This window comes from Faecalibacillus sp. MSK20_93, from assembly GCF_020589945.1.
Classification (GTDB): Bacteria; Bacillota_I; Bacilli_A; order Erysipelotrichales; family Coprobacillaceae; genus Faecalibacillus; species Faecalibacillus intestinalis.
The window spans coordinates 1-50,260 of the sequence record NZ_JAJDKA010000016.1; the positions used below are offsets into that span (position 1 = coordinate 1).

At 29.0% G+C, this 50,260-nt stretch carries 50 protein-coding genes and 2 pseudogenes; 44 read left to right on the top strand and 8 right to left on the bottom strand.

All coding sequences use genetic code 11. The features are described from left to right. Positions 1-80: 80 nt before the first annotated feature. Positions 81-1,694 carry a chaperonin GroEL gene (gene groL, locus LJD34_RS06495; protein ID WP_227359480.1) on the bottom strand — a complete coding sequence of 538 codons (1,614 nt, stop codon included), beginning with the start codon at positions 1,692-1,694 and terminating at the stop codon, positions 81-83. Positions 1,695-1,708: 14 nt separating this feature from the next. Then, the gene (locus tag LJD34_RS06500) at positions 1,709-1,969 is read right to left on the bottom strand and encodes a GroES family chaperonin (RefSeq protein ID WP_227359481.1); all 261 of its coding nucleotides are present in this window, start codon (positions 1,967-1,969) and stop codon (positions 1,709-1,711) included. A 183-nt stretch (positions 1,970-2,152) separates the two neighbouring features. Between LJD34_RS06500 and LJD34_RS06505 the strand changes: the two genes are divergently transcribed. The 10 genes and pseudogenes from LJD34_RS06505 to tnpA form a co-directional block, all read left to right on the top strand. Continuing rightward, entirely contained in the window at positions 2,153-2,761 is a 609-nt protein-coding gene (locus LJD34_RS06505; protein ID WP_227359482.1) for a hypothetical protein, read from the top strand. 217 nt (positions 2,762-2,978) lie between these two features. Next, positions 2,979-4,886, top strand: a complete 1,908-nt coding sequence (locus tag LJD34_RS06510) for a BglG family transcription antiterminator (RefSeq protein ID WP_147580705.1) — start codon at positions 2,979-2,981, stop codon at positions 4,884-4,886. Further along, positions 4,879-5,925, top strand: a complete 1,047-nt coding sequence (gene ypdE, locus LJD34_RS06515; protein WP_227359483.1) for an aminopeptidase — start codon at positions 4,879-4,881, stop codon at positions 5,923-5,925. The genes LJD34_RS06510 and ypdE overlap by 8 nt, the downstream gene beginning before the upstream one ends. Positions 5,926-5,929: 4 nt before the next feature. Next, positions 5,930-6,250, top strand: coding sequence for a PTS lactose/cellobiose transporter subunit IIA (locus LJD34_RS06520; RefSeq protein ID WP_022002599.1), 321 nt, complete (start codon positions 5,930-5,932; stop codon positions 6,248-6,250). Continuing rightward, a complete protein-coding gene (locus LJD34_RS06525) occupies positions 6,250-6,582 on the top strand; it encodes a PTS sugar transporter subunit IIB (RefSeq protein ID WP_022002600.1) in 333 nt (110 codons plus the stop codon). The genes LJD34_RS06520 and LJD34_RS06525 overlap by 1 nt, the downstream gene beginning before the upstream one ends. A 22-nt stretch (positions 6,583-6,604) precedes the next feature. After that, positions 6,605-7,918 carry a PTS sugar transporter subunit IIC gene (locus LJD34_RS06530; RefSeq protein WP_117851486.1) on the top strand — a complete coding sequence of 438 codons (1,314 nt, stop codon included), beginning with the start codon at positions 6,605-6,607 and terminating at the stop codon, positions 7,916-7,918. Between the two features lie 46 nt (positions 7,919-7,964). Beyond that, positions 7,965-9,053 (top strand): M24 family metallopeptidase, encoded by a 1,089-nt coding sequence (locus tag LJD34_RS06535; RefSeq protein WP_227359484.1) that lies wholly within the window; start codon positions 7,965-7,967, stop codon positions 9,051-9,053. Beyond that, the gene (locus tag LJD34_RS06540) at positions 9,054-10,229 is read left to right on the top strand and encodes a MalY/PatB family protein (RefSeq protein ID WP_227359485.1); all 1,176 of its coding nucleotides are present in this window, start codon (positions 9,054-9,056) and stop codon (positions 10,227-10,229) included. It begins immediately after the preceding gene. 12 nt (positions 10,230-10,241) lie between these two features. Continuing rightward, on the top strand, positions 10,242-10,916 hold the full coding sequence (locus tag LJD34_RS06545; RefSeq protein ID WP_227359486.1) for an RDD family protein: 675 nt from the start codon (positions 10,242-10,244) through the stop codon (positions 10,914-10,916). Positions 10,917-11,102: 186 nt separating this feature from the next. Beyond that, positions 11,103-11,442 (top strand): annotated as a pseudogene (tnpA, locus tag LJD34_RS06550) (IS200/IS605 family transposase); the annotation flags it as partial. 214 nt (positions 11,443-11,656) lie between these two features. Here tnpA and LJD34_RS06555 read toward each other — a convergent pair. Together LJD34_RS06555 and LJD34_RS06560 are read right to left on the bottom strand one after the other, a co-directional pair. Beyond that, positions 11,657-12,547, bottom strand: coding sequence for an RluA family pseudouridine synthase (locus LJD34_RS06555; RefSeq protein ID WP_227359487.1), 891 nt, complete (start codon positions 12,545-12,547; stop codon positions 11,657-11,659). Then, entirely contained in the window at positions 12,534-13,343 is an 810-nt protein-coding gene (locus LJD34_RS06560) for a methyltransferase domain-containing protein (RefSeq protein WP_032090933.1), read from the bottom strand. Before LJD34_RS06560 ends, LJD34_RS06555 begins: the two co-directional genes overlap by 14 nt. Positions 13,344-13,441: 98 nt before the next feature. On the opposite strand from LJD34_RS06560, the gene LJD34_RS06565 reads away from it, so the two are divergent. From LJD34_RS06565 to LJD34_RS06605, 9 genes are all read left to right on the top strand, one after another. Next, positions 13,442-13,708, top strand: coding sequence for a hypothetical protein (locus LJD34_RS06565; RefSeq protein ID WP_022000831.1), 267 nt, complete (start codon positions 13,442-13,444; stop codon positions 13,706-13,708). Beyond that, positions 13,698-14,435: a TrmH family RNA methyltransferase gene (locus LJD34_RS06570; RefSeq protein WP_022000830.1), complete on the top strand. Its 738-nt coding sequence runs from the start codon at positions 13,698-13,700 to the stop codon at positions 14,433-14,435. The genes LJD34_RS06565 and LJD34_RS06570 overlap by 11 nt, the downstream gene beginning before the upstream one ends. Positions 14,436-14,445: 10 nt before the next feature. After that, entirely contained in the window at positions 14,446-15,615 is a 1,170-nt protein-coding gene (locus tag LJD34_RS06575) for a MalY/PatB family protein (RefSeq protein WP_227359488.1), read from the top strand. Between the two features lie 79 nt (positions 15,616-15,694). Next, positions 15,695-16,561: a class II fructose-1,6-bisphosphate aldolase gene (gene fba / locus LJD34_RS06580; protein WP_032090929.1), complete on the top strand. Its 867-nt coding sequence runs from the start codon at positions 15,695-15,697 to the stop codon at positions 16,559-16,561. A 120-nt stretch (positions 16,562-16,681) separates the two neighbouring features. Next, positions 16,682-17,947 (top strand): UDP-N-acetylglucosamine 1-carboxyvinyltransferase, encoded by a 1,266-nt coding sequence (locus tag LJD34_RS06585; RefSeq protein WP_022000827.1) that lies wholly within the window; start codon positions 16,682-16,684, stop codon positions 17,945-17,947. 101 nt (positions 17,948-18,048) lie between these two features. Continuing rightward, positions 18,049-18,252, top strand: coding sequence for a 50S ribosomal protein L31 (rpmE, locus tag LJD34_RS06590; RefSeq protein WP_022000826.1), 204 nt, complete (start codon positions 18,049-18,051; stop codon positions 18,250-18,252). 42 nt (positions 18,253-18,294) lie between these two features. Beyond that, positions 18,295-19,044: an MBL fold metallo-hydrolase gene (locus LJD34_RS06595; protein WP_227359489.1), complete on the top strand. Its 750-nt coding sequence runs from the start codon at positions 18,295-18,297 to the stop codon at positions 19,042-19,044. Continuing rightward, positions 19,034-19,513: a 23S rRNA (pseudouridine(1915)-N(3))-methyltransferase RlmH gene (gene rlmH, locus LJD34_RS06600; protein ID WP_227359490.1), complete on the top strand. Its 480-nt coding sequence runs from the start codon at positions 19,034-19,036 to the stop codon at positions 19,511-19,513. The genes LJD34_RS06595 and rlmH overlap by 11 nt, the downstream gene beginning before the upstream one ends. A gap of 1,084 nt (positions 19,514-20,597) precedes the next feature. Beyond that, positions 20,598-20,867 (top strand): hypothetical protein, encoded by a 270-nt coding sequence (locus LJD34_RS06605; protein WP_227359491.1) that lies wholly within the window; start codon positions 20,598-20,600, stop codon positions 20,865-20,867. Positions 20,868-20,958: 91 nt separating this feature from the next. Here the strand turns inward: LJD34_RS06605 and LJD34_RS06610 are convergent, their stop codons facing one another. Further along, positions 20,959-22,191: an RNA polymerase subunit sigma-54 gene (locus LJD34_RS06610; protein ID WP_175301268.1), complete on the bottom strand. Its 1,233-nt coding sequence runs from the start codon at positions 22,189-22,191 to the stop codon at positions 20,959-20,961. A 125-nt stretch (positions 22,192-22,316) separates the two neighbouring features. Here LJD34_RS06610 and LJD34_RS06615 point away from each other — a divergent pair, with 125 nt between their 5' ends. The 12 genes from LJD34_RS06615 to LJD34_RS06670 all read left to right on the top strand — a co-directional run bounded on the left by LJD34_RS06615 (position 22,317) and on the right by LJD34_RS06670 (position 32,962). Then, the gene (locus LJD34_RS06615) at positions 22,317-25,004 is read left to right on the top strand and encodes a sigma 54-interacting transcriptional regulator (RefSeq protein WP_227359502.1); all 2,688 of its coding nucleotides are present in this window, start codon (positions 22,317-22,319) and stop codon (positions 25,002-25,004) included. A 327-nt stretch (positions 25,005-25,331) separates the two neighbouring features. Continuing rightward, positions 25,332-25,745 (top strand): PTS sugar transporter subunit IIA, encoded by a 414-nt coding sequence (locus LJD34_RS06620; protein ID WP_175301267.1) that lies wholly within the window; start codon positions 25,332-25,334, stop codon positions 25,743-25,745. A 15-nt stretch (positions 25,746-25,760) separates the two neighbouring features. Beyond that, entirely contained in the window at positions 25,761-26,228 is a 468-nt protein-coding gene (locus LJD34_RS06625) for a PTS sugar transporter subunit IIB (protein ID WP_175301266.1), read from the top strand. A gap of 10 nt (positions 26,229-26,238) precedes the next feature. Beyond that, a complete protein-coding gene (locus LJD34_RS06630; protein WP_175301265.1) occupies positions 26,239-27,015 on the top strand; it encodes a PTS mannose/fructose/sorbose/N-acetylgalactosamine transporter subunit IIC in 777 nt (258 codons plus the stop codon). Beyond that, positions 26,996-27,820 (top strand): PTS system mannose/fructose/sorbose family transporter subunit IID, encoded by an 825-nt coding sequence (locus LJD34_RS06635; protein WP_227359492.1) that lies wholly within the window; start codon positions 26,996-26,998, stop codon positions 27,818-27,820. Before LJD34_RS06630 ends, LJD34_RS06635 begins: the two co-directional genes overlap by 20 nt. Positions 27,821-27,849: 29 nt before the next feature. Further along, the gene (locus LJD34_RS06640; RefSeq protein ID WP_022000662.1) at positions 27,850-28,854 is read left to right on the top strand and encodes an SIS domain-containing protein; all 1,005 of its coding nucleotides are present in this window, start codon (positions 27,850-27,852) and stop codon (positions 28,852-28,854) included. A 55-nt stretch (positions 28,855-28,909) separates the two neighbouring features. After that, positions 28,910-29,989, top strand: coding sequence for an SIS domain-containing protein (locus tag LJD34_RS06645; RefSeq protein ID WP_175301264.1), 1,080 nt, complete (start codon positions 28,910-28,912; stop codon positions 29,987-29,989). Further along, positions 29,973-30,626 (top strand): HAD family hydrolase, encoded by a 654-nt coding sequence (locus LJD34_RS06650; RefSeq protein ID WP_227359493.1) that lies wholly within the window; start codon positions 29,973-29,975, stop codon positions 30,624-30,626. Before LJD34_RS06645 ends, LJD34_RS06650 begins: the two co-directional genes overlap by 17 nt. Before the next feature lie 4 nt (positions 30,627-30,630). After that, a complete protein-coding gene (locus LJD34_RS06655; protein ID WP_227359494.1) occupies positions 30,631-31,266 on the top strand; it encodes a hypothetical protein in 636 nt (211 codons plus the stop codon). A 627-nt stretch (positions 31,267-31,893) separates the two neighbouring features. Beyond that, positions 31,894-32,091 (top strand): hypothetical protein, encoded by a 198-nt coding sequence (locus LJD34_RS06660; protein WP_175301261.1) that lies wholly within the window; start codon positions 31,894-31,896, stop codon positions 32,089-32,091. 254 nt (positions 32,092-32,345) lie between these two features. Beyond that, positions 32,346-32,708, top strand: coding sequence for a hypothetical protein (locus LJD34_RS06665; RefSeq protein WP_118473561.1), 363 nt, complete (start codon positions 32,346-32,348; stop codon positions 32,706-32,708). A gap of 86 nt (positions 32,709-32,794) precedes the next feature. Then, complete coding sequence (locus tag LJD34_RS06670; RefSeq protein WP_158569901.1) at positions 32,795-32,962, top strand: hypothetical protein; 168 nt, start codon at positions 32,795-32,797, stop codon at positions 32,960-32,962. A 10-nt stretch (positions 32,963-32,972) separates the two neighbouring features. Here LJD34_RS06670 and LJD34_RS06675 read toward each other — a convergent pair whose 3' ends face one another. After that, positions 32,973-34,139 (bottom strand): O-antigen ligase family protein, encoded by a 1,167-nt coding sequence (locus LJD34_RS06675; RefSeq protein ID WP_032090923.1) that lies wholly within the window; start codon positions 34,137-34,139, stop codon positions 32,973-32,975. A 96-nt stretch (positions 34,140-34,235) separates the two neighbouring features. Here LJD34_RS06675 and LJD34_RS06680 point away from each other — a divergent pair, with 96 nt between their 5' ends. After that, positions 34,236-35,168 (top strand): TRM11 family SAM-dependent methyltransferase, encoded by a 933-nt coding sequence (locus LJD34_RS06680; protein WP_227359495.1) that lies wholly within the window; start codon positions 34,236-34,238, stop codon positions 35,166-35,168. 12 nt (positions 35,169-35,180) lie between these two features. Here the strand turns inward: LJD34_RS06680 and LJD34_RS06685 are convergent, their stop codons facing one another. Together LJD34_RS06685 and LJD34_RS06690 are read right to left on the bottom strand one after the other, a co-directional pair. Then, positions 35,181-36,104, bottom strand: coding sequence for an Rpn family recombination-promoting nuclease/putative transposase (locus LJD34_RS06685; RefSeq protein ID WP_227359496.1), 924 nt, complete (start codon positions 36,102-36,104; stop codon positions 35,181-35,183). Between the two features lie 86 nt (positions 36,105-36,190). After that, entirely contained in the window at positions 36,191-36,667 is a 477-nt protein-coding gene (locus LJD34_RS06690; RefSeq protein WP_118473558.1) for a phosphatase PAP2 family protein, read from the bottom strand. 103 nt (positions 36,668-36,770) lie between these two features. Here LJD34_RS06690 and LJD34_RS06695 point away from each other — a divergent pair, with 103 nt between their 5' ends. The 12 genes and pseudogenes from LJD34_RS06695 to LJD34_RS06745 form a co-directional block, all read left to right on the top strand. Next, positions 36,771-38,135: an exopolysaccharide biosynthesis polyprenyl glycosylphosphotransferase gene (locus LJD34_RS06695; protein WP_227359497.1), complete on the top strand. Its 1,365-nt coding sequence runs from the start codon at positions 36,771-36,773 to the stop codon at positions 38,133-38,135. 906 nt (positions 38,136-39,041) lie between these two features. Continuing rightward, the gene (locus LJD34_RS16405) at positions 39,042-39,386 is read left to right on the top strand and encodes a beta-1,6-N-acetylglucosaminyltransferase (protein ID WP_264474799.1); all 345 of its coding nucleotides are present in this window, start codon (positions 39,042-39,044) and stop codon (positions 39,384-39,386) included. Beyond that, positions 39,382-39,909 carry a beta-1,6-N-acetylglucosaminyltransferase gene (locus LJD34_RS16410; RefSeq protein WP_318532715.1) on the top strand — a complete coding sequence of 176 codons (528 nt, stop codon included), beginning with the start codon at positions 39,382-39,384 and terminating at the stop codon, positions 39,907-39,909. The genes LJD34_RS16405 and LJD34_RS16410 overlap by 5 nt, the downstream gene beginning before the upstream one ends. 944 nt (positions 39,910-40,853) lie before the next feature. After that, on the top strand, positions 40,854-41,789 hold the full coding sequence (locus LJD34_RS06705) for a glycosyltransferase (RefSeq protein ID WP_022001102.1): 936 nt from the start codon (positions 40,854-40,856) through the stop codon (positions 41,787-41,789). 359 nt (positions 41,790-42,148) lie between these two features. Next, positions 42,149-42,553, top strand: coding sequence for a sugar 3,4-ketoisomerase (locus LJD34_RS06710; protein ID WP_147580688.1), 405 nt, complete (start codon positions 42,149-42,151; stop codon positions 42,551-42,553). 1 nt (position 42,554) lies between these two features. Further along, positions 42,555-43,655: a DegT/DnrJ/EryC1/StrS family aminotransferase gene (locus tag LJD34_RS06715; protein ID WP_227359498.1), complete on the top strand. Its 1,101-nt coding sequence runs from the start codon at positions 42,555-42,557 to the stop codon at positions 43,653-43,655. 13 nt (positions 43,656-43,668) lie between these two features. Beyond that, entirely contained in the window at positions 43,669-44,163 is a 495-nt protein-coding gene (locus LJD34_RS06720) for a GNAT family N-acetyltransferase (RefSeq protein WP_022001099.1), read from the top strand. A gap of 328 nt (positions 44,164-44,491) precedes the next feature. Beyond that, positions 44,492-45,940, top strand: a complete 1,449-nt coding sequence (locus tag LJD34_RS06725) for an oligosaccharide flippase family protein (RefSeq protein ID WP_227359499.1) — start codon at positions 44,492-44,494, stop codon at positions 45,938-45,940. Positions 45,941-45,947: 7 nt separating this feature from the next. Continuing rightward, a complete protein-coding gene (locus tag LJD34_RS06730) occupies positions 45,948-47,204 on the top strand; it encodes a hypothetical protein (protein ID WP_147580686.1) in 1,257 nt (418 codons plus the stop codon). Positions 47,205-47,218: 14 nt separating this feature from the next. Next, on the top strand, positions 47,219-48,097 hold the full coding sequence (locus LJD34_RS06735) for a glycosyltransferase (RefSeq protein WP_227359500.1): 879 nt from the start codon (positions 47,219-47,221) through the stop codon (positions 48,095-48,097). A gap of 12 nt (positions 48,098-48,109) precedes the next feature. After that, on the top strand, positions 48,110-49,420 hold the full coding sequence (locus LJD34_RS06740; RefSeq protein WP_227359501.1) for a DUF6056 family protein: 1,311 nt from the start codon (positions 48,110-48,112) through the stop codon (positions 49,418-49,420). A 109-nt stretch (positions 49,421-49,529) separates the two neighbouring features. Next, positions 49,530-50,260, top strand: a pseudogene (locus tag LJD34_RS06745) (hypothetical protein); the annotation flags it as partial.

Below are 50,260 nucleotides of genomic sequence, written 5' to 3' on the forward strand. Positions count from 1 at the left end.
ACTCCGCCTAATAATTTAGAGCGAACCTCTAAGCACCGGATAATTTAATATACCAAAATAAGAATCACTTTTCTTATCTATTAATACATTGCAGGAGTTGGAACTTCGTTTTTAGAAGTATCTTTTGCATCGGCAATACCTGCTTCGGTTGTAATGAATAATGAAGCAATACTGCAAGCATTTAATAATGCGCTACGAGTGACTTTAGTTGGATCAATGATTCCTTTTTCAAACATATCGACCCATTGTCCATTTTTAGCATCAAAACCATAATTCTTTTGCGCAGTTTTTTGGCTTTCAACAATATCTTCTGCATTATATCCGGCATTTTCAGCAATTTGTTGAATTGGAGTAAATAAGGCTTCCATGACAATATGAATACCTTTTTGAACATCTACATTATCAGATTTTAATTGAGGTTTAACTTCTTTATATGCTTCTACTAAAGCAGCACCACCACCAATAACAATACCTTCTTCAACAGCGGCTTTAGTGGCATTTAAAGCATCTTCAATACGTAATTTCTTTTCTTTTAATTCGCTTTCAGTTGTTGCGCCAACTTTAATTGTTGCCACACCATTTGATAATTTACCCAAACGTTCTTTTAATTGTTTTTGATCATAAGAAGAAGTTGTTTTCGCTAATTGATTTTCAATACTTTCAATACGTTGTTTTAAACTATCTGATGGATTATTACCAGCAATCATTGTTGTATGATCTTTTGTAACGATTACTTTTTTAATTGTTCCTAATTGATCAAGAGTAGCATCTTTTAATTCCATAGAAATATCTTTATTAATAAAGGTACTACCAGTTAAAGCAGCAATATCTTGTAATAATTCTTTTTGGTTATCTCCAAATCCAGGAGCTTTTGTTGCGACAACATTGAATGTTCCTCTTAGTTTATTTAAAACAAGGGTTGAAATAACTTCGTTTTCAAAGTCATCAGCAATTAATAATAATGGTTTATTACTTTGAACGATTTGTTCAAGAATTGGAAGAATTTCTTGTAAATTATTGATTTTATGATTTGTAATAAAGATATAAGGATTTTCCATTTCAACAGTCATTTTATCATGATCTGTGACCATATAAGGAGAAACATATCCTTTATCATATTGCATACCTTCATTGATTTCTAAGACGTTGTCAAAACTATTAGATTCATCAACGTTGATAATTCCATTTTTACCAACTTTATCCATTGCTGAAGCAATCAATTGCCCAATTTCTTCATTACCAGCTGAAATAGTCGCTACTGAAGCAATATCTTGACTTGTTTCTACTTTATGTGAATTTTTCAAAACAACATCAGCAACTTCTTTACCTGCTTTTTCAATACCTTCACGCATTAAAACAGGATTAGCTCCTTTATCTACAGCTTTCAATCCATTCACGATCATATTTCGAGCAAGAATAGTTGCTGTGGTTGTACCATCACCTGCTACATCATTAGTTTTATTGGCTACTTCATATACAAGTTTAGCACCCATATTTTCAAATTTATCTTCAAGTTCTATTTCCTTAGCGATACTTACACCATCATTTGTAATTAATGGAGAACCATAACCTTTATCTAAGACCACATTACGTCCTTTAGGACCTAATGTGACACTTACCGCATCCGCTAAAACATTAACACCTTTTAACATTGATTGACGTGCATCATTTGAAAATCTTACTTCTTTACTCATAAATATCTGCCCCCTTATTCAAACTTAGCAATAATATCTTTTTCATCAATAACAATATAATCTTGATCCTCAACAGTCACTTTCGTACCTGAATATTCTTTATAAATTACACGATCATTTTCTTTTAATGATGAAGTACATTCATCACCAACAGCAATAACACTTGCAATCGAAGGAACTTCTTTCTTTTCTGTTGATAAAACAATTCCACTTGCTGTCTTATTTTCTTTTTCTTCTTTTTTTATTAATACAAATTTATGCAATGGTTTAATCATACTATTCACTCCTTTAGCACTCACCATATCCTTGTGCTAATTTGTATTATAGACTCTTATGTTAACTGAATATGAATTGTTTAGCACTTTGGTAAATCAAGTGCTAAACATAGTTACAAAAAAGTGCCTCCTTTACCAAATAAAAAAGATATTTTATGATGTTAGTGAAAGGAAGGATAAGAAATGATTAATAAAGAAAATTGGAAAGAAAATTATACACATATTTCAAATGAAGTTATTGATAATGAAAAGGTTTTAAGAGTTGTTAAAAGTGGAAAAATTAATGAATATGATGAAAATACGTACGCTAAATTAGTTGATTCATCATTTCATAATGGAATTATTGAAGTAAAGATGCTTAGTCGTTTATTAAAAGAGGCACCAGATTTTGCGAGAGGATTTATTGGTATTGCATATCGTATTCATGAAGATGATACAAAATTTGAATCATTTTATGTAAGACCTACAAATGGTAGACAATGTGATGACCCGGTAAGGAAACAACATGGTTGTCAATATTTTTCTTATCCAACCTATACATTTGCCTATTTTAGAGAACACGGCATTACAAAATATGAAAATCAAGTAGACATTGACTTAAATGAATGGATTAGTTTAAAAGCGGTGATTGAAGATGAAAAAGCAATTTTCTATTTAAATGATGATCTTCAATCATTATTAGTGGTTGATCAAATGATTCATGATAAATCAATGAGAGGAAATATTGGTTTCTTTGTAGATGTTGGAACAGAAGCTTTCTTTAAAGATTTAAAAATTACTTATTTTGATTAAAAGATAATTTCTAGAGGTCTAACAGCGTTAGACTTCTTTTTTTATGGCTTTCATATTTTGTAATATTTAACCTTTTAAATGGTAGAGATGTTAAAATTATATTCAATATCTTTTTTTGATGAGATTAGGAAAATTATTGCATTTTTAAATGTAGAAGGTTTCCTTTTGACAAAATTTTAATTTGATATAATAAAGATAGAGGAAGGTGGAAATACCAATGAGAATGTATCTAATTATGAAAGATTTTATAAATTCAAATATATATCTCTCACTAGATTACTTTGTTCAAAAGTATGATGTTTCAAAAAGAACGATTCAAAATGACTTATCATACTTAATGCGTATTTCTCCTCGAAAAGGTTTTACATTTCATAACAAAAGAGGTTCTGGATATCTCTTAGAAATAACAAATGAAGAATTGTTTAAAGATTTTATGGAAAGCTTAAATGAAGGTATTTATTTTCAGGTTAAAGAAAGACCAGCACAAATTTTAGCTTATCTTGCTATTCAAACTGGATATATTTCTATGAATAACATTGCAGATACTTTTCAAGTATCTAAGACTGTTATAAAGCATGATATGAATGATGTTGAAAATCTAGCAAAGAGTTATCATTTTGAATTAGAAAGAAAAACACATTATGGTATTTTGTTACGTTATGAATTGACATCTTTTAAAAAGTACTTAGTTGAAGAATATTTAAATCAAAATGTTTTTATTCAAACGGCAGTAAATGATGTTATTGAAGAATTTAATGACATTGAACAAAAGTTAATTAGACAGTTGAATAAAGAAGGGTTGAAAATCAACTATAATGAACTTTTAAATGTGATTGAGTATTTAAAAATTGTTATTTATATTGCACACAGACAAGATGAACAAAAAGAGGAATTTATTTTTGATAAAAATAATGAAATTCATCGAATTGTTGAATTCTTAGTTGGAATATTAGAAAAGAAATATGCTATAGGATTAAGTAAAAAAAGCATAGAAGAGATTTTAAAAGTTTTACAAAAAAATATAAAAAGAGAAATAGGTTCAATATCTTCTTTTACAAATTATTTAAAAGAAGACATTGAAGAATTTATAAAACAAATAGATGAAAAATATGATACGAAATTTCTTGAAGATGAAGACTTTAAGAAAATGTTGTTAACACATGTTTCATTATTAATAGATAGATTACATAATAAAATTTCATATCAAAATCCATTAGCCAATGAGCTAAATATTACATACCCAATGATGTTTAATATCGCTCTTCAATTTTGTAGCATGTTACATGAAAAATACAACGTTGAAGTGACATTTGATGAAATTGGTTTTGTAGCGATGCATTTTGCATCACATATGGAAAAGGAAAAACAAGGTAAATTGTTATCTTATAATCGTATTGGAATTGTTTGTTCATCAGGTGGTGGAAGTGCTTATATGATCAAGATACAAATTGAATCATTATTTCCTCAAGCAGAGGTACAAACATTTTCATTTTTACAACAAGATGAATTGAAAACATTTCAACCTGATTTAATTTTTACAATCATGCCTTTATCTCAAGAAATCAAGGCACCAATTATTTATATTAAAGAACTACTTGATGATAGAGATTTAGTTAAGATTAAACAAATTTTACAATGTGAAGAATATGATCCTTATACTTTGATTCAAGATAATCCTATGTATTATTCATTCTTTTCTAAAGATTTTTTTAAATTTATAGAAGCAGATAGTTATGAAAATATTATTCGGATGATGGGACAGGAATTAGAGGAAAAAGGTTATGGTAAAAAAGGCTATACTGATTTGATTTTTGAACGTGAATCGTATGTAAGTACTATTTATACAAATGGAGTTTGTATACCCCATCCACTTGAAACAGATGCACTTAAAAATATGATTTCTGTAGCTATTTTAAAGAAACCATTTGTACAAAATGGCAAAGAAATAAAAATAGTTTTTATGATTTGTTTAAAGAAAGATCAAGTTGAAATGTATAAAGTAATAACTAAAAAGTTATATCGTTTAATGCAAAAGAGTAATTATGTTGAAATGTTAACGAAGGTTGATTCTTTTGAAGAAATGATGAATTTAATGAAAGAAATAGGAGGTGGAAATAATGAATAGTGAATTACTAAAAGAATTGAGTAATGCTGATAGTGTAGCATCAGTAGAAGATGAAGTAAGATCGATTCTCTATCGAGAATTAGCAAAATATAGTGATGAAGTTTTTAGTGATCGTTTAGGAAGTATTATTTTTCATAAAAAAGGGACTTCACCAAATCCTTTAAAAATCATGTTTTGTGCTCATATAGATGAAGTAGGTTTTATGGTAAGACATATTTCTGATATTGGTTTTGTATATTTAGTAGCTTTAGGTTCAGTTTTAAATAAAAGCAAAGAAATGCAAATGGTTAGAATTACGACGCAAGATGGTAAAAAAGTGGAAGGCTTATTAAATGTGACTAAAGATAGCAACGGTAACGTTAAAGAAATGTACGTTGATATTGGAGTTGATAGTGCAGATGAAGTAAAAGCTTTAGGAATTGATGTTGGTGACATGGTTTGTTTTGCTAGTGAAGCAAGACAGATTCAAGATAAAGTGATTGCTGGCAAGGCAATGGACGATCGAACAGGATGCTATGTCATGATAGAAGCGATGAAAAGAATTCATGGAAATGTTGAAAATGATATTTATTTTGTAGGAACAAGTAGTGAAGAAGTTGGTGTAAGAGGTGGTAAAACAGCGACTCATCTTATTGATCCTGATATTGTTTTTGCACTTGATGTTGCGAATAATCCAGAACTTGTTAAAAACTATACGAATCATCGTTTAATTGGTAAAGGGCCAATGATTGTTCATTATGACAAAACCCTTTCACCAAATAAAAAATTGATTAAATATGTTAAAGAATTAGCCAGTAAACATGGAATACCTTATCAAAGCGATATGTTCGGTGGAGGAGGAACAGATGCTGGAAATGCACACTTAGAAAAAGGTGGACGTTTGGCACTTGTTTTAGGAATACCACTTAGATATTGTCATGGATCTTATTCATTTGTTCATAGTGATGATTTAAAAAGTTTGACACAGTTAGTTAACTGCTTAATAGATCATTTGACATATCAAGATTATCAAAATTTTATTAATTTTATTGGAGGATAAACAAATGACAGAAACGGAACAAATTATTGTAGGATTAATTTCTTCAGCTGGACAAAGCAAATCTTTAGCTTTTGAAGCGTTGAAGAAAGTAAAAACAGGTGAATATGATGAAGCAAGAAAGATATTAGAACAAGCTAAAGAAGCTGATTTACAAGCTCACACTGTTCAAACAAAGCTTATTCAAGCCGAAATGTCAGGCTCTGGAAATAAGCCAGAAGTTGGGTTATTAATGGTTCATGCACAAGACCATTATATGACTTCTCAATTAGCAAGAGATCTAATTGAAGAACTAATAAATGTATTTGAAGCAAAGGAGGGTAAATAATGAGAATTGTATTATGCTGTGCAGGTGGACTTTCTACAACAATGCTTATGAATAGTATGAAAGATACAGTACATAACAGTGCAAAATTAAATGATGCTGATTTTGATTTTATTGCTATTCCAATTGATATTCTACAATCTGAAGCAGACAATTGTGATGTTTTAGTTTTAGGACCACAAGTTGCACATAAATTAGATGCAGTAAAACCTATCATCGAACCTCGTAAGATTCCTTATGTTATTGTTGATCAAGAAACATATGGGAAAATGGATGGGGCAACTGTCATGAAACAAGCATTAATTGCGCGTAGAAAAGCAGATTTAAAAAAATAATTTTATAGGGAGGGAAAAAACGATGTACTCAAAATTTGAGAACTTTATGAAAAAGTATTTAGCACCGCTTGCTGATAAAATGGATAAAGAAGTTCATTTGAGCGCTGTTAAAAAAGCAATGGTTGCAATGACACCGTTGTTAATTATCGGTAGTTTTTGTTTGATTCCAGAAGCAATTCCAAATATGATTGGAGAAAAACATGTAATTTCTCAATGGATCTTAGCAAATTTGGATATTATCTATATTCCTTATAATGTAGGTATGGCTTTAATGTCAGTTTATGTTACTGTAATTATTGCATATCAATTAGCTACCTCTTATAAGTTAGATATTCCAGGATGTGTAACAATGGGATTAGTCTCATTCTTAATGTTAGTTGTAGAATTCACAGAAGATGGTGGAATTTCTAAAACTTATTTAGGACCTAAAGGTTTATTCTGTGCAATGTTTGCAGGATTTATCGCTGTTGAATTATTCCGTTGGTGTAAAAAGAAAAACTTTACAATCAAGATGCCAGATACAGTACCTGATTTCGTATCTCGTTCTTTTGAAATGATTCCTATTTCAGTAATCATTATTGGGTTCTTCTTAATTGTACGTATTGTTTGTGTCAATGTATTAAATACAATGCCACCATTAATCTTTACAGCAATCTTTGCACCATTAGTAGGATCTATGGATAATCCAATTGCTTATACTTTCTTAAAAATGTTACAAGCTTTAATATTCTTCTTTGGTATTCATCCATCAGTATTAAGCCCAATTACAAGTCCAATTTCAACTCAATTCTTAGCAGAAAATATTGCTGCTGTTCAAGCTGGTCATGTAGCAACTCACTTCTATGCTCCTGGACCTGAATCAGCATTTGGTAACTTTACAGGTAGTGGTGTTACTATTGGTTGTGTATTCTGGTGCTTAATGAGTAAGAATAAAGCTTTAAAACAAGTTGGTAGATTATCATTTATTCCAGCATTATTTGGAATTAATGAACCAATTCTATTTGGTGCGCCAATCGTATTAAATCCAATGTTCTTTATTCCATTTGTTATTTGTGGTGGTATTATTGGTTCATTAGGTGGATGGGCGATGTATTTAGGTATTATGAAATGTTCAACCTTTACACCGCCATATGTAGGTGTATTCCTAGAAGGATTCTTAACGAATATGGATCCTATGTCTATAGTTGTTAATGCAGTACAATTAATACTATCTATTTTAATATGGTATCCATTTGTTAAATCATACGAAAAGACTTATGGTAATAAAGAAGAAGAAACTAATGCTATCAGTGCAGAAGATGCAGCTATCTTAGACGATTTAGACTTAGACTTCTAATTAATAGGCAAGTTTCGACTTGCCTTTATTTGTAGGAGGATTAAAAATGGCAAAAAGAATAAATAAAATACAAGAATTTTTAGATGAAAAAGATATAGATGCTTTATTAATTAAAAGTAAAACAGTAAAAAAATGGATGAATACTATGACTGGTAGTGGTTGTCAAGTATTGATTACAAAAGAACATGGCTATTTAATTGTAGATGGGCGTTATATTACAGAAGCCAAAGAAAAAGAACATGATTTAGAAATTATATTACATAATCCACATTTAACGGGACGTAATTATTTAGGGACAGTAGAAGAAATATTAAAAAAAGAAAATTGTAAAACGCTAGGGGTAGAAGCGTATCAAGTATTAGTTAAGGAATATCATGAAATAGAAAAATTAGGGATAGAAGTTCTTTTATTTGATCAAGAAATTGCTCATCTTCGTATTGTTAAAGAAGATGAAGAAATTGAAGCTATGAAAAAATCAATTGCAATTACTGATGAAATCTATCAAAAAGTAATTGAACACATTCATGTAGGAATGAGTGAATATGAAATTAGCGCTTTAGTACAATATTATTCAATTGCATCTGGTGCACAACAAATGTCTTTTGATACAATAGTAGCAACAGGTGAAAGAACAGCCTTACCACATGGTCGTCCAACTTCAAGAAAAGTAAAAGCTCATGAACCTATTATGATTGATTTTGGTATTCAATATCAAAATTATCAATCAGATATGACACGTATGTGTTTTATTGGAGAACCTGATCCAAAAATCAAAGAAATCTATGATGTTGTTTTAAAGGCACAACTCGCTGGTCTTGGTGCTATTAAAGCAGGAGCTAAGGGAAAAGATGTAGATAAAGCAGCTAGAGATGTGATTGAGACTGCAGGTTATGGTGAATATTTTAATCATGGTTTAGGACATGGATTAGGAATTGGTGAAGATGGTGAAGGACCAACTTTAAATTCAAAGAGTGAAACAGTTTTACAAGAACATATGATGATGTCTTGTGAACCAGGTGTTTATGTTCCTGGTGTTGGTGGTGTTCGTATTGAAGATGATGTTGTTATTATTGATGGTGTAGGTGTACCATTAAATAAAACAACAAAAGATTATATTATTTTGGAGGATAAATAAATGAAGTATGATTTTAATGAGGTTCATAATCGTTTAGGTACTTATTGTACACAATGGGATTATATACAAGATCGTTTTAATAAAAAGGATTTAATACCATTTTCAATATCTGATACAGATTTTATTATTCCTAAACCTATTACTGAAAAAATATTTGAAGTGGCACATCATCAAATTTATGGATATACAAGATGGAATCATCATGATTTTAAATCATCTATTACAGGATATTTTGAAAGAAGACATCATACACATATTGAAGAAGATTGGATCTTATATAGTCCTACTGTGATGTATTCAGTTTCTTTATTGATTCGTTTATTAAGTCAACCTCATGATAAAGTATTAACATTTGAACCTATGTATGATTCATTTTATACAGTTATCCAAGATAATGATAGACAATTAGTTGCTCATCGTTTAATATCAAAAGATGGGACATTTGAAATAGATTTCGATCTTTTTGAAAAACAAGTACAAGGATGTCAATTATTATTACTTTGTTCTCCACATAATCCAACAGGAAGAATTTGGACAAAAGAAGAAATGGATCAAATAATAAAGATATGTAAAAAATATCAAGTAAAAATTATTTCTGATGAAATTCATATGGATATTCAATTAAGAGATAGAAAACATATCCCTTTATTATCTTATATTCATGAATATGATGAACTTTATACAGCAGCTTCATCTAGTAAAACATTTAATACACCAGGATTAATTGGTTCATATTTAATGATACCAAATGAAGAAGTTAGAGAAAAATTCTTGATGCATACAAGAAGAAAAGATTTCTTAAATTCTGTAAGTATTTTTGGTATGTATGCGACAATGATAGGTTATACACAATGCGATGATTATATTGATCAACTTAATGATTATATTAAAGAAAATATGAAAATTGTAGAAGAATTTATAAAAGAAGAGTTGCCTGATTTTAAATTTAAAACACCAGATGGAACTTATTTAGCTTGGATTGATGCAAGAGATGTTCCATATACTGCAGAAGAAATACAAGATGCTTTAGTGAATGTTGGTGGAATTGGGATTATGAAAGGTGAAATTTATGGTGGCCCAAAATATTTAAGAATGAATATAGGGTGTCCACAATCTAAATTAAAAGAAGGATTGCGAAGATTTAAAATAGCAATGGATGCATTATATTCAAAATAGGAGGTATTTATTATGCATTATTTATTAATTAAAATTCAATTACTGTGGGCTAAACATACAAAATGGCTAGATAGAAATCCTGTAAAAGTTCCAGTAAGTAAACGTGTTATAGCTTATGCTATTGATTGGGCAGTTGGCGGTATTATTAGTGGTTTTCCTGCTGTTTTATTCTATGGGGGAGTCACTGGTAGATCAGACATGTTTAGTGATCTTTATGTTTTTCCTAGTTTAGGTTTTCCAACGTATTGGTCCTATCTTGCAGGTATATTATGTATTGTTGTGGCTTTTGTTTATTATATTTATATTCCTTATAAGAAATATCCAGGACAAACACTCGCAAAACATTGGTTAAAAATAAAGATTGTAAATAATGATGATTATAGTGATGTGAGTTTAAAAACTTTGATTATTAGACAAGGGGTTGGATTATTCTTATTAGAAGGTTCGGCTATTGTTGTTACTAATTATTTAAGACAAATGCTTACACTAGCAACAGGTTTCTATTTTGACTATTATTTAAAAATGATTGGTATGGTTATTACAATGATTTCAGGAGTTTTTGTTCTAGGATCAGCTTCTCAAAGAAGTATCCATGATTATCTTGCTAAGACAAGAGTTGTGGGTGAAGATGAAAAACCAGCAAAAAGAAAAGAAAAAAAGAATAAAAAAAATAAAAAGAAAAAATAATGCATAATAGTAAAATATAAAGAACAATGTCTTATCATTACATTGTTCTTTTTTTATACAATTTGAATGAAAAGAGAATTGATGACTTCAGTCAGTTGAGCACATGAAATGTGCGAAATAGAAAACCACCTGCTATGCGGGTGGTGCAATAATAAATAGTGGCTAAAAAAGCAAATTCTTTAGCACATCGTCTTCACACCAAAGTATAGACGAAAAGTGATATATAATCAACGAAGGAAAGATATAGGAGAAATATTGAGAACACTCTGCCGATATAAAGGGGTGGAGATAATAGAAGGGCATTTGATGAGTGATCATGTACATATGTTAGTAATGATACCACCAAAGTTAAGTGTGTCATCATTCATGGGATACTTGAAAGGGAAATTCGCATTGATGATTTTTGATAGACATGCAAACTTGAAATATAAGTATGGAAATAGACCCTTTTTGGGCAGAAGGGTATTATGTGAGTACAGTAGGATTAAATGATCAAACCGTCGCAAAATATATAAGAGAACAAGAGTAACATGATATTGCAATGGATAAATTAAGTGTGAAAGAATATAAGGATCCGTTTGAAGAAAAAGGAATTCGAGAAGGAAATAGAAACCGCAGAAAAAAAGCAAAATAAAAATTCCCTTTGAGGGAAAGCGAGAGTCAAAAGCAACGCCTTTAGACGCGAGCAAGTAACAAAGGCTTATAGCCACAGTGAAAACCACGCCGTTTAGACGTGGTTTTTATTTAAAGATTTTTTCCATATCAAAAGGAAGTAAACATTCAATTTTTATTGTTTGATAAGTTAATGGATGAATAAACTCTAAACAATAAGCATGTAAAGCCATTCTTTTAATCATAGAAGAAGTTTTTCCATAAAGAGTATCTCCTATAATAGGATGATGTAAATGATTCAAATGAACTCTTATTTGATGTTTTCGACCAGTTTCAATTTGACATTTTACAAGTGTATAATTTCCTTTTGTTTTAATTTCTTTAAAATGTGTTAAAGCATCTTTACCTGTTTTAGAAATACACATTTTATTTTTACTATGACGGTCTTGACCGATAGGTAAATCAATAGTTATTTCTCTTTTAGGTAAATGTCCTTGAATGATAGCAAGATAAGTTTTCTTAATTTTTTTAGATGCAATCATATAATCAAAATAGGGTTGTAAAAGAGCACATTTACAAAACATCACCAAACCGGTCGTATCTCTATCTAAACGATGAAGATAACGAATCGGTAAATCTTGATAGCTTTGTTGGTAATAATAACTCACATAATTACAAAGAGTATTTTTTTTACTTTTATCATCAGGATGAATAATGAGGTTACTTGGTTTATTGACGACACAAAGCAAGTCATCTTCATAGATGATTTCTAAGGAGCTTTCTTCTTCGATAAAATCTCTGCCTTGTTCATAGGCTTTAATTGAAAGAATATCTTTATCTTTTAAAATGGTTTGATAATCAACATAAGTATTATTTAAAGTATAGTCTTTATTTTGACGAAGTAAGTGAATTGTTTTTTTAGAAAGATGCAGATAATGAAAGAATTCAAGAAGTGTCATTCCTTGAATTCTTTCATCAATTTCTATTACTAAATGATTCTTTTCTTTATGATAATGCATACACTGTTACTTTGATATCAATTGTGATATCTAAACCTTGTAAAGTATCTAAAACGCCACGTTTTTCTTTTTTAATATGATAATAGTGTGGTGTCATCATTAAAAGATTTAAAGCATCTTCACGATTAGAAATATGAACTTTTTCTTTAAAGTCATAACTTTTCACTTGATTAAAATCTAAACGAATATACTTATCACTCTTTACTTTGATTTCATCATAAATCAATTCTTTAATTTCAATTAAATGTTGATTATTAGCAGTAACATGAACAATATAACCATCTTCTTTTAATGCTCTTTTTAATTCATCTTGATTTACTACTGTAAATAAAGCACAGATAAAATCTAAACTATGATCTAAGATAGGAATATTTTTAGAATTTCCTACAAGCCAAGTAACATCTTTACGATAACGTGTCGCCATATCAATAGCAATCTTGGAAATATCTAAACCATAGATATCACTGTTTTCAAAATGTTTCTTTAAACCTTGAGTATAATATCCTTCTCCACATCCTAAATCTAAAATACTTAAATCATCTTGATGTTTGAATTCATCAATACACGTAATCACTTGATCTAAGATAGGATCATAATAACCTTTATTTAAATATGCTTTTCTCGCCACAAGAGATTCTTTACTATCTCCTGGATTATTGGTAGCTTTATCAGGATTTAATAATAAATTGATATATCCTCTTTTAGAAATGTCATAACAATGATTGTTTTCACATTTAAGTGTTTTGTTTTCTAAATGAAGTTGTTGATGACATTTTGGACAAGCTAATAATTTCATAGTATCACCTCGAATGTATTATAACAAAAGACAATCTAAAAATTAACTGAATTTATGATGAATTTGTGATACTATTAAGGGCAAGGGAGGAATGCTTGATGTTTTTTAGAAAGAAACAAAAAGTAGACTTAGATGCTAAGTTTAAAGAAGTATATCATGAAGTAAATAAAATTACAGCTGATGCCGGAAATGAATTAGATGTGACCATCAAATATTCACAATTGAAATTGGCTTGTCGTAAGTATGATGAATTGATTGATTTAATTCATCAAGGAGCTAATTTTGAAGAAAAACATTTTCTTTCTTTAAAAGAAAGTGTAGAAGAAGAAACAAAGAGAGTAGAAGGTTTATTAGATGAAGATTAAAGCATATAAGAAGGATTTTGATTATACCTATACTTTAGGAGTTTTTGAAACGATTGAGTTATTAAAGAATCGTCCTGATCTTGTTTTAAGAGTATATATAAAAAGTAATTCTTATAAGAATAAAGGAATTCCTATTATTGATGAAATTTGTAGAGAAAAACATATTGAATTGATTGAAAGTGATAATACAATTCAAAAATTATCAAAAAAAGATAATTGTTTTGCGATAGCAATCATTAAAAAATATGAAATGACTTTACAAGAAGGAAATCATGTTGTTTTAGTTAATCCTGGAGATATGGGAAATATGGGGACAATTATGAGAACGATGTTAGGGTTCAATTATTATAATCTAGCAATAATTCGACCAGGTGTCGATGTTTTTGATCCTCGTGTTTTAAGAGCTTCGATGGGAGCAATGTTTCATTTGAATATTGAGTATTTTGATAGTTTTGAAGATTATTTAAAAAGATTTCCAAGTCATGATATTTATACATTGATGTTAAAAGGAGCAACCAATATTCATAAGGTTGAATCCAAAGAAGGTTATCATTCACTTGTTTTTGGTAATGAAAGTAGTGGTTTACCTGATGAATATCTAGATTATGGGAAATCTATTTTTATTCCTCATAGTCATCATATAGATTCATTGAATCTTTCCATGGCTTTAGGAATGACGTTGATGCATTTTTCAAAAGATGAATTTAAAGATAAAGAAGTATTATAGGAGGGAAAGTATGTTTGATTTTGATGAAGTTGTAGATAGAAAAGGTACAAATTGTGCTAAATGGGATACCATTGAAGCCAATAATAAACCTAAAGATGTGTTACCTATGTGGGTTGCAGATATGGATTTTAAATCACCAAAGGAAATTGAAAATGCATTAGTTAAAAGAATTAAACAAGGCGTTTATGGGTATTCATTTGCGCCAGATGAGTATTTTGATGCGGTTATTTCTTGGATGAAAAGAAGACATGATTTTAATGTCGATAAAGAATGGATCATCCCAACACCAGGTGTGGTAACAGCTATTAAATTATGTGTAAATGCTTATACAAAGGAAAATGATGCCATCATTATTAATAAGCCTGTATATTATCCATTTGATTTCTCAATTGAATTAAATCATCGTAAAATCATTGAAAATGAAATGGTTTATAAAGATGGTTCTTATGAAATGGATTATGATGCTTTTGAAAAAGCAATCGTAGAAAATGATGTTAAAATGTTTATTTTATGTAATCCATATAATCCAATTGGAAAAGTATGGAAAGAAGATGAATTAAAACAAATTGGTGAAATTTGTAAGAAACATCATGTTTTAGTTATTGTTGATGAAATTCATGAAGATTTTGTTTATGGAGAGCATGTACATATTCCTTTCTATAATGTAGATGAAAGTTATAAAGAATTCTCTGTTATTTTAACTGCACCATCAAAAACATTTAATTTAGCAGGGTTACAAACATCAAATATTATTATTGCAGATGAAAAATTAAGAAAAGCTTATCAAGAAACAATGAATCGTTATGGGGTTAATGAACCAAACTTTTTAGGTATTATTGCTTGTATGACTGCCTATAATGAATGTGAATTATGGGTAGATGAAATGTTGGAATATGTTTATGACAACTTTACTTATTTTGATGAATTCTTAAAAGAAAACTTACCTCATATTCATTTAGTAAAACCTGAAGGACTTTATTTATGTTGGGTTGATTTTAGAGAATGTGGTTTAAATAAAGATGAACTTGAAAAGACAATGTTAGAAAAAGCCGGTTTATGGTTAGATGAAGGATATATCTTTGGAACAGGTGGAGAAGGTTTTGAAAGATTTAATCTTGCAATTCCAAGAAGTGTTTTAGAAGATGCTTGTCAAAGATTATTAAAAGCTTTTGGAAAATAAGGTTTTTATGATAAAAACTATGGAAATTCTATATAAAAGATAGTATTATATAACCGAAAAAAAGAAAAGGAGATTTGTTATGGGATTAGTATCAGCAACAGAAATGTTAAAGAAAGCTAAAGAAGGACATTATGCAGTAGGTCAATTCAATATCAACAACTTAGAATGGACTAAATCAGTATTATTAACTGCAGAAGAATTAAAAGCACCAGTAATCTTAGGTGTTTCAGAAGGTGCTGCTAAATATATGACTGGATATACAACAGTTGCAGCAATGGTTAAAGCAATGGTAGAAGCATTAAATATCACTGTACCAGTAGCTTTACACTTAGATCATGGTTCATACGAAGGAGCTAAAGCTGCTTTAGATGCAGGTTTCTCTTCAATCATGTTTGATGGTTCTCATTATGGAATCGAAGAAAACATCGAAAAAACAAAAGAAATCGTTGAATTATGTCATTCAAAAGGTGTTTCAGTAGAAGCAGAAGTTGGATCAATCGGTGGAGAAGAAGATGGTGTCATCGGTAAAGGTGAAGTAGCAGATCCAAAAGAATGTAAATCAATCGCAGACTTAGGAGTAGATTTCTTAGCTGCAGGTATCGGAAATATCCATGGTAAATACCCAGCAAACTGGGAAGGATTAGACTTTGATGCATTAGATGCAATCCAAGCTGAAACTGGAAAATTACCATTAGTATTACATGGTGGTTCAGGAATTCCTGATGAAATGATCAAAAAAGCAATCACTTTAGGAGTATCTAAAGTAAATGTAAACACTGAATGTCAATTATATTTCCAAGAAGCTACACGTAAATACATTGAAGCTGGAAAAGATTTAGAAGGAAAAGGATATGATCCTCGTAAATTATTAGCACCAGGTGCAGAAGCTATTAAACAATGTGTTAAAGATAGAATGGAAGTATTCGGTTGCATCGGTAAAGCTTAATCAATTAAAAAAGCCTTCGGGCTTTTTTTTGTTTATGTGAAATCTCTTTATTAAGTTGTTTTTTTAATGAATTTATAATATAGTATTAGGGAATATAGATAGAAGAAAAGGGGTAAAGTCATGAGTGAAATTATTGCGATTGAAGGCGGACATAAATTAAATGGTACAGTAGAAATCTCGGGTGCAAAAAATGCCACTGTAGCACTTATTCCGGCAATTATTTTAGCGGATAGTCCTGTAACGATTTATGGTGTACCAGAAATCAGTGATGTGGACGCTTTAGCAGTTTTATTAGAAGAACTTAATTGTACAGTATTAAGAAGTCATGATAGTTTAATTGTTGATCCCTCTCGTATGGAAAATGTTCCATTAGTATCTGATGCTGTGGATAAATTAAGAGCATCATATTATTTAATGGGAGCATTACTTGGAAAATGTAAAAAAGTTGTGATGAAAGCACCAGGAGGATGCTTTTTAGGACCACGTCCGATAGATTTACATATTAAAGGATTTGAAGCATTGGGTGCCAAAGTAGAATTTGTTGATGGTGCGCATGTAATTACAGCAGATCGTTTAGTAGGTGCAAAAATATATTTAGATTTTGCTTCGGTTGGAGCAACAATCAATATCTTATTAGCGGCAGTAAAAGCTGAAGGAAAAACAGTCATTGAAAATGCAGCAAAAGAACCAGAAATCATTGATGTAGTAAACTTACTTACAAAAATGGGAGCTAAAATTAGAGGTGCTGGTACCGATACGATTACGATTGAAGGAGTAGAACATCTAAAAGGATGTACTCATGAAATCATTCCAGATCGTATTGAAGCAGGGACATTCTTAATTATGGCAGCAGCTGCAGGAGAAAGAGTTATTATTCAAAATATCATTCCACAACATTTGGAATCACTTATTTCAAAATTGAAAGAAATGGGAGTGAAGATGGAAAATGTTGGAGATAGTATTATTGTTTATGGTGATAACAAGAACTTTAATGCAGTCGATGTCAGAACACAGGTATATCCAGGTTTTGCGACAGATCTACAACAGCCATTAACAGCACTGCTTACACAAGCAAACGGACAATCACAAGTAATAGAAACAATTTATCCAGAGAGATTTAGACATTGTGAACAACTTAATAAGATGGGCGCAAATATAGAATTAGATGAATCAATGTGTTATATAAATGGAAAAACACCATTAAAAGGAGCAAAAGTAGAAGCAACAGATTTAAGATGTGGAGCAGCATTGTTAATAGCAGGGTTAATCGCTGATGGAATTACAGAAATCAGCAATGTATATCATATAGATAGAGGATATGCGAATATTGATCAAAAATTAATTACTTTAGGTGCTGTTATTAGAAGAATCAAAGTTGATGATTAAAATTATAAAAAAGGGCTTGAAAACGACATAATTTAATGTTAATATATCATAGCAACTTACTTTGTAGTGAGAAATCTACAAGGCGGAAGGAGAAATTAAAAATGAAAAAAGGAATTCATCCAAATTACAAAAAAGTAAAAGTAGTTTGTACATCATGTGGAGCAGAATTTGAAAGTGGTTCAGTATTAGATGAAGTACGTGTTGATACTTGTTCTAACTGTCATCCATTCTATACTGGAAAACAAAGATTTGCTAGTGCTGATGGACGTGTTGAAAAATTCAACAAAAAATACGGACTTAAATAAGAAAATGAGTACTTGGTACTCATTTTTGTTTTGGAGGAAAAAATGGAATATCATGTCTTAGCAAGTGGTTCTAAAGGAAACAGTATTTTCATTTATGATCAAGGAAACGGACTTTTAATTGATTGTGGAATTAGTAAAAGACAACTTTATACAAAACTTAATCAATTAGGATTTAATGAAAATGACATTCGCCATGTTTTATTAACCCATGATCATATTGATCATAATAAAAATATTGGTATCTTTGATCAAAGTATTGTTTATTGTGGAAAAGGATGCATCCCTGGTATAGATGAAAGTCATGAATTAGAAAATTATCAAAATATACAATTAGATCATTATATAATTACACCATTACCTTTATCACATGATGCAACATCCCCTTTAGGGTTTGTAATCAAAGGAAAAGATGAAACAATTCTTTATATGACAGATACAGGTTATGTTTCACAAAAGAATATGGAATATATAAAAAATTTAGATTACTATATTTTTGAAAGTAATCATGATATTGAAATGTTGATGAATACAAGAAGACCTTTATTCTTAAAAAATCGTATTTTTGGAGATAAGGGCCATCTTAATAATGAATATAGTGCACATGTTATGGCGCAGGTGATTGGTGAAAATACAAAAGAAATTTGTTTGGCCCATTTATCACAAGAAGCGAATACAAAGGAAATGGCATTAGATACATATCAAAGAGTTTTTGATGAAGAACATATTTATTTTGATAATATAAAGATTGCAGATCAAAAAGAAATTGTTTCTGGAGGACATTATGAAAATTAGGATCTTAACAATTGGTAAGCTTAAAGAAAAATATCTTGTTAATGGAATCAATGAATATGTCAAAAGATTGAATGCTTACTGTAAAGTGGAAATGGTTGAAGTACCAGATGAACCAATTCCTGATAATGCAAGTGAAAATGTAGAAAATATCATCAAAGATAAAGAAGCAGATAAAATTGTTTCTAAAATTAAAGATGATGAATATGTTATTGTTTTAGATTTACATGGAAAAGAAATAGATAGTGTGGCTTTTTCTAAGCATATTGAAGAATGTATGATTAGAGGAAAGAGTACGATTACTTTTGTGATTGGGGGTTCTTTAGGTTTAGGAAAATCTTTATTACAAAGAGCAAATTATCGTTTATGTTTCTCTAAAATGACTTTTCCACATCAATTAATGAAGCTAATCTTAGTTGAACAAGTCTATCGAGCATATAAAATCATGCGGAGAGAAACTTATCATAAGTGATGTTAACGTTCAGCAAAAATGTCACCAAAAATGAAGAAGGGTTCTATTAGTGTGAACCCTTTGTTTTTTTGTCCATTTCTTGAATGAGATTATTTAAATCTTTATGATCATTTATTAGTACCTGTTTGTTTTTATGTTTTGTACCTATCAATGTACAATCATAAATAATCCCAATATATTTCATTCTTACTTTATTTTCTAGCACAAAATATAAAATTGTAACTTCTGTTGAAGTTCTTATTTTTACTACTTATCCATTTTTATCATATGGGACATAATAATATCCGTTATAGGAAAACATATTGCCTTCTGCTATTTTTCTGGTATTTGAAACAGTGAACACTAGATTCAAATTGTAATTTTCTGTTAGCTCTACAAATTCATAAACAGGATCAACTGGAAGATGTGCAAATTTTTCATTCAGATATTTTATGTAAAAGTATTGAACCATATATTTAATTGATCGTAGTCTTTTATTTTGAACCTTATAATGTCATTGGGCAATCTTCTTTGAACTGTACCATTGTATCGTTCTATCAATCCTTTGGTTTGAGATGTATTTGCGAAAATCATTTCAATGCAAAGTTTATCCATCATAACACCAAATGATGTTATATTACCTTCAGGACTTTTGAAGATAGTATGTTTGTCTGAATAAATAGCTAAGGGAATTCCTTTTTTTCTTGATAAGAAGTTCCATCATCTTACAATATCCATACATGCATTCGTTTTTGGTAAACCAGCCAGCAAGGATATCATTAGTTGTATCGTCAACAGCCATATGGAGAGTAAAACGTTGATCGTTGCCAAACCAGTCAAAAGGAGTTCCATCGATTTGAACAAGCATACCAGCTCTAGGACTTTTTTCTCTCAGTAAATGTAAAGGAGAGTCTCTTTTATGACTCCTATGTTTAACGGGAGAAGACCATTTATATTCTTTATAGAGTCTTTGAAAGAACGAGATACTTCTAGGTTTAACATCAAAGTATTCGAAGATCACATGCAAGCACACTATTTAATTCGTGCAATGAGCAAATATCTGGAAAAAATGGACAAATATGTACGCCAACGATTGAGGATGTGCATGATTCATAAACATCCAACAGTAAAGAAAGTATATGGAATGTGTTATAAATGGAACATTGAATTCTTTGTGCGCATCGGTTTAATTCCCTCAAAATGGTGGTTCTACTACAAAATGTGGGGAACCTATACTATTGAGAAGTATGTAGAATACCACATGCATAGAAATAAGGTTGATATGGAAAAACGTATTCAAAAATTTAAAGAACTAGGTATAGCATTCTACACAAAAAAGAGATTAAAGAAAATGGACGATTCTTTATCAAGATAGTCCGTACACAAATTAAATAAATAGTAAATTGGTAAGCCGTATGCATTAATAGCGCACGTACGGTTTGATAAGGGGCTAGCCTAGTGATAGGTTAGCCTACTTTCTTAAGCACCTTACGTTTAGTAGAAGAAGGAATATTCAATTGTTGTCTATACTTGACAATAACACGACGTGAACAATGTAATTCTAATTCCTCTAGTTTTTTGAGAATCTGATTATCTGAAAGTGGATGTTCTTTATCTTCATCATCTACTAACTCAACAATAGCCTTTTTAATAGAATCACTGCTATCTCCTGAAGCAGTTTGAGAAACAAGAAGTTTTTTAAGAGGATAAGCCTCACCATTAAAGCTATAGTACTTATTATTTAAAGTACGTGAAATAGTAGATTCATGGAATCCTGTCTCACTTGCAAGCTGTGATAAAGTACATGGATATAATTCATCATCATATAAGAAATATCCACTTTGTATATTTACTAACGCATTTGCGACAATAAGAACAGTTTGATTTCTCTTTGTCATATTCTCCATTAAGAAATGTGCCTCATTAAAATAAGCTTTCATATTCTCATCATTCTTTACTTTCTCATATAGAGTGTCATTCACCATGAGAGCAGGCTGGTTAATAGGTGTAATAGTAATATCTGAATTCTCTACTTCAATGAGTATATCAGGAGATACATAGTCATCATGAAACGTATTATACATATTACAAGGGAATGGATTACAAGAACGTATTTCACAGAATAAATGATCTATTTCTTCTTTATTTAATCCTGTTGTTTGTTTAATAAGTGAATAATTCTGAGTTAAGATGACATCTTGATAATCTCTAAATAGTGTATAGGTTTTAGTTTTATTATTATTTTTTAACTGAATAAGAATAGAATCAATCGCATCAGAGGCACCCACACCATTAGGTTCAAATGAACGTAATATATCTAAATGTGCATCAAGCATATCTTGATCGATATGAAGGTCACTCATATATTGATCAAGATTATAAGATAAGAATCCACTATCATCCAATGATTCAATCAGATATGTCATTACATCTTCATTATAAGGATGTGTATAGGCATATAACTGATAATAGAGATCATCTTTTAAAGAACGTTTATTAGAAATACTTTCAATAAACTGCTGATTATCATAATTCTTTGATGATTTTAATTCTAAAAAAGGATTTGTTTCTAGTATATCCTGTATTGCTTTGTTGATATCATCAATGTTGTCAGTCAAGAAATCTAAGGATTTTAATAGTTTTTGATTCAATTTTAAAGTTTGTTTCAATGTTTGAATATATTGCATTTTCTGCTTCATGTTCATCACCTCTTATCAATATATAGCAAAATTCGTGCCAATTAATGTTTAGGTATTTACTTGAATAGTATACCGAATAACTAATGTTGCGTACAAGTTTTATTTGTTTTATGATGAATAATGAGGTGATTTCATTGGAAGAAAAAATAATGTTGTTGATTAATGGGAAAATGGATCAAAATTCATATGATGAATGTCAATCCACCCAATTATCAAAAGAATTAAAACTAAGTAGAAATCAAGTGATAAGATTATTAAATGAACTTTTTAATGAGAAAAAACTTATTAAAATTAAAGCAAGTCCTATCTTATATCTTTCAAGAGCTTCTCTTGAAAGTAAATATAAGAAGAAACTTTCGTCAGATGAATACAAATCATTGGATGAATTGGAAGCTGAATTAAACAATCAGACAGAGTTAAAGAACTTTGAAAAGCTTATTGGGTCTAATGAAAGTATGTATCAGATTGTTGAGAAGATTAAGGCAACAGTAGCCTATCCACCAGTTGGATTACCAATGTTGCTTTATGGACCAACTGGTACAGGTAAATCATTTATGGCTAAACTTACGTATGAATATTGTGTAGATACAGGTTTAATTGATGCGTCTAAGAATTTTGTACAGGTAAACTGTTCAGAGTATGCCAATAACCCAGAACTACTCACAGCAAACCTATTTGGCTATAAGAAGGGTGCATTTACAGGTGCAGATAGTGATAACTTAGGTTTATTACATTTTGCAGATGGTGGTGTATTATTCCTAGATGAAGTGCATTGTTTAAATGCGGAATGCCAGGAAAAACTATTCCTTTATATGGACCAGGGAATCTATCACTTAGTAGGTGATAATAATAAGTGGTATAAATCAAAATGTAGAATTATATTTGCAACAACAGAAGTACCACAAAAAGCATTATTAAAAACATTCCTTAGACGTATTCCTGTTATTCTTACAATTCCATCTCTTGCCCAAAGAGGAGAAAATGAAAAGCTGGAACTCATGTATAACTTCTTAAAGAATGAAGAGAAACGTATCAACAAAACAATTCTTATTTCATCTAATGTCTATGAGTTGTTACTGAATCATACATTTGTAGGTAATATTGGTGAACTGACTAATACGATTCAGGCAAGTTGTGTGAGTGCATTATATAAAAGTAATTCAGATACGTTAGAAATTCATGCTTATGATTTACCTGACAGTATTAGAAATAGTATAGATGTCTCTTCTATGATTATGAAGAAGCATAAGCTTGTGTCTCTTAATACACTTCTTCCTGTATCAGATCAGGGTATCATTAAAGATTTTTATCAATCATTAATTAATATAAAGAGAGATACTTCATTTGCGATAAATGCACAGAATACTGTAGATAGATATTTTGAAAAATTAATCTTTAATGATAATCGTGCAGGTTCAATTGATTATCTTACTAACTATCTAGAAAAGATATTTAATAATATCACTGAACATTATGGCTTTAGGACTTCACATAATGAGTTGATAGCACTCGCTACATATATCTCAGAATTCTCTAAGAATACATATCTGACTAATAACTGGATCAATGAGAATTATGATGAAGTGAAGAACTTAAAGAAATATCTAAAACTTGAATTCCATCGTGAATATGAAATAGGACAGGATGTTTCTCATTACTTAAAGAATAATATGAATCAGGATATTGATGACTTTGTAGAATGTATTATCTGTATTTGTATGATTAAGTACTTTGTACATTCTGGTGAAGATCTCACAATTGCGATTATTATTGCGCATGGTTATTCAACTGCAAGTTCTATTGCGGAAGCATCCAATAGAATGTTGAATAGTTATATATTTGATGCAATAGATATGCCATTAGATGTGGATGTACAAGCTATTACAAGAAAGATTAATGATTATATTGCATATGTTGGTAATATCTCAAAGCTTTATTTATTAGTTGATATGGGTTCTCTTGAAGAAATATATCAAGGATTAGATACAAGTAATGCGGATATTGCCTTAGTAAACAATATTAATACTAAATGTGCGTTAGAAATAGGACAGGGAATTAAACTTAATAAAACAGTGACTGAAGTCATTGATTCTATTCTTAAGGAAAACATCTATAAAACACATGTAGAACTTAAGAAAAAGAAAGAACCTATTGTAATCTGTTCTTGTGCATCAGGATTAGGTGCAGCGCATAAGATCAAAGAAATTTTATTCAATTCTTTACCTGAAGATTCTAATCTAAAGATTATTACTTATGATTATCCTGCTTTAATACGTAAACAGGTTTATGATCAGTTAATGAATGATTATGAAGTTATATGTGTCATTGGGACACTTGATCCAAATATTGAATCTATGAAATATATAGGTATACAGGAATTGATTATTAATGAGGGTCAGAATGCGATAGAGATATACTTTGGAAAGTATATGAAAAAAGAACAGATGGAGATATTTGAAAAGAATATCTTACGTAATTTCACATTATCCAATGTCATGAATAACTTAACTATATTAAATCCGGATAAACTACTTGAACATGTTGCGAAAGCAATTGACCATCTACAGAATATCTTACATAAAAGATTTAAAAATAGAACATGCTTTGGGTTATATGTTCATATCTGCTGTCTTGTAGAAAGATTAGTTACAAGACAGGCTATTTCAAACTTTACTGATCAAGACTTTAAAGAAAAGCATCAAGAGTTTATAGATCAAGTAAATATCTCAATGAAAGAAGTTAAGACATACTACAACGTTGAGATTCCAGATGAAGAAGTAGAATATATATACAATTATATTATTAATGATTAGTGTGCTATTAATTGGCACACTTTTTGCTTGAGTATAAGTGGAAGTTAGTTGTACAGATTGAACGTATTGATCTCTAAACTGGCACGAAGCTTGCTTGGGTATAAGTGGAAGTTAGTTGTACAGATTGAACGTATTGATCTCTAAATTGGCACGAAGCTTGCTTGGGTATAAGTGGAAGTTAGTTGTACAGATTGAATGTATTGATCTATAAACTGGCACGAAGCTTGCTTGAGTATAAGTGGAAATCAGTTGTACAGATTAAGCGAAAGAATTTATAAACTGACATGAAGCTTGAACTTAAATGAAAAAGAAAGGAGTGTAGAGAATATGGCAAAAATCATACTTGCATCACATGGAGGATTATCTAAAGGAATGAAAGATTCAGTTTCTATGATTGTTGGAGATTTAGCTAAGGATATAGAAACATATAGCTTGCTTCCTGGACAAAATCCTGAAGACTTTTATCAAGAAGTTTTGAAAGAAGCAAAAGAGTGTGAAGAACAAATCTTAATCTTATGTGATATTAAAGGTGGAAGTGTTCACACAGCATTATCTAAACTTGCAGTATTAGATAATGTAATGGTCTTCTCAGGAATGAACATGGGACTAGTATTAGATGCAGTAATGAAAGGCTTGAATGGAAAACTTGAATTAGCAGAAGCGAACGATTTGATCGAAGCAGCTAAAGATGGAATGACTGTTATGAATGGAATGACAAGCGAAGATGATGAAGATTTCTAATAGGAGGAGAAGAAAATGATTAAATTATTAAGAGTGGATCACAGATTGTTACATGGTCAAGTTGCTTTTTCTTGGAAAAATGCAGTTGAAGCAGATTGTATCTTAATTGCGTGTGATGCAGTTATGAAAGATGATTTAAGAAAAACATCAATCAAGATGGCAAAGCCAAGTGGTGTGAAATTAGTTATTAAAAGTATGGATGATGCAGTAAAGGCAATCAATAGTGGTGTTACAGACAAATATAAATTATTGACTGTAGTTGAATCTATTAAGGATGCTGAAAGATTATGTAAAGAGTGTAACATCAAAAAATTAAATCTTGGTGGTACTAAGGCAACTGCTGAAACTCGTAATATTTCTAAAGCAATGAATATTACACCAGCAGAAGAAACAATTTTAAAAGGATTATGTGAAGCAGGTGTGGATGTAACAATTCAGATGGTTCCAGAAGATAATCCAGTAAATGTAGAAAAAGTTTTATAGGAGGAGAAATATGTTACTACAAGCAATTTTACTTGGCTTGGTAGCAATGCTTGGAAATGCTGAGTATTTGTTCGGTACAAGTTTGCTATCAAGACCATTGGTTATGGGTACTTTAACAGGTATTGTACTTGGTGATATTCAAACAGGTGTTACTCTAGGTGCAACATTAGAATTAGCATTTATGGGAGCTTTCTCAATCGGTGCTAGTATTCCACCTGAAATGATTTCAGGAACTGTATTAGGAACAGCTTTCACAATTACAACAGGAGCTGGACCAGAAACTGCATTAACTGTAGGTTTACCAGTTGCTTCACTAGTATTAATCGCAAAGAACGTTGGAATGGTATTCATCTTACCTCCATTTGTTCACAAAGCAGATAAATATGCAGCTGAAGGAAATATGGCTGGAGTTGCTAGAATGCACTTATTAGGTGGATTCTTCGGTGTTAACTTAATTATCGGTGTAATCGTGGCATGTGGTTACTATGCTGGTGGACCTGCTGTACAGGCTTTATTAAATGTCATTCCTACATGGATTTCAAATGGTTTACAAATCACAATGGGCTTATTACCTGCAATTGGGTTCGGTTTATTATTAATGATGATTATGGAAAAAGACGTTGCATGTTTCTTCTTCTTAGGATTCGCATTAAGCGTATACTTAAAGATTCCAGTAACAGCGATCGCAATCTTTGGAGTCATCATTGCTATCGTATTAACTCAGTTACGTAGTAATTCAGCTCAAACAGCTATAGAAGGAGGAGTGGATGAAGATGACGACTTCTAATAAATTAACTAAAAAAGAATTAAATCAAGTATTCTGGCGTTCATTCGGTTTGGAATGGTCTTGGAACTATGAAAGACAAATGAATATGTCATACTGCTATAGTATGTTACCAGTTATCAAAAAGTTATATCCAAATAAAGAAGACCAGGTTGCAGCTATGAAGCGTCACTTGGAATTCTTCAATACAACGCCACAATTGGCAACATTAATCTTAGGTATTAGTGCTGCTATGGAAGAAAGTAACGCAAATGATCCTGAATTTGATACAGAAAGTATCAACAGTGTAAAAGTTTCATTAATGGGACCTTTAGCTGGTATTGGTGATTCATTCATCTGGGGAACATTACGTATTATCGCTACTGGTGTGGGTCTATCATTAGCAAATCAAGGAAATATCTTAGGACCTATCTTATTTTTATTAATCTTCAACCTTCCAGCTCAGGGATTACGTTATTATTTAATGAATACTGGTTATAAATTAGGTAGTGGATTCTTGGCTAAGATCCAACAAAATGGATTAATGTCAAAACTTACTTATGCAGCAAGTGTTTTAGGATTGATGGTTGTTGGTGGTATGACTGCTGAAAACGTAGTAATCAGTTTCCCATTGAAGTTTGGTTCTGGTAATGAAGCAACTACGTTAAATGATGTATTCAATAATATCATGCCTGGTTTAATGCCATTATTATTCACATTACTAGTTTACTACTTATTGAAAAAGAAAAATGTTAAGACAACTACATTGTTATTAATCTGTGTTGTGATCGGATTGATCGGAGCATTCTTTGGTATCTTAGGTTGTTAATAAATTTAAAATAAATGGAGGAAAAGAAAATGGAAATGATTAAATTTAATGAACAGGAAAAAATCGATAGCGTAAATGGCGCATTAGCTCTACGCCCTCAGATCAACGAAATCGTTGATGAAATCTGCGAACGTGGATATTCAAACATCTGCTGGTTAGGTGTTGGTGGTACTTGGGCAAGTGCTATGCAGGCTACAGTACATATGAAAGAAATGAGTGCTATTGAAACTTGGGCAGAAAATGCTGCTGAATACTTAACCACAGGAAACAAACGTATTACTAAAGATACAGTTGTTATTATCTCTTCTGTAACTGGAAACACTAAAGAAGTAGTTGATGCTATCAAAAAGATCAAAGCTGAAGTTGGCTCTACAGTTATCTCATTTGTAGATGCTAAAGAAGCTATCTTATTAGATTTAGGAGACTACAAGATTTCTTACCCAGTTAACGAACAGTTAAAGTTCTTCATGGTTGCTGACCGTTTCATGTTCAACAATGGTGAATTAGAAGACTACGAAGATATGTATGCTGAATTTGACAAATACTTAGCAGAAGCTTTAGTAGAAGTTGAAAAGAAAGCTGAACCATTTGCTGTTGAATTCGCTAAAAAACACTGGAATGATGAAATGCACTACTTTGTAGGTGCTGGAAATCAATGGGGTGCTACTTACTCATATGCAATGTGCTATTGGGAAGAACAGTTATGGTTAAAAACTAAATCAATCACATCAAATGAATTCTTCCACGGTATGTTTGAAATCGTAACTAAAGAAACTCCAGTTACTATCTATATCGGTGAAGATGCTCAACGTCCATTATCTGAACGTGTAGCTAACTTTATTCCAAGAATTTGTGAAAACTACACAATCATCGACTCTAAAGATTACGAATTAAAGGGAATTAGTGAAAAATATCGTAAACACTTATCTCACCATGTAATGCATGCTGTAAACAACAGAATCGATGTTCATATGGAAATCGAAACTCGTCACCCTATGGAAATCCGTCGTTACTACAGAAGATTAGAATACTAAAATATAAGGGGTGGATTCATTCCACCTTTTATATATTAATAATTGGGGGTATATTATGAATAAATTAACAATGCTTGATTATGTTAAAGAAACACCAGACGTATTAAAAACAAATATTGAACAATATACTACACTAGTTGATCCATTGATGAAAGAAGTGCAACAAAAAGAAATAAAACGTATTTTACTTGTTGCTTCTGGATCAAGTCATAATGCTTGTTATTGTGCGAGAAGTTTTGTGGAAAAAGTAAGTGGTTTAGAAGTAAGAATCATTATGCCATATACATTTACGTATTATGAAAATGACATTAAAGAGAACGACTTAGTTCTAGTGGTTACACAGAGTGGGTTAAGTACAAATGCAATAGAAGCATTAAAAATTATCAAGAAAAAAGAATGTAGAGCTATTTGTTTAACAGGAAATAAAAACAGCGATGTAAAAGATGTTGCGGATGTTGTGATTGAATATGGTGTTGGTGAAGAATTAGTTGGCTATGTTACAAAGGGTGTTTCTTCACTTGCGTTATTCTTAGATTTATTCGCAATTGCGTATTCTGGAAAGATTGAGTATTTGGATGAATTAAAGAAAGCAGTTGATTTAAATGAAGAAATGATTGATCAGGCTACAAGCTTTATTCAGCAACATTATAAGAATTTCTCATCTATGTCCTGGGTTTACAGTTGTGGAGCGGGTGCTAATTATGGAACAGCACTTGAAAGTGCATTAAAAATGGGTGAAACTATTCATATTCCAAGTTGTTGCTATGAAATTGAAGAGTATATCCATGGACCAAACCTTCAATTAACGCCACAATACAATGTGATTTTCTTTGATGGGAACGATGGTGCAAGTCGACGTGTAGAACAAGTATATAAGGCTACACGAAAAGTCACAAATCGAGCTTATTTGATTTCAAACAACCCTCAATTATCGAGAGATGGTCATGTTTTAAGTTTGAGTGATACGGTATCAAGTGAATTAAGTCCACTTGTATATCTACCATTTGTACAATTATTAAGCTTTATTGTTTCAAATGACTTACACTCTATTTATCAACATCCATTATTAAAAGAATTTAAGGCTATCGCAGCTGCAAAAACGGAGAATTTTGTGAATTATGATGGAGACGATTAAAGCGATTATTTTTGATATGGATGGTGTCATCTTTGATAGTGAAACCATGTATATAAATGATTTGATAAGATTTTTTAAACAGCATGATATAGAAATACAAGTAAGTGATTGTATTCCTCTTATTGGTATTGATAGTAAATTATATTATGAACAAGCATACACAATGTGGAACAATAAAACAGATTTCATTACATTTAAAAATATGCTTCAAGAATATTTTCGTTCATTTGATTGTGATTATAAAGCAGTCGTTAGACCACAGATCTATTCTGTTTTAGAAAGCTTAAGTGAACGTTATAAAATTGCGTTAGCGTCCTCTTCAAGTTTAAATACTATTAATACTGCATTAGATCAAGTTGATTTAAGAAAGTATTTCACATTTATAGTAAGTGGTGAACAATTCAAAGAAAGTAAACCCAATCCAGAAATATATTTACATACAATCAAAGAATTGAATGTGAATAAAGATGAAGCTATTATTATTGAGGATTCACCTAAAGGAATATTAGCTGCAAATAGAGCTGGTATTAAGGTATTGGCTTTAAAAGATGATAAGTTTGGCTTAGATCAGAGTCAGGCAGATATAATTATTAATGAATTAAATGATATTATAAAGTTGATTGAGAAAGGGGCATAAAAGTATGAATGCTATGTTAATTGTCGCTATAGTGATTGCTGTTATTGGAATTATTCCAGTGATCATCAGAAAGAAACTTCTAAAAATCTATCTTACATTACTTCAAAACAATGATATTAAGGCAATAGAAGACTTAATAGCAACTAAACTAGCTAAGATATGTATTCCTTCATTTAATAGAGAATACTTACTTTTAAATGCTTATCTAAAACTAAATGATGATAAACAAATAGATACTCAAGTAAACAATATAATAGATCATGTTCCTATGAATTCTAAGCAGAAGTCTGTTCTTGCAAAATCAGTATTCTATATATATGTAGATAAGAAAAATGCACCTATGATTGATCGTTTGTTGGAAATGGTTAGCACGACAAATGATCATGCCCTATATAGACAGATGGATATGGTCAATGATACTTTAATTAGTGGTGGAATTAAGTATTTTGATGAATTAAAATCTGATCTAGAAAATACAGAATATACTAAAAACAATGCAGATACTCCCTATCTCGAATTCTTATTATCAGTTATCTACAAAAATATGGGTAATGAATCAAAAAGCAAGGAATATAGGAATAAAGCCTTAGAAGACAGTAAAGGAACTGTATATGAATCTTTAATTAAATCTCAAAATTAATAGGATGATTGAGAAAATCTCGCACTGAAAGACAACCTAATTAAATGGGTTGTCTTTTCGTGCGACAGGCAGTAGCTTATATGTTATGTCAACAGGGACATGACATTTTCTACTTATAAATGATTATTCAAGATAGGGCTCTATTAATTTAAAATGCGTCATGGGATGTAGAAATCCTGTAGGTGAAAGTCCTACATCGTGCGCACTAGTGCTATTCGAGAAATTTAATCTAATGCATCAACGTAAGGCGGTGTGTGAAGGAGATGCAGTATTCGAGAGCGGTCGAAACGAAGTGTGAATTGAAGGTGTGGCAGTAGAATGTGTGACGACATTGCGATAAATGTGGAAGTCTATTTACTGTGTTATCAATGAACTAGTCGATAACATAGGCCTTATATTGTGAAGTCAGTTGGCATGATATTAAGGAAATAGCGATGACCCTGTGAGACCTTATGACTACTTGGTGCATATCAAGGTACTTATCTATAAGTGTAATTCGAAGTGATAAGTACGTCATGAGTAGACAGACACTCTCATAGTAGTGAATGATATTGATGTAACATAACATAACATCAATGAGGGGAGTCATTTATTGGAATTATTATAGGAACTTATGGGATATCACAAATGGGCTTACGTTTATCGGTAGGATTATTGGAAGATTATAAAAATAAACATAAAATGATTATGCTTATAGGTGCTTTATCTTCAGGATGTGTTTCTTTATTTAGAATTATTTTCAATAATGGCATTGGTTTTTTGATTGAAAATCTTTTTCAGGACTTGCCAGGGCAATGGGCTTCTTCCAAGCGGTGTATGCTTTAGGAATGACTTTATTTCCTATGATTTGTGGAAATATTGTAAGTCATTTTTCAATGCTATATGCTTATTTGTTTTTAGCAGTGATTTGTTTAATTGCATCAAGTATTTCTTTTATATATTGTAAATCTCATTAACAAATAAAGCTCTTACAAAATTAATAATTTGTTAATGAAATTAAAAATGTATACAATACTCTTTTCGAAGAATCTAAAAAAGTATAAGCTACAGGTGTCTTAGGAAAGAGAGGACTAAATATTATGAGTATCAATGAAATTAACGCAGAAGCAAAAGAATCTTTAAGAAAGTATTTTAAAAATAGTCAAGATGTAAAACATGAAAATGAAGCAAGAAAAGAATTAACAAAAGAAGAAATCTTTGAATCCGTTGCAGGAGAAATCAAAGAATCAGAAATGAAATTAGAACAAAGATATCAAATGAGAAACACATTACAACAAGATGCAAAAGAAGCATTTGAAAAAGTATGTGGAAAGAAATCTGAAGCAAAAGAAGTAGAACATATGACATTAGAAGGAATGCAAAAAGAATTAAAAGAAAATACAAAACATCAAATGGAATATGTCAATTCATTAAAACAAAATACAATGAATGCAAGAGCATAGAACTTCGAAAGAAGTTCTTTTTTTTACACTTGCTTGATATTTTCTTAACATAAAAAGGAGTAGTATTTTGTTAAGAGGTGATCAAGATGAATGTTAAAAGAAATCAATTAATTGAAACAATTGTTTGGGTAGGAATACCAATGCTTTTTATGATTGTTGATTGGGTCTATAAACATGTATTTAATATAGAATATTTAGAGTTATCTATTCTTTTATTTGTAGTAGCAACAATCTATAAAACATATCAAAAATAAAAACAAATCGCTAATTACGATTTGTTTCAAACATTTCAAAACTAGATAATACAAATAAGAAGAATAAACCAGTGTGTATCCAAAAAATCGTATAATCTAAAATACCATGAATTAATAATACACCTATAAATCCCATAACAAGAGCAATATAAGAATAATGCTCTTTTACTTTATAAAGACGTTTACAGTTATCATAAATATAAGGAACAAGACATGCGAGTCCAATAATTCCAAATGAAAGTAAAGGATCTAAATAAACACTATGGGCATGTTGTGTTAAATGTCCATTATATTTATCTAAAATCATCATATAAGTAAATGGGCCTTGTCCTAGTAGTGGAGAAGCTTTGATACCTTGAATAGCACAACTCCAAATTTGAATTCTAACATCTAAATTTGAAATCAAATATTCTATTCTAGGGAATTTATCAGGATTTAAAACAAAGAAACCTGCAATTCCTAAACATCCAAGAGCTATCAAAACACATAATTTATAGTTTTTATTAAAAATAAGAAATAAACAAATAGCTCCTGCAATTGCTACATAACCAGCACGACATCCTGTCATATAAAGCATAAATAAGTTTAAAAAACCAACAATAACATAAAAAATACTTCTTTTTAGATTATTTTTAACAGTAAAGAATTTATATACAGTACATACAGCAATAAATTCAATCATCATCGCATAATAGTTGGCATTGTAGAAAACACTATTTAAACGATTTTCACGTCTTGCATAAACTTTAAAGGTGAAATGATCAACACCTAAACGATGATAAATTTGAAATTGCTCATAAATTCCATATATTGCCCAAAGAATAGATAACACAATCAACATATCAATAATAAATTCAAAGGTCGATTGATTAATATGTTTTCGATAATAAACCATTAAAATAATAACAATAAATATTCCTAGTGTTGCAAGTGCTCCTAAAATATTTTTATGAATAATGGAGATGCTTAAAGAGATTAAAACAAACAAATAGAGAAATTTAATTTGTGGTGTTTGTTTTAAGGCAATGATTGCTTTTTTTGATACTAACAAATAAATAAATTCAATCAATAAAATAGGTCCTAATATATAAAAAGGAAAAGTAAAACTAAAACATGTAAATATTAATAACAGTTGATCAAAAGTAAACTGTTCTTTTAAGTCTTTTAAATAGTTCATAGTCGCCTCCTGGAGATAATATATCATATTTATGATTATTTCAGTAGCCAAAATGAAGATGTATTGTTAAAATAGGGCACTAGAGGTAAGAAAAATATGAAACAATACTTTTATTTATTTAATTATCCACCAGAAGAATATGATTTATGTGCATTAGAATTTAAATATCTTTTTCATGAAGAATATCAACAATGTTTTATTACAAATAAAGATATTGATGTCAATATAAGTGTTTTTATGAAGGGAAAAATAGATATTTGGGCGATAAGTTCCAATTTTGATGACTTAAAAGAGGAAGTTAAACGCCAAAATCATAATTATCAAGATTTTAAAGTTATTTATTTAAAAAATCCTATTAGCCATCCAAATTATCAAGAAACACTTGATAAATGTAAAGATATTTCATGGTTTATAGCGGGCAGTGTGAATATGTCCAAACCAAAGCATACAATTGCTCTTACAAAAGTGAATGACTTATGGATTATCGGGTATTATCACCATGGTGTTCCATCATGGAAAAAATATGATGATAAACCAAATACTTTTTCAAATTCTTTAGATATTAGACTTGCAAGAACATTGATTAATATTGCTGGAGAAAATGATCAAACAAAAACAATGATAGATCCATGTTGTGGAATGGGTACAGTTGTTTTAGAAGGACTAGCTTTAGGGTATTCTATCAAAGGATTTGATATTTCAAGGGATATTTCATGGAAAGCAAGATGTAATTTAAATCATTTTGGTTTTGATGGTATGTTGATTACAAAAGATGATATTAATAAGCATCAAGGACATTATGATATTGCTATTATTGATATTCCTTATAATCTTTATACACCGATTACTTATAAAGAACAGTGTGATATTATTAATAGTGCTAGAAAATTATGTAATAAACTTGTTTTAGTAAGTTATGAACAAATGGATCAAGAAATCAAACAAGCAGGTTTTGAAATAAGAAATCGTATCTTAAGGAAGAAAACAGAATTTGTTAAATTTGGACGTTATATTTATGTGTGTTATTAAAAAATCATTGGATTATTTTCCAATGATTTTTTTGATCGTCTTTAAATCTTTATTTTCAATAAGTGCTTTAAATATATGATCATATTGTTGTAAAGTAAGATTTTCTAATAATTCGTTATCTTCTTGAGGAAATTTACTTTTAAAAAGCATTAATGTATCTTCTTTTTTACTTGCTAGTTTTCCTTCATCTTTTCCTTCTTCATGCATTCTTTGTCCTTCATGATAATGTTGAATTTTAACAAGTTGTCTTTTTTCTGCCGCTAAAACAAGCTCTTCATCTTCATTGAATTGTTCCATCTTATCTTTCATGATTGTTACCACCTCATTATCTAAAGATATTATATCATGGGTAAGTCCATGATATAAGATGTAGATTAAGATTTCTAATCTTGAAAAGTTTTCTAGTTTTTTTTCTTTTTCAATAACTTTAATAAATGGAAGTTGGACAAAATAGCTTGTTGCTAAATTAAACTTTCTCACATTTCCATATTCATTTCTAGGCACATAGCTGTCAATCAATACAAGATTATCTTTATCAATATCGTTAATAAAAGTAATCAAATTCACTTTATGAAGATGGTCACTGTATCTTTCATCTCCACGATTGACTTGATGATCGATCATTCTAGCTTCATAAGCTTGAAGACGATGATAGAGTTCTTTAGAGAATATACTGTTTTGCATTTCAATATCGACCAGTTCACCATCTTCTGTTATTACCTGAATATCTAAGATTATATCTTTATCACTTATATGATGAGGATTAAGCTCTGAATTTAAGACATTAATTTTCTTACATTTAATATCCATAACATCTTCGATGATAAGTTTTAATAAACGCCTACATTGTTCATCTTTCATATTTGATAATAAATACTTAAATACAAGATCATTTTTAAAATCGGTAATTCTTTTAGGTTTGATTTTTGTTTCCATAGTTTCTCCCCTTCATTATTTATATAGACAACAAAAATCATTTTTTCTTTTAAAAAATAAAAAAACGAAATAATTTTCTTATTTCGTTAAATCATATAAATAGCAAGGGCAATTAAAATACTTGCAAGAATATCTGTTAAATAGTGAACACCTGTAAGCAGTCTTGTACAAGTAATTGTAATAGCAAGTGCTGAGAGTAATAATCCCATATTTGGTCCTCGAGCAATAACGGTCAAAGCTATAGAAATAGCTAAACTCGTATGAATACTTGGGAAAGAATGACCTATTCTTTTTTTATCATCAATAGGTTTAAGGTCATACTTTTGAATAGGACGAGGTCTATCAATTAATATTCTAAGTAGAACAGTAATTAATAAAACGACAAATGGTTTAATAAATAAAAGATAAAAACCAGTTTGTGATTCTATCACTATTTTTAATAAAAAGAGTGAATAAAATATAGCGACCATCCAAGGACAAAATTTTGATGCAAAATAGGCACAAGATTTTATAAAAGGATGTTTATACATAAATTTATTGATACCTTCATAAAAAAACTTCATATTGACCCTCCAAAGTTTTGATATATCTATTATACTATAAAAGAGAAAAGATAGCATTAATAATCGAATTACGATATAATGGACATAATAAGAGGTGTAAAAGATGAATAGAAAATTAATGCCCTTTATGTTACTTCTTATCGAAGTTGTCATGTATTATTTTATATGTTTATACTTCCATATGGATTTAGATTTAATCATTGGATCAGGAATACTTTATTTCCTATTCTTATTTATATATGGACATTATTCATTAAATACATGCTTAATATGGGATGAAATTAAAGCGTTAGTTAAATCAAGTTTTTGTTTTTATATCGCATTACTTGTGTTGGTACCAAAATCAACAGGTTATGAAAGAAGAATGCATTTAACAATCATGGTAGCTTCAATGTTTATTATTTGTTTACTAGCTGATAGATATATTAGAATTGCTTTTAGAGAACAGTTTGCTAGAAAAACATTAGTTATTGGAACAGGATATGAAGCAGCAAGACTTGGTAAAATATCAAATAACAATCGTTTTGCTTTAACACAAGTAGAAGGTTATGTGGATGCGAATTGGACAGATCAGTTATTTGATTTTAAACAGGAAAATGTGATTAAAAATAGTTTTATTTATAGTTATGAAGAATTGGATGAGGCTATTAAAACTTTAAAAATTGAACAAATTATTGTGGCTTTACCAGAAGCAAGTGAAGAAGTAATTGATAAGGTGATGTCAGATATTTATGGAAAAGTTGAAAGTGTTAAGTATTTACCAGATGTTAATGGAACAATGACTTTTTCTTCTGAAGTTCAGGATTTTGATGGACAATTACTGATTGCAACAGCAAATAATGAAATGTCGGCTCTTGCTAATACTATGAAAAGATTTATTGATATTTGTGCAGGAATTGCTGGATGTTTAACGTTAATTCCTTTGATTGCTTTTGTAAAATATAAATATGTCAAAAGCGGAGATCATGATAGTATTATTTTTAGTCAAGATAGAATTGGTAAAAATGGGAAAATGATTAAAATCTATAAATTTAGATCAATGGTACCAAATGCTGAAAGAATTTTGGATGAATTGATGGAAAAAGATCCAAAAATCAAAGAAGAATATCTGACAAATAAAAAACTAGTCAATGATCCAAGAATTACACCAGTAGGAAAGTTTTTAAGAAAAACGTCATTAGATGAATGGCCACAATTTATTAATGTTTTATTAGGTGAAATGTCATTAATTGGTCCTAGACCTTATTTACCAAGAGAAAAGAAAGATATGGGTCAGTATTACAATTCTATTATTAAATGTAAACCAGGAGTTACAGGAATGTGGCAAGCAAATGGTAGAAGTGATGTTGAATTTAATTATCGTTGTAAATTAGATGATTATTATTATCATAATTGGTCTATTTGGTTAGACTTTACGATTATTTATAAAACGATTAAAGGCGTTGTTTATGGTAAGGGATCGTTATGATCTCTTTTTTTGTAAATGACGGGCATATTTTGCATCTAAGGTGAAAGTCTTTCGTGAGCATAGTTGCCGATGAATCATATAGCGGCTTGCAAGTTCCACACTGTGAGTTATGGAAGAGAGAAAGCAATAAAGTCCAAAAGAAAACCGTAGTCTTAATGTGTAAATCCAGTGGATAAACGAGGAAAGATGTACAACTCGTGAGATTTCACTAGCGACAAAGCAGTAACAACGAAGAGTAAGAAGTCAGGAAATGGCATAGTGGATATGGACAGTATACTGAAGTTCTGAATGATTAAATAGTGCAAAACAAATGCATGTTTCTAATACATGTTTGACATTACAAAGTAGATGAGGTGTATTTGCTCAAAATGTATATAAACCTAGAACCTGGTATTAGAAAACTAAGTATACCAACTATTACGGATACGATTATCCAACAAGTGACGGTAAAAAAATAGAACCAATATGTGAACACTGTTTTAGTGAGTATAGTTATGGTTTCAGACCAAGTCGAAGTTATGAAAAGGAAATGCTTAAATTTCTAGATTATTTAAATGAACAATTTTTTGATTCTAAAAAAATGATATATGTCTATGAAAATAACAAAATAGCTAAAGTATCCAACATAAAGCAAAAGATGCTTAATGTCACTTTAACTTAATAACATTGAGGAAGATTATGTGAAAAAGATAAACATACATACTATACTACAAGAGTTGAAAAAATTATTATAAATTTTGGTGGTAATTACCCGATATGCGAAATTTACATTGCATTGTAAATATAGAAACTTGTTTTGTTTTTTTATAAATGCTAACATGGGATTATAAAAAATATGAAATAATGTATATAAATTTTTTTAGAAATTGTATGTAATATAAAAATAAGCGAGAAGGAGAATAATTAATGAATTCAAACATAAAAATAGCATATATTGTTTTATGTCATAAAAATGCTGGTCAAATAAATAAAATGATAAAGAAGTTGGATTCAAAAAATTGTGATTTTTTTCTTCATATTGATAAAAAAAGTTCAATAGAAGAAGATATCATTAAAAATAATCATATTTTTGTTTTACCAAATGATAAAAGAATTGATGTCAAGTGGGGAGATATTTCCATGATTGATGCTACTGTTAATTTGATGGAGAGTGTGTTCACTTCAAAAATAAAATATGATTATATATGGTTAATAAGTGGACAAGATTTCCCACTTAAAAGTTCTCAAGAAATTATAAATTTTTATTATTAAAAATAAAGGGAAAAATTTTATAGAAATAAATAAATTTGAAAGGGAAAATACTATAAAAAAAAGATATGAATTGTATTTTCCAAATTGGATGAGAAGCAAAAATTTTTTTGTAAGATGTTTAAAGATGGGATACATAAACATTGCACTACATTTAGGAACTCTACTTGATAGAAAAAATATACTTAACGTTGATTTCTATTATGGAAGTCAATGGTGGACATTGACCTATGAATGTGCTAAAGAAATATATGATATATTATTAAAAGGTGAATATATAGACTATTATAAAGGCTCTTTGGTTCCAGATGAATCCATATTTCAAACGATTTATATGAATAGTAGATTTAAAGACAAATACTACGATAAATTAACATATGTTAATTGGAAAGGACAAATTAATCACCCTAAAACTTTTACAATAGAGGATTGTGACGAATTAGAAAAAGTTAATTATTTAATGGCAAGAAAATTTGATGAGGATTTTGATGATAAAATTATAAATAAATTATATGATGAACTATAAGCAGTAAAAGATAAAGCCTATTATGCGAAAAATAAGTAAAAATACGATTAAAGTCAATAATTAAACAGAATGTAGGTTCGAAAACATATAGAGAAATAAGTGATAATTTTACTTAAAAAAACGCATCCGCTAGATTTTGCACATTGATTTTTCAGCGGATATGTATTTTTTTGAGCAAGTGGTATTTAAATTTATACCAATTTCTTGCTCTTTTGAAAACACACCATTCAAACCCTGCAGTACAAATAATGTCTGTCATTTTTTGATAAGGCAAATATAGATTTTTTTGTTGTTGAGATGACATTTGAGTAATATAGTTTATGCTTTGCGACATTGCCAATGGCAAAATCAAAGTAAGAAACAAGATTGTTAATTGTATAAAGTCGTGATAAAGTTGTCGTAGAAGATGGCATCATGTTGAAAGGTAGTTGTGATAGATAAAAATATATGTAGAATAGGAGGTAATATTTTAAGAATTACTAGTTATAAAGATGAATATTATACTGAAGATTCGAAACTTGCAAATAATTTGTTATCTTATTGAAGATTAAAAATACTTTTTGGTATATATTTTTGTTATTTTAATATTGGCAATGACTTCTAGCTTAATAAATTCATTAAGTGACAAGGTACATTGCTAAAGAATGATAAAAAAATCACTATACCATAGTGTTTAATTTTGTTAATATTTATTTATAATATTTAATTGTTAAAGAAAGTGTGTTAATATTTATTGAATTAGAGGTAATAATGTCGTACTATTACCAATTAGATTTCCAAAGATTGTGAAGGAATATTCTTTTGCTTCTTTTGCATTAATAGCAATTTATTATTTAACAAAAAAGATGTTATAAATGAAATAAAATCTATGTAAATTACAAATTTATTTGCACTATTTGTAATTTATTAAATTTTGTTGTATAAAGAAAGGATGAAAAAATATTATGAATAATAAACAAGTTGATATATTATTGTCGGTATATAATCCAAATGAAGAATATTTGATAAAACAATTAATTTCTTTAAATAATCAAACATATCCTAATTTAAAACTATATATATTTGATGATTGTATAAAAAAAAGGTGTAATTTAGATTTATTTGAAAAATATATCACAAATTTTTCCTATGAGGTTTTGCCATATTGTGAAGAAAATTTAAATTACATGGGGGCTTTTGAAAAATTGGTGCAAAGATCAGATGGTGAATATATTGCTTTTTGTGATCAAGATGATATATGGATGGATGATAAAGTTGAAAAGTGTGTCGCATATATGAATGAAAAGAATATCGACTTAGTTGTTACGGATAAACAAATAATTGATGAAAATGACAACGTCACTTGCAGTAGCGTTAGAAAACATAGCAATAAAAACTATGATAATTGGAATACTTACGATGATATAACTAAATATAATATCTTTGTTACTTATGCAGTAGGAATGAGTATTATAATGAAAGCTAGCTTTGCAAAAAAGTCTTTACCATTTTCAAAATACACAGGTCATGATAAATGGGTATTGGCGTGTACTTCTACAGAAGGAAAAGTAGGGTACTTAAATTTACCTTTAGTTCAATATAGAAGACATGGGAAAAATGTTAGTGGTGTATTAGTTGGAATAGAGACAAAGGAAGATTATATCAATCAGAGAATAATGCCTGATTTAAAAATGATTGAAGATTTTAAACAAAAATATCCTAATCACAAAGATTTAAATGAAATTGAGAAATTTGCTAATGCTAGAAGAACAGGTAATATAAAAACCTTATTTAAATTGAGATATCTTGCACCTGACATTGCAAAATTTGATATTGTGACAGCTCTTTTACCCAAAAAGTTATTTTCATTTATGGTAAAAATTGCCCAAAAAATAAGTTAAAAGGATGAAAGAAACAGATATTGGAAAATGAAGAAATATTTGCTAGTATTATTGTAATGTGTTTTAAGAATAAAGAGTTACTTGAAAATATTGTTTGTTTAGTTTTGAATCAACTGTTCAAATCTTATGAATTATTATAAGTGATGATTGTATATCAAATTTAAATAGATTATTTTTTGGGACTGTTTCAAATAATTAGAACAAAAATAAATAGATCTTACAATCTATTATAAAAAATAGAAGCTCATTGATTATAGAATTAATAAATTTAATAGTATTTTTTCAAATATTGAGTATTTTGATGTGATAATAATGTTAATATATAATAGTATAAGAAAAATGGATAAAGAGGTGGAAAAATGCAAGTAATAAAATATATGTTTCAACCACATGGTGATGATAGAGGACAACTTGTTGCTCTAGAAGAATTTAAAGATATACCTTTTAAAATTAAGCGAGTGTACTATATGTATGATACAGGAGAAGGAGTCCGTAGAGGATATCATGCACATAAAAACTTAGAACAAATTTTAATTTGTATACATGGAACTTGTAAAATATTATTAGATAATGGTAAGGAAAAAAAAGTTGTACCATTAGAAAAACCATATGAAGGATTGTATGTGGCTAATAATATGTGGAGAGAAATGTTTGATTTTTCTCCTGATGCAGTATTGCTAGTATTGGCTTCAGAAGCATATGATGAAAGTGATTATATTAGAAACTATGATGATTTTTTAGAATTTATTAAGGAGAGTGAATAGAATGAAAATACCTTTTGCAACATTTAAACCAATGCATGATGAAATAAGAAAAGATTTAGATCAAGCATATAATAAAGTAATTGATAGTAATTATTTTATCCAAGGAAAAGAATGCGAATTATTTGAAAAAGAGTTTGCAGATTATTGTAATGCTAAATATTGTGTAGGTGTAGCAACTGGATTAGATGCATTATATTTAATTTTAAGAGCGATGAATATAGGTAATGGAGATGAAGTAATCGTTCCATCAAATACATATATTGCAACAGCTTTAGCTGTTTCATATTGTGGAGCAACACCTATATTTGTAGAACCAAAATTAGAAACTTATAATATTAATCCAGCTTTAATAGAAGAAAAAATAACAGATCAAACAAAAGCAATTATAGCTGTTCACTTGCAAGGAAGACCTGCAGATATGGATGCAGTTAATGAAATTGCTAAAAAACACAATTTATATGTTATTGAAGATGCAGCTCAAGCACATGGAACAGAATATAAAGGTCAAAAAGTAGGTACTTTATCAGATGCAGCAGGGTTTAGTTTTTATCCAGGTAAGAACCTAGGCGCTTTAGGTGATGGAGGAGCAGTTGTTACAAACAATAAAGAAATTGCTGATAAAGTTAGAGCTTTAGGTAATTATGGTTCAGATTACAAATATCATCATATTTATAAAGGAACTAATAGTCGTTTAGATGAAATTCAATCAGCATTTTTACGTTGTAAATTACCACATTTAGATAAATGGAATGAATATAGAAGAAATGTAGCAAATAAATATTTTGAAGGAATAAAAAATCCATTAATTAAATTACCATTAAAAGATAGTGAAGATTATAGACATATTTATCATGTATTTGTCATTAGATGTGCTAAAAGAGATGAATTAGAAAAATATTTAAATGAAAATGGGATTGGGACTGTAAAACACTATCCTATACCAATGCATTTACAAGAAGCATATAAAGATTTAAATATCAAAGAAGGAAGTTTACCAATTGCAGAAGAAATTAGTAAAACTGTTTTAAGTATTCCAATGTACTATGGAATGACAGATGAAGAAGTGAATTATGTTATTGATAAACTAAATGCGTTTAAATAATGAGAGGATAATTATGATTACATTAAGAAAACTTCAATTAAAAGATGTTCCATTAATGCTAGAATGGATGCATGATGAAGAAGCAAAACATATTTTTCAAAATAATTTTGCTGAAATAGATGATGTTGCAGCAAAAAAGTTCGTAGAAAATTCTTTTAGAGAAGATCAGCAACATTTTGCAATTGTTGATGATCAAGATGATGAATATTTAGGTACAATTTCTCTAAAAAATATTGATTTAAAAAATAAAAATGCTGAATATGCAATTAGCACAAGAAAAAAAGCAAGAGGAACAGGTGCCAATCAAAAAGCAACGGAATCATTATTAAAATATGGTTTTGATAAGTTACAATTGCATAGAATTTATTTAAATGTATTATCATCTAATAAAAGAGCAATTTCTTTTTATAAAAAATGCGGATTTATTTATGAAGGAAAATTTAAAGATCATTTATTTATTGATGATAGATATCAAGATTTAGAATGGTATGCTATATGTAAAAAATAAGAGTATGATATGTATGAAAAAGTTGATTCATAATGTCTATGCATATCTAAAAGAAGAAAATATATAATAAAGTATTGAAATTATTAAAAAATTAAGATTGTTCAAATATTATATTGTATGTTTATGATGATTGTGTAATTGAAAAATAAGTATAGATATCATAAAAATATATTACTCATATTGATTTGTGCAGGTGTTGAAGGAGATTTTTTGTTAGCTTATTAAAGAAAATAGCATAAAAATACACAAGCAGTGAAATAAAAATAAGGGATTATTTGCTTTCACTGCTTTCTTTATATATAATTGCTTTGAAAAAAGGAGAGTTTAAATGGTTAAATCAATAATATCGAAATATAAAAATGTTCCTGTTGAAGTGAAAGCTTCTATTTATTATACAATTTGTAGTATTGTACAAAAGTGTATTGTTTTAATAACGTTACCCATTTTTACAAGATTAATGACAACTCAGCAATATGGGCAATATAGTATCTATCAATCATGGATGAATATCGTAGCTATTTTTGCTACTTTGAACTTACAATATGGGTCATTTGATACAGCTATGATTAAATTTGAAAATGATCGAGATAGATACATATCTTCTATCCAAGGGATTGTTTCAGTTTTAACATTAATAACTTTAATTATATACATCATAGCTCCAGTATTTTGGAATGATTTATTGGAATTACCATCAATACTTGTTCTTGCAATGATTGTTGAAATATTGATGAGTACAGTCTTAACTTTTTGGACAAATAAACAACGTTTTATATATAAATATAAACCAATGATTATTGTAACTCTTATCATATCAGTCGCATCTCCTTTAATAGGGTTGGTTGGTGTATTTTTATTTGAAGAAAAGGGAATAGCACGTATTTTAGGAAATACTGCAGTATATCTATGTATTGGTTTAATTATATACATTTATCAATTATATAAAGGGAAGGCTTTATATGATAAAAAATATTGGACATATGCTTTAAAATTTAATATACCTCTTATACCATATTATTTATCACAAATGATATTTAATCAATCTGATCGAATAATGATTAGTAGAATGTCTGGCCAAACAAATGCAGCATTATATAGTGTTGCTTATCAATTCGCGGTTGTCTTAGTTTTTGTTATTAACTCTATCAATAGTTCATTTGTTCCTTGGACATACAGAAGTATTAAAGATAAAAAATATAATATGATAAAAAAAGTAACAAATATTATTATAATATTTATTGCTACAATGTTGATTGTACTTATTTTATTTGGTCCTGAAGCTATTGCTATCTTAGGGGGAAGTAAATATAAAGATGCTATTTGGGTCGTTCCTCCAGTAGCAGGAAGTTTATTATTCTTATTTTTATCACAATTATGTATAAATGTAATGTTCTATTTTGAAGAAAATAGTTATCTTGTTAAAGGATCTATATTAAGTGCTGTTTTAAATATTGTTTTGAATTTCTTACTTATTCCTGTTTTTGGATACGTTGTAGCTGGGTATACAACTTTATTTTCCTATATTGTTTTTTGGTTGAGTAATCTATATTATATGAATAAATCATGTAAAGATAAAATAGAAGATTATAGATATGATACATTGTTTGATTGGAAAAAAATATTTATTATTGCTACTGCTTTCACGATTTTAATTATTTTATTGACATTTACATATTATACAATTTGGTTAAGAATTATATTTGTAGGTATAATAGGAATTATTGTTTTATTAAATAGAAATAAAATAATAGAATATTTTAAATTAATAAAAGGATAAGATGAATATGGATAAGACAAAGTTAACGTATAAAGTTGCTAGAAAAATATATGATTCATACCGCTTTTTAGTAGCCGATTTTAAAATAAAAAATTTAAAAAAAGTAACAAACACTAAAAAAAAGATAGTATTTATTTCACAAATGTCTAATTTGTGGATCAATGTAGATGATTTATATAATCAATTATCTAATGATGATCAGTTTGAAACATATGTTTTAATGATTCCAGAGTTTGATTATTCAAAAAAAGAATTTGATATCCAAACAATGAATACAAAGATTTATGATTTTCATAAAAATCATAATCATCAAAATACAATTAAAGCTTTTGATCAAGGAAAATGGTTTGATTTAAAAAATATTAATCCAGACTATGTTTTTTATGAAAGACCTTATAGTTCTTACTTACCAATGGAATATAAAATATCTACAGTTTCAAAATATACAAAAACATGTTATTTACCTTATGGATATGAAATGATGAACTATATTTTTGATACTTCACTTAATGTGGATTTCTTTAGATATTTGCATATCTTTTTTGCGGATAGTTATGTTACAGAATCTTTTAATAAAAAAAGAGCACCTTTATCTCATCGATTAGGATTAAGAAAAACGATATTAACAGGACATCCTATATTTAATGCTTTTAATAAAGCACAAAGTGAAGATAATCTATTTTGGGATAATGATGATCAACATTTTAAGATTATATGGGCTCCTAGATGGACAATAGATACGCAATTGGGAGGAAGTAATTTTTTAACTTATAAAGATAATATAGTTGATTATGTTGAAAAAGATAAGAAAAGAAGTCTTGTTTTTAGACCTCATCCACTTACATTTAAAAATTTTATATCTTTAGGTTTGATTACATCCGATGAAGTAGATGAATATTTAAGTAAGTTCCAAAATAATGAACAGTTATATTATGATCAAACATCAGAATATTTTACAACATTTTGGCATTCAGATGTTTTTGTAGGAGATATTTCATCAATTATACCTTGTTATTTTTTAACGGGTAAACCTATTATTTATTGTCATACTGATGCTGTGGATGATAATGATATTATGAAAAAAATATTTAGTGTATCTTATAATGCTTATAGTTTTGAAGATGTAGAAAAAATTCTTTTAGACTTACAAAATGGAATAGATCCATTAAAAGAAAAAAGATTAAAATTAAAAGATGAATTATTTGAAGATAAATATGTAAAATATGTAACTCAAAATATAATTAAAGTTTTAAAAGATAATTAAGAAAGGAAAAATACATGAATATAGAAGCAACAATCATCGTAATGGTCTATAAAAATTTAGATCAAGTAAGACAAACATTAGATTCTATAAAAAAGCAAACATATTCAAATTATGAAGTTATTGTAAGTGATGATGGTTCACCTAATTATACGCAAGAAGACTTTGATAAAATCACTGAACAGTATAAAAATGAATTTACGTACTTTAAACTTATAAATAACGGAATTAATAGAGGAACTGTCAAACATTTTAACAGTTTGATTAAACAGGCAAAAGGAACAATCATTTGTCCTTTATCAAGTGGAGATCAATTTTATAATGAAAATTCTCTACAAGAAATTATGAATGCTTTTGATCAAGAAGATAAACTTATATATACTTCGAAAAGAATGATCAAAAAAGAAAATAATATAGAATATTATCCAAGTTTATATCAAGTTTCTTTATTAGATCAATCAAATCATTTTTTTGAATATATTATGAAATACGGTAATTTTGTATCGGGGGCTTCTACTTATTATAAAAAAGAAATTTTTGATAAATATGGATTGTTTGATGAAAAATATAAGTTATTAGAAGATTATCCATTCTATGTTAATCTTGCATTTAATAACGAAAAAATTGGATATATTGATTATCCAACAATTCAATATGAATTAGGAGGTATTTCTACAGCAAGTAATAGAAATCCTTTATTAGATCAAGATTATGTAACTTTATTTAAAGATGTTTTATCTCAAAAAGATATACATTTATCACATATGACAAAAAGAGCTTTAAACTATAGAATAGATAAAATTACAAAAAAATATAATTCTTTTTTAGTTCAACTATTGTATATAGATGTTGTTATAATGCTTTGTTTAAATAAAGCAGGAATTATTAAGGGGTAAATGGGGAAAATTATGAGTAAATTAAAAAAACAATTTATATCTAATATACCATATTATGTATTATTCTTTATTTTATTATTTATACATATTCAATTGAATGTAAGTACAGGTGATGATGTAAATTTTGCAATTCGAGCAAAATCAATGACTTTTACAGATTTTAATATATATAAATACTATAATTGGTCTTCTAGGCAATTGATAGAAAGTGTACTTTATTTTATTTCAGTTCATAGTCATGTTTGGATGCTTTTAAACTCATTAGTTATTACAATTATAGCTAAATTAATAGAAGCAATATTTTGTAATCATACAATAAAAATGAAAATACTTTGTTGTATTGGAACACTTATCTATCCCTTGATTGATATGTCTTCTGCTGGTTGGATGGCCACAACAATTAATTATTATTGGCCATTAGGCGCTATTTTAATAAATTTATATTATTTAAAAAAAGCAAATAATCTTATTAAATTGAAATGGTATGAATATATTATTAGTTCTATAGCCTTATTATTTGCCGCAAATCAAGAACAAGGTTTTGCAATTTTGTTAGGAACTTATTTCTTCTATATAATTTACTGCTTTATCAATAAAAGGAAAATTAGTTTTTTTGTAATTTTAAATATTGTTTTAATCATTGCATCAGGAACATATATCTTTACGTGTCCTGGAAATTGGGTGAGAAAGAAACAAGAAGTTAAAAATTGGTTCCCAGATTTTGGAACATTATCCTTTTTTAGAAAAATTGAAATAGGAATTTCTTCAACTGTTTATCCTATTTTATTTAAAAATAATGTACCAATGTTATTTTTATCATCAACACTTTTAATAATTATTAATACTTTTAAAAATAGTTTAGTGAAAGCAAGTACAATGATTATTTTTGTAATGACATTAGTTTTTGGTGTTTTAGGAAAATATTTAGTAGACTTATATCCAAATATTTCTTTTCTATATTCTATATTAGGGAAATACGGTATTTTAAGTTTAAGTAATTTAAAATCATTTTTTCCATATATTATGTTTTTAATAGAATTTATTACATTATTAATCATCATATTATTTTTAATTAAAGATAATAGAAAAAATATAGATATTTTTATTATCTTATTAATTGGCTTTGGATCAAGATTTATGCTTTGCTTTTCGCCAACTGTTTGGGTTTCCGGAAATAGAACCGCTCTATTTTTCTATTTTTCAATGATTATAGCAAGCTGTTTATTAATTTCTAGATATCATCATAGAATAAAAAATTTAGATTATTTTATGGCTATATTTGGAGTTTTTGCTTTTTGTAATATTATTAATTGTTTAGTTTAATAAAGCTAGAAGTAATTTGAGAATATCAAATTATTTCTAGCTTTTATTTATTAGTTATATTGTTTAGAGTTTTTTTGATGATAAAATGAATACAAGGGAGGTTTGAGCAATGAAAGGTTATTTGAAGAAAGGAATAGCATGTTTCATTTTTCTATTTTCAATTTCAATGAGTCTATCATTTGTTTCGGCATTAGAGAGAAATGATGAAGTAAAGATGAATGATGTTGTTGAAGTAAAAAATGGACTTTATAAAGAAAACGGGAAAGTTTATTTTTATGAAAATGATGTAGCAATTACAAGTATTGTTAATGATAATGGAACTTTTTACTATGTAAATGCAGATGGAAATGTTAAAACAGGATGGGTAAATGATCAAAATCACTGGTATTTTGTAAATAATGATGCTACTTGTAAACAAGGATGGTATAAATATTACGGTAAATGGTATTATCTAGATGCTAATGATGAAACATATCCATCATCAGCAATAACAAATCAAGTAAAAGAAATTGATGGAATCAAATATCATTTTGATGAAAATGGTGCTATTAAAACAGGTTGGATAAATGATGATAATCATTGGTATTTCTATGATGGAAATGCAAGTTTAGTAAGTGGATGGTATAAATACTATGGTAAATGGTATTATTTAGATGTTAATGATGAAACATATCCATCATCAGCAATAACAAATCAAGTAAAAGAAATTGATGGAATCAAATATCATTTTGATGAAAATGGTGCTATTAAAACAGGTTGGATAAATGATGATAATCATTGGTATTTCTATGATGGAAATGCAAGTTTAGTAAGTGGATGGTATAAATACTATGGTAAATG

Bases quoted from the DNA above. Each gene is read 5' to 3' on its own strand.
- LJD34_RS06535 (WP_227359484.1), top strand. From the start codon at position 7,965: ATGGCAAAAAGAATAAATAAAATACAAGAATTTTTAGATGAAAAAGAT.
- LJD34_RS06555 (WP_227359487.1), bottom strand. From the start codon at position 12,547: ATGCATTATCATAAAGAAAAGAATCATTTAGTAATAGAAATTGATGAA.
- LJD34_RS06625 (WP_175301266.1), top strand. From the start codon at position 25,761: ATGATTAAATTATTAAGAGTGGATCACAGATTGTTACATGGTCAAGTT.
- LJD34_RS06640 (WP_022000662.1), top strand. From the start codon at position 27,850: ATGGAAATGATTAAATTTAATGAACAGGAAAAAATCGATAGCGTAAAT.
- LJD34_RS06685 (WP_227359496.1), bottom strand. From the start codon at position 36,104: ATGGAAACAAAAATCAAACCTAAAAGAATTACCGATTTTAAAAATGAT.
- LJD34_RS06500 (WP_227359481.1), bottom strand. From the start codon at position 1,969: ATGATTAAACCATTGCATAAATTTGTATTAATAAAAAAAGAAGAAAAA.
- LJD34_RS06560 (WP_032090933.1), bottom strand. From the start codon at position 13,343: ATGAAATTATTAGCTTGTCCAAAATGTCATCAACAACTTCATTTAGAA.
- LJD34_RS06510 (WP_147580705.1), top strand. From the start codon at position 2,979: ATGAGAATGTATCTAATTATGAAAGATTTTATAAATTCAAATATATAT.
- LJD34_RS06655 (WP_227359494.1), top strand. From the start codon at position 30,631: ATGAATGCTATGTTAATTGTCGCTATAGTGATTGCTGTTATTGGAATT.
- LJD34_RS06595 (WP_227359489.1), top strand. From the start codon at position 18,295: ATGGAATATCATGTCTTAGCAAGTGGTTCTAAAGGAAACAGTATTTTC.
- LJD34_RS06720 (WP_022001099.1), top strand. From the start codon at position 43,669: ATGATTACATTAAGAAAACTTCAATTAAAAGATGTTCCATTAATGCTA.
- LJD34_RS06585 (WP_022000827.1), top strand. From the start codon at position 16,682: ATGAGTGAAATTATTGCGATTGAAGGCGGACATAAATTAAATGGTACA.
- LJD34_RS06525 (WP_022002600.1), top strand. From the start codon at position 6,250: ATGAGAATTGTATTATGCTGTGCAGGTGGACTTTCTACAACAATGCTT.
- ypdE (WP_227359483.1), top strand. From the start codon at position 4,879: ATGAATAGTGAATTACTAAAAGAATTGAGTAATGCTGATAGTGTAGCA.
- LJD34_RS06505 (WP_227359482.1), top strand. From the start codon at position 2,153: ATGATTAATAAAGAAAATTGGAAAGAAAATTATACACATATTTCAAAT.
- LJD34_RS06620 (WP_175301267.1), top strand. From the start codon at position 25,332: ATGGCAAAAATCATACTTGCATCACATGGAGGATTATCTAAAGGAATG.
- LJD34_RS06670 (WP_158569901.1), top strand. From the start codon at position 32,795: ATGAATGTTAAAAGAAATCAATTAATTGAAACAATTGTTTGGGTAGGA.
- LJD34_RS06530 (WP_117851486.1), top strand. From the start codon at position 6,605: ATGTACTCAAAATTTGAGAACTTTATGAAAAAGTATTTAGCACCGCTT.
- rlmH (WP_227359490.1), top strand. From the start codon at position 19,034: ATGAAAATTAGGATCTTAACAATTGGTAAGCTTAAAGAAAAATATCTT.
- LJD34_RS06540 (WP_227359485.1), top strand. From the start codon at position 9,054: ATGAAGTATGATTTTAATGAGGTTCATAATCGTTTAGGTACTTATTGT.
- LJD34_RS06565 (WP_022000831.1), top strand. From the start codon at position 13,442: ATGTTTTTTAGAAAGAAACAAAAAGTAGACTTAGATGCTAAGTTTAAA.
- LJD34_RS06710 (WP_147580688.1), top strand. From the start codon at position 42,149: ATGCAAGTAATAAAATATATGTTTCAACCACATGGTGATGATAGAGGA.
- LJD34_RS06695 (WP_227359497.1), top strand. From the start codon at position 36,771: ATGAATAGAAAATTAATGCCCTTTATGTTACTTCTTATCGAAGTTGTC.
- LJD34_RS06635 (WP_227359492.1), top strand. From the start codon at position 26,996: ATGAAGATGACGACTTCTAATAAATTAACTAAAAAAGAATTAAATCAA.
- LJD34_RS06520 (WP_022002599.1), top strand. From the start codon at position 5,930: ATGACAGAAACGGAACAAATTATTGTAGGATTAATTTCTTCAGCTGGA.
- LJD34_RS16405 (WP_264474799.1), top strand. From the start codon at position 39,042: ATGAATTCAAACATAAAAATAGCATATATTGTTTTATGTCATAAAAAT.
- rpmE (WP_022000826.1), top strand. From the start codon at position 18,049: ATGAAAAAAGGAATTCATCCAAATTACAAAAAAGTAAAAGTAGTTTGT.
- LJD34_RS06605 (WP_227359491.1), top strand. From the start codon at position 20,598: ATGATTCATAAACATCCAACAGTAAAGAAAGTATATGGAATGTGTTAT.
- LJD34_RS06690 (WP_118473558.1), bottom strand. From the start codon at position 36,667: ATGAAGTTTTTTTATGAAGGTATCAATAAATTTATGTATAAACATCCT.
- LJD34_RS06665 (WP_118473561.1), top strand. From the start codon at position 32,346: ATGAGTATCAATGAAATTAACGCAGAAGCAAAAGAATCTTTAAGAAAG.
- LJD34_RS06645 (WP_175301264.1), top strand. From the start codon at position 28,910: ATGAATAAATTAACAATGCTTGATTATGTTAAAGAAACACCAGACGTA.
- LJD34_RS06610 (WP_175301268.1), bottom strand. From the start codon at position 22,191: ATGAAGCAGAAAATGCAATATATTCAAACATTGAAACAAACTTTAAAA.
- LJD34_RS06630 (WP_175301265.1), top strand. From the start codon at position 26,239: ATGTTACTACAAGCAATTTTACTTGGCTTGGTAGCAATGCTTGGAAAT.
- LJD34_RS06545 (WP_227359486.1), top strand. From the start codon at position 10,242: ATGCATTATTTATTAATTAAAATTCAATTACTGTGGGCTAAACATACA.
- fba (WP_032090929.1), top strand. From the start codon at position 15,695: ATGGGATTAGTATCAGCAACAGAAATGTTAAAGAAAGCTAAAGAAGGA.
- LJD34_RS06660 (WP_175301261.1), top strand. From the start codon at position 31,894: ATGGGCTTACGTTTATCGGTAGGATTATTGGAAGATTATAAAAATAAA.
- LJD34_RS06575 (WP_227359488.1), top strand. From the start codon at position 14,446: ATGTTTGATTTTGATGAAGTTGTAGATAGAAAAGGTACAAATTGTGCT.
- LJD34_RS06705 (WP_022001102.1), top strand. From the start codon at position 40,854: ATGAATAATAAACAAGTTGATATATTATTGTCGGTATATAATCCAAAT.
- LJD34_RS06570 (WP_022000830.1), top strand. From the start codon at position 13,698: ATGAAGATTAAAGCATATAAGAAGGATTTTGATTATACCTATACTTTA.
- LJD34_RS06715 (WP_227359498.1), top strand. From the start codon at position 42,555: ATGAAAATACCTTTTGCAACATTTAAACCAATGCATGATGAAATAAGA.
- LJD34_RS06650 (WP_227359493.1), top strand. From the start codon at position 29,973: ATGATGGAGACGATTAAAGCGATTATTTTTGATATGGATGGTGTCATC.
- LJD34_RS06740 (WP_227359501.1), top strand. From the start codon at position 48,110: ATGAGTAAATTAAAAAAACAATTTATATCTAATATACCATATTATGTA.
- LJD34_RS06730 (WP_147580686.1), top strand. From the start codon at position 45,948: ATGGATAAGACAAAGTTAACGTATAAAGTTGCTAGAAAAATATATGAT.
- LJD34_RS06725 (WP_227359499.1), top strand. From the start codon at position 44,492: ATGGTTAAATCAATAATATCGAAATATAAAAATGTTCCTGTTGAAGTG.
- LJD34_RS06735 (WP_227359500.1), top strand. From the start codon at position 47,219: ATGAATATAGAAGCAACAATCATCGTAATGGTCTATAAAAATTTAGAT.
- LJD34_RS06680 (WP_227359495.1), top strand. From the start codon at position 34,236: ATGAAACAATACTTTTATTTATTTAATTATCCACCAGAAGAATATGAT.
- groL (WP_227359480.1), bottom strand. From the start codon at position 1,694: ATGAGTAAAGAAGTAAGATTTTCAAATGATGCACGTCAATCAATGTTA.
- LJD34_RS06675 (WP_032090923.1), bottom strand. From the start codon at position 34,139: ATGAACTATTTAAAAGACTTAAAAGAACAGTTTACTTTTGATCAACTG.